The 57671-nt window shown below is 27.6% G+C and carries 57 protein-coding genes (2 of these 57 cut by a window edge); 13 read left to right on the forward strand and 44 right to left on the reverse strand.

The window, feature by feature from the left end:
• The 4 genes from I2E83_RS10880 to I2E83_RS10895 all read right to left on the reverse strand — a co-directional run.
• Positions 1–15 carry the beginning of an alpha-galactosidase gene (locus I2E83_RS10880; protein WP_195429769.1) on the reverse strand. 2178 nt of this gene lie to the left of the window's left edge, so the window shows 15 of its 2193 coding nt (coding positions 1–15); the start codon lies at positions 13–15; its stop codon lies off the left edge, out of view.
• 223 nt (positions 16–238) lie between these two features.
• Entirely contained in the window at positions 239–769 is a 531-nt protein-coding gene (locus I2E83_RS10885) for a DUF1836 domain-containing protein (RefSeq protein ID WP_195429770.1), read from the reverse strand.
• A 22-nt stretch (positions 770–791) separates the two neighbouring features.
• Positions 792–1643 carry a DegV family protein gene (locus tag I2E83_RS10890; protein WP_195429771.1) on the reverse strand — a complete coding sequence of 284 codons (852 nt, stop codon included), beginning with the start codon at positions 1641–1643 and terminating at the stop codon, positions 792–794.
• A gap of 242 nt (positions 1644–1885) precedes the next feature.
• Complete coding sequence (locus I2E83_RS10895) at positions 1886–2347, reverse strand: L,D-transpeptidase (protein ID WP_347708060.1); 462 nt, start codon at positions 2345–2347, stop codon at positions 1886–1888.
• 534 nt (positions 2348–2881) lie between these two features.
• Between I2E83_RS10895 and I2E83_RS10900 the strand changes: the two genes are divergently transcribed.
• Complete coding sequence (locus I2E83_RS10900; RefSeq protein ID WP_195429773.1) at positions 2882–3430, forward strand: 50S ribosomal protein L25; 549 nt, start codon at positions 2882–2884, stop codon at positions 3428–3430.
• A gap of 124 nt (positions 3431–3554) precedes the next feature.
• Here I2E83_RS10900 and rpsD read toward each other — a convergent pair whose 3' ends face one another.
• The 8 genes from rpsD to I2E83_RS10940 all read right to left on the reverse strand — a co-directional run bounded on the left by rpsD (position 3555) and on the right by I2E83_RS10940 (position 13239).
• The gene (gene rpsD / locus I2E83_RS10905) at positions 3555–4148 is read right to left on the reverse strand and encodes a 30S ribosomal protein S4 (protein WP_195429774.1); all 594 of its coding nucleotides are present in this window, start codon (positions 4146–4148) and stop codon (positions 3555–3557) included.
• 240 nt (positions 4149–4388) lie between these two features.
• Complete coding sequence (locus I2E83_RS10910; RefSeq protein ID WP_195262979.1) at positions 4389–5039, reverse strand: bifunctional 4-hydroxy-2-oxoglutarate aldolase/2-dehydro-3-deoxy-phosphogluconate aldolase; 651 nt, start codon at positions 5037–5039, stop codon at positions 4389–4391.
• Positions 5040–5209: 170 nt separating this feature from the next.
• The gene (locus tag I2E83_RS10915; RefSeq protein WP_195262978.1) at positions 5210–6649 is read right to left on the reverse strand and encodes a 6-phospho-beta-glucosidase; all 1440 of its coding nucleotides are present in this window, start codon (positions 6647–6649) and stop codon (positions 5210–5212) included.
• A 209-nt stretch (positions 6650–6858) separates the two neighbouring features.
• Positions 6859–8739 carry a beta-glucoside-specific PTS transporter subunit IIABC gene (locus tag I2E83_RS10920; protein ID WP_195429775.1) on the reverse strand — a complete coding sequence of 627 codons (1881 nt, stop codon included), beginning with the start codon at positions 8737–8739 and terminating at the stop codon, positions 6859–6861.
• A 318-nt stretch (positions 8740–9057) separates the two neighbouring features.
• Complete coding sequence (locus I2E83_RS10925; protein WP_195429777.1) at positions 9058–9894, reverse strand: PRD domain-containing protein; 837 nt, start codon at positions 9892–9894, stop codon at positions 9058–9060.
• A gap of 389 nt (positions 9895–10283) precedes the next feature.
• Positions 10284–11258, reverse strand: a complete 975-nt coding sequence (locus tag I2E83_RS10930; protein ID WP_195429779.1) for a hypothetical protein — start codon at positions 11256–11258, stop codon at positions 10284–10286.
• A 457-nt stretch (positions 11259–11715) separates the two neighbouring features.
• Complete coding sequence (locus I2E83_RS10935) at positions 11716–12363, reverse strand: DsbA family oxidoreductase (RefSeq protein ID WP_195429781.1); 648 nt, start codon at positions 12361–12363, stop codon at positions 11716–11718.
• 54 nt (positions 12364–12417) lie between these two features.
• The gene (locus I2E83_RS10940) at positions 12418–13239 is read right to left on the reverse strand and encodes a nitroreductase family protein (protein WP_195429783.1); all 822 of its coding nucleotides are present in this window, start codon (positions 13237–13239) and stop codon (positions 12418–12420) included.
• A 320-nt stretch (positions 13240–13559) separates the two neighbouring features.
• On the opposite strand from I2E83_RS10940, the gene I2E83_RS10945 reads away from it, so the two are divergent.
• The gene (locus tag I2E83_RS10945; protein ID WP_195429784.1) at positions 13560–14435 is read left to right on the forward strand and encodes a LysR family transcriptional regulator; all 876 of its coding nucleotides are present in this window, start codon (positions 13560–13562) and stop codon (positions 14433–14435) included.
• A gap of 65 nt (positions 14436–14500) precedes the next feature.
• Here the strand turns inward: I2E83_RS10945 and I2E83_RS10950 are convergent, their stop codons facing one another.
• Complete coding sequence (locus I2E83_RS10950; RefSeq protein ID WP_195262971.1) at positions 14501–14704, reverse strand: heavy-metal-associated domain-containing protein; 204 nt, start codon at positions 14702–14704, stop codon at positions 14501–14503.
• 188 nt (positions 14705–14892) lie between these two features.
• Positions 14893–15522, reverse strand: coding sequence for a Vat family streptogramin A O-acetyltransferase (locus I2E83_RS10955; protein WP_195429786.1), 630 nt, complete (start codon positions 15520–15522; stop codon positions 14893–14895).
• A 159-nt stretch (positions 15523–15681) separates the two neighbouring features.
• On the opposite strand from I2E83_RS10955, the gene I2E83_RS10960 reads away from it, so the two are divergent.
• From I2E83_RS10960 to I2E83_RS10970, 3 genes are all read left to right on the forward strand, one after another.
• Positions 15682–16491, forward strand: coding sequence for a hypothetical protein (locus I2E83_RS10960; RefSeq protein ID WP_195429788.1), 810 nt, complete (start codon positions 15682–15684; stop codon positions 16489–16491).
• A gap of 85 nt (positions 16492–16576) precedes the next feature.
• Positions 16577–17104 (forward strand): hypothetical protein, encoded by a 528-nt coding sequence (locus I2E83_RS10965; protein WP_207738504.1) that lies wholly within the window; start codon positions 16577–16579, stop codon positions 17102–17104.
• A 26-nt stretch (positions 17105–17130) separates the two neighbouring features.
• The gene (locus I2E83_RS10970) at positions 17131–17988 is read left to right on the forward strand and encodes a metallophosphoesterase (protein WP_195429792.1); all 858 of its coding nucleotides are present in this window, start codon (positions 17131–17133) and stop codon (positions 17986–17988) included.
• Between the two features lie 47 nt (positions 17989–18035).
• Here the strand turns inward: I2E83_RS10970 and I2E83_RS10975 are convergent, their stop codons facing one another.
• From I2E83_RS10975 to modA, 17 genes are all read right to left on the reverse strand, one after another.
• Positions 18036–18659 carry a DUF47 family protein gene (locus I2E83_RS10975; RefSeq protein ID WP_195429794.1) on the reverse strand — a complete coding sequence of 208 codons (624 nt, stop codon included), beginning with the start codon at positions 18657–18659 and terminating at the stop codon, positions 18036–18038.
• Between the two features lie 33 nt (positions 18660–18692).
• Entirely contained in the window at positions 18693–19745 is a 1053-nt protein-coding gene (locus I2E83_RS10980; protein WP_195429796.1) for an inorganic phosphate transporter, read from the reverse strand.
• 315 nt (positions 19746–20060) lie between these two features.
• Positions 20061–20780, reverse strand: a complete 720-nt coding sequence (locus I2E83_RS10985) for an MBL fold metallo-hydrolase (protein WP_195429798.1) — start codon at positions 20778–20780, stop codon at positions 20061–20063.
• Positions 20781–21018: 238 nt separating this feature from the next.
• Positions 21019–21294 carry a CD3324 family protein gene (locus I2E83_RS10990; RefSeq protein ID WP_195262963.1) on the reverse strand — a complete coding sequence of 92 codons (276 nt, stop codon included), beginning with the start codon at positions 21292–21294 and terminating at the stop codon, positions 21019–21021.
• Positions 21295–21529: 235 nt separating this feature from the next.
• A complete protein-coding gene (locus I2E83_RS10995; protein WP_195429800.1) occupies positions 21530–23131 on the reverse strand; it encodes a beta-N-acetylhexosaminidase in 1602 nt (533 codons plus the stop codon).
• A gap of 150 nt (positions 23132–23281) precedes the next feature.
• A complete protein-coding gene (locus I2E83_RS11000; protein WP_195429802.1) occupies positions 23282–24547 on the reverse strand; it encodes a chloride channel protein in 1266 nt (421 codons plus the stop codon).
• Positions 24548–24812: 265 nt separating this feature from the next.
• On the reverse strand, positions 24813–26327 hold the full coding sequence (locus I2E83_RS11005) for a 5'-nucleotidase C-terminal domain-containing protein (protein ID WP_195429804.1): 1515 nt from the start codon (positions 26325–26327) through the stop codon (positions 24813–24815).
• Positions 26328–26447: 120 nt separating this feature from the next.
• A complete protein-coding gene (locus tag I2E83_RS11010) occupies positions 26448–27704 on the reverse strand; it encodes an ABC transporter substrate-binding protein (RefSeq protein ID WP_195262959.1) in 1257 nt (418 codons plus the stop codon).
• A gap of 19 nt (positions 27705–27723) precedes the next feature.
• The gene (locus tag I2E83_RS11015; RefSeq protein WP_195262958.1) at positions 27724–29019 is read right to left on the reverse strand and encodes an MBL fold metallo-hydrolase; all 1296 of its coding nucleotides are present in this window, start codon (positions 29017–29019) and stop codon (positions 27724–27726) included.
• Positions 29003–29821 (reverse strand): carbohydrate ABC transporter permease, encoded by an 819-nt coding sequence (locus I2E83_RS11020; RefSeq protein WP_195262957.1) that lies wholly within the window; start codon positions 29819–29821, stop codon positions 29003–29005. The genes I2E83_RS11015 and I2E83_RS11020 overlap by 17 nt, the downstream gene beginning before the upstream one ends.
• 8 nt (positions 29822–29829) lie before the next feature.
• A complete protein-coding gene (locus I2E83_RS11025; RefSeq protein WP_195262956.1) occupies positions 29830–30711 on the reverse strand; it encodes a sugar ABC transporter permease in 882 nt (293 codons plus the stop codon).
• Positions 30711–31781: an ABC transporter ATP-binding protein gene (locus I2E83_RS11030; protein WP_195262955.1), complete on the reverse strand. Its 1071-nt coding sequence runs from the start codon at positions 31779–31781 to the stop codon at positions 30711–30713. Before I2E83_RS11030 ends, I2E83_RS11025 begins: the two co-directional genes overlap by 1 nt.
• 745 nt (positions 31782–32526) lie before the next feature.
• Positions 32527–34326 carry a WG repeat-containing protein gene (locus I2E83_RS11035; protein WP_195429806.1) on the reverse strand — a complete coding sequence of 600 codons (1800 nt, stop codon included), beginning with the start codon at positions 34324–34326 and terminating at the stop codon, positions 32527–32529.
• A 156-nt stretch (positions 34327–34482) separates the two neighbouring features.
• On the reverse strand, positions 34483–35649 hold the full coding sequence (locus I2E83_RS11040) for an iron-containing alcohol dehydrogenase (protein ID WP_195429808.1): 1167 nt from the start codon (positions 35647–35649) through the stop codon (positions 34483–34485).
• Between the two features lie 253 nt (positions 35650–35902).
• Positions 35903–36970 (reverse strand): ATP-binding cassette domain-containing protein, encoded by a 1068-nt coding sequence (locus I2E83_RS11045; RefSeq protein ID WP_195429810.1) that lies wholly within the window; start codon positions 36968–36970, stop codon positions 35903–35905.
• Between the two features lie 11 nt (positions 36971–36981).
• Complete coding sequence (gene modB / locus I2E83_RS11050; protein WP_195429813.1) at positions 36982–37653, reverse strand: molybdate ABC transporter permease subunit; 672 nt, start codon at positions 37651–37653, stop codon at positions 36982–36984.
• A gap of 9 nt (positions 37654–37662) precedes the next feature.
• Positions 37663–38463 carry a molybdate ABC transporter substrate-binding protein gene (gene modA / locus I2E83_RS11055; protein ID WP_195429815.1) on the reverse strand — a complete coding sequence of 267 codons (801 nt, stop codon included), beginning with the start codon at positions 38461–38463 and terminating at the stop codon, positions 37663–37665.
• Between the two features lie 321 nt (positions 38464–38784).
• Between modA and I2E83_RS11060 the strand changes: the two genes are divergently transcribed.
• Positions 38785–39306, forward strand: coding sequence for an excisionase family DNA-binding protein (locus I2E83_RS11060; RefSeq protein ID WP_195429817.1), 522 nt, complete (start codon positions 38785–38787; stop codon positions 39304–39306).
• Positions 39307–39422: 116 nt separating this feature from the next.
• Here I2E83_RS11060 and I2E83_RS11065 read toward each other — a convergent pair whose 3' ends face one another.
• The 7 genes from I2E83_RS11065 to I2E83_RS11095 all read right to left on the reverse strand — a co-directional run bounded on the left by I2E83_RS11065 (position 39423) and on the right by I2E83_RS11095 (position 45356).
• On the reverse strand, positions 39423–41117 hold the full coding sequence (locus I2E83_RS11065; protein WP_195429818.1) for an oleate hydratase: 1695 nt from the start codon (positions 41115–41117) through the stop codon (positions 39423–39425).
• Between the two features lie 148 nt (positions 41118–41265).
• Positions 41266–41835: a TetR/AcrR family transcriptional regulator C-terminal domain-containing protein gene (locus I2E83_RS11070; RefSeq protein ID WP_195262947.1), complete on the reverse strand. Its 570-nt coding sequence runs from the start codon at positions 41833–41835 to the stop codon at positions 41266–41268.
• A gap of 96 nt (positions 41836–41931) precedes the next feature.
• Positions 41932–42504 (reverse strand): hypothetical protein, encoded by a 573-nt coding sequence (locus I2E83_RS11075; RefSeq protein ID WP_195429820.1) that lies wholly within the window; start codon positions 42502–42504, stop codon positions 41932–41934.
• A gap of 162 nt (positions 42505–42666) precedes the next feature.
• Entirely contained in the window at positions 42667–42939 is a 273-nt protein-coding gene (locus I2E83_RS11080) for a hypothetical protein (protein WP_195262945.1), read from the reverse strand.
• A gap of 123 nt (positions 42940–43062) precedes the next feature.
• Positions 43063–43725 carry an HAD family phosphatase gene (locus I2E83_RS11085; protein WP_243241964.1) on the reverse strand — a complete coding sequence of 221 codons (663 nt, stop codon included), beginning with the start codon at positions 43723–43725 and terminating at the stop codon, positions 43063–43065.
• 159 nt (positions 43726–43884) lie between these two features.
• Positions 43885–44781, reverse strand: coding sequence for a Cof-type HAD-IIB family hydrolase (locus tag I2E83_RS11090; RefSeq protein WP_195429821.1), 897 nt, complete (start codon positions 44779–44781; stop codon positions 43885–43887).
• A 371-nt stretch (positions 44782–45152) separates the two neighbouring features.
• On the reverse strand, positions 45153–45356 hold the full coding sequence (locus tag I2E83_RS11095; protein WP_195262943.1) for a DUF1657 domain-containing protein: 204 nt from the start codon (positions 45354–45356) through the stop codon (positions 45153–45155).
• Between the two features lie 261 nt (positions 45357–45617).
• Here I2E83_RS11095 and I2E83_RS11100 point away from each other — a divergent pair, with 261 nt between their 5' ends.
• The 5 genes from I2E83_RS11100 to spoVAE are packed head-to-tail and all read left to right on the forward strand — an operon-like array spanning position 45618 to position 48567.
• Positions 45618–45824, forward strand: coding sequence for a DUF1657 domain-containing protein (locus I2E83_RS11100; RefSeq protein WP_097033275.1), 207 nt, complete (start codon positions 45618–45620; stop codon positions 45822–45824).
• Positions 45825–45836: 12 nt separating this feature from the next.
• Complete coding sequence (locus I2E83_RS11105; protein WP_195429822.1) at positions 45837–46697, forward strand: DUF421 domain-containing protein; 861 nt, start codon at positions 45837–45839, stop codon at positions 46695–46697.
• 12 nt (positions 46698–46709) lie between these two features.
• Positions 46710–47189: a stage V sporulation protein AC gene (gene spoVAC / locus I2E83_RS11110; RefSeq protein WP_195262941.1), complete on the forward strand. Its 480-nt coding sequence runs from the start codon at positions 46710–46712 to the stop codon at positions 47187–47189.
• Complete coding sequence (spoVAD, locus tag I2E83_RS11115) at positions 47190–48191, forward strand: stage V sporulation protein AD (RefSeq protein WP_195262940.1); 1002 nt, start codon at positions 47190–47192, stop codon at positions 48189–48191.
• A gap of 22 nt (positions 48192–48213) precedes the next feature.
• Positions 48214–48567 carry a stage V sporulation protein AE gene (spoVAE, locus tag I2E83_RS11120; RefSeq protein ID WP_195262939.1) on the forward strand — a complete coding sequence of 118 codons (354 nt, stop codon included), beginning with the start codon at positions 48214–48216 and terminating at the stop codon, positions 48565–48567.
• 366 nt (positions 48568–48933) lie between these two features.
• Here spoVAE and I2E83_RS11125 read toward each other — a convergent pair whose 3' ends face one another.
• Positions 48934–49893, reverse strand: a complete 960-nt coding sequence (locus I2E83_RS11125) for a tRNA-dihydrouridine synthase family protein (protein ID WP_195262938.1) — start codon at positions 49891–49893, stop codon at positions 48934–48936.
• Between the two features lie 182 nt (positions 49894–50075).
• On the opposite strand from I2E83_RS11125, the gene I2E83_RS11130 reads away from it, so the two are divergent.
• A complete protein-coding gene (locus I2E83_RS11130) occupies positions 50076–51215 on the forward strand; it encodes an SLC13 family permease (RefSeq protein WP_195262937.1) in 1140 nt (379 codons plus the stop codon).
• Positions 51216–51286: 71 nt separating this feature from the next.
• Here I2E83_RS11130 and I2E83_RS11135 read toward each other — a convergent pair whose 3' ends face one another.
• From I2E83_RS11135 to I2E83_RS11145, 3 genes are all read right to left on the reverse strand, one after another.
• Positions 51287–52306, reverse strand: a complete 1020-nt coding sequence (locus I2E83_RS11135) for a glycoside hydrolase family 130 protein (RefSeq protein WP_195429823.1) — start codon at positions 52304–52306, stop codon at positions 51287–51289.
• 199 nt (positions 52307–52505) lie between these two features.
• The gene (locus tag I2E83_RS11140; protein ID WP_195262935.1) at positions 52506–53588 is read right to left on the reverse strand and encodes a GDSL-type esterase/lipase family protein; all 1083 of its coding nucleotides are present in this window, start codon (positions 53586–53588) and stop codon (positions 52506–52508) included.
• 13 nt (positions 53589–53601) lie between these two features.
• On the reverse strand, positions 53602–54723 hold the full coding sequence (locus tag I2E83_RS11145) for an SGNH/GDSL hydrolase family protein (protein WP_195262934.1): 1122 nt from the start codon (positions 54721–54723) through the stop codon (positions 53602–53604).
• A gap of 232 nt (positions 54724–54955) precedes the next feature.
• On the opposite strand from I2E83_RS11145, the gene I2E83_RS11150 reads away from it, so the two are divergent.
• Positions 54956–55582 (forward strand): hypothetical protein, encoded by a 627-nt coding sequence (locus tag I2E83_RS11150; protein ID WP_195429824.1) that lies wholly within the window; start codon positions 54956–54958, stop codon positions 55580–55582.
• Between the two features lie 148 nt (positions 55583–55730).
• On the opposite strand, the gene I2E83_RS11155 is transcribed toward I2E83_RS11150, so the two are convergent.
• Positions 55731–56537 (reverse strand): MurR/RpiR family transcriptional regulator, encoded by an 807-nt coding sequence (locus tag I2E83_RS11155; RefSeq protein WP_195262932.1) that lies wholly within the window; start codon positions 56535–56537, stop codon positions 55731–55733.
• 102 nt (positions 56538–56639) lie between these two features.
• On the reverse strand, positions 56640–57671 hold the 3' portion of the coding sequence (locus I2E83_RS11160) for a PTS transporter subunit EIIC (protein ID WP_195262931.1). Its footprint extends 528 nt past the window's final position; only the last 1032 of its 1560 coding nucleotides appear in the window; its start codon lies beyond the right edge, outside the window — the gene reads right to left on this strand; its stop codon occupies positions 56640–56642.

The raw sequence follows: 57671 nt of genomic DNA on the forward strand, positions 1-57671 counted from the left end.
AAATCTAATACCCATATTCTATACCTCCATATATAATATAAATTTACTTTTAACTTAATTATAACGTTTACTTAAAAATATCATAAATATTAATCATGTTCAATACTATTTAAAAATCAAATAATATTTGCAGTAACATCTTATATATTGTTTATATTATAAAAGCACAGTATCAATTTATATAATCAATTTAATTATATAAATTAATACTGTACCTCTAAATCATTTTTATTAAATTCTATTTATCTTTTACTTCATTTTTAATATACTTTTGTATATATATCTTATTAGCAAAAGCCATTACCATTGATCTTACTATCTCAGATTCAATTGTAACTTTCCTTGCTGAACTTGGCTCTGAAAAATCTCTTGTAGTAAATACTGATTTTAGCGCCTTTTCAAGTTCTACACAAAAAAAGTCATACGCCTCCTCTATAGGGCAAGTATCTATTTGCTTTCTAATTAAATAACATATTTCTTGTAATGTAAATACTTGCTTTAATGTGCAAACTACAATTAAGTAAGCTAAATGTTTTTCATCATATCTTTTATCTTTTGGAGGATAAACTACCTTTTGTTTCACATAATTATTAAGCATTGTAGGTGTTAATAATTTTTCTTCATTATTAATATTTATTTCTTTTAATACATCTTCTATATATACAATGACTTGGTCCTTATATAAAGAAACTTTTGGCAGTTCATTAAACCTTGGGCAATGAAACTCTAAAATATTTCTATGAACTCCACACTTATTCCCTTTACCCATACTGCCTCTCCTATTTTTATAATTATTTTAATAAATCATGTTTTTTTATTACTTGTATCGCAACACATCCTGGTCCACCTTGAGTAGTAAATGCAGGACTTAACAACTTAATTTCTATATCTGCATCTTTAATGTCTTCTAATATAATTTCTTTAGTCTCGTTTGCTAAATCTTCTTTGCAAGCATGAGAAATATAAATCTTATAATTAAAATCAATATTTTTCTCTAAAAATACTTCAGTTATCTTTTTAACTGCTTTTTTATATGTACGCTTAGTAGTAAACTTTTCAAGAGATTTACAGTCCTCTGAAAGAGTCATAACTGGTACTAATTTAATGGCACTTCCAATCTTACCAACTATAGATGACACTCTTCCCCCTCTTACTAAAAAGTCAAAGTCATGAGGAATTAAAAATGAAGTTGATGTTTCAATAAATTTATTTAATTCATTTACTATTTCACTTCTTGTGTATCCAGCTTCTACAAGCTTAACAGCCAAGTCAACTAAATATCTATGTGGTCCACATAAAGTCTTTGAGTTAATTACATCTATACGCTCTGGATTATTATCCATATTTCTTGCCATAAATGCTGAATTATATGTACCTGATAAACCATCTGCCATTGAAATATTTATTATTTCATCTTCTGGATATTTACTATATAAATCTAATACATGTCCAATAGATGGCTGTGAAGATTTAGGAATATGACCTTCGTTAATAATATCAATAAACTCTTTCGTGTTTATATCTTCATACTCCCTATATGTTTTGTTATTAATGCTAACTGAAAGAGGTGCAATATCAATATTATTAGCTTGTCCCTCTTCTATAGAATAAAGTGTAGATGAGTCTGATACAATTTTTATCATCTTTTTTTCTCCAATTTCGTATTTTAATCTAAAATATGTAGTTTTAAAAACTATTTGTTTCAGATTATCATACTAAGTAATCGATGTCAATGATAATATATAAACATTTTGAGAAGTTTTTTTCTATTAATATAATTTATTCTAAAGCACTAAAAGCAATTTAATTTAGGAAACTTCAATCGAAGTTTCCCTCATACATTCTAAATTATATATTGCAATCTTCCATCCATATGCCATATATTTTAAGTAATATAAACTTTAGTCCCTTCAGGAATATTATCATATATCCATTTTGCATTTTCCTTAGCCAATCTTACACATCCATCTGATAAAGCCATTCCAAGCCTTCCATCTCTTACACTACCATCTAAATTATAAATTATTGAGTGAAATAAATAATTTCCTTTAAACTGTGTATAATACCAACATTTATATCCTTTCTCAACTCCAAAATACAATCCTTTAATCCCTATACTAAATGTTCCCTTTGGTGTTGGAGTAGCCTTTTTTCCAATAGTACATATATAGCTATGAATAAGATTCCATTTATTTGTTGATCCTTGAAATATGTTGACTTTAAACTTTTTAGTATCTACCCATATAAAATATTTAGTTGGACTAGAAAAATTACCGGAATTAACAAATGCAATGGCACTATCACTATAATCTTCTCCTCTACTTATTATAGAAAAAATTTTATTAATTATTTTCAAAATATTATCTCCCAAATAAATACTTTCTAATTATACTATTCAGATAGAATTAATTGATGAAAATAAATATATATTTTTTTATAATTATTTATCATACTATCCATTAACCATTCATTTGACATTCTATAGTAGTTAATATAATGAATCATTTTTATTCTGATATAAAAAATTATGATATATTTCCCACTTTAATAATAAATTTATCTTTTTATAAACTTGTCATAATATTCTATACTTTCCTTTAATACTTCCTTATTATATTAATGTTTTATTGTCAAAGACTTACTTTCTTACCTTTGCTTTTATTTAACTTATTAAGTAAACTCATCATAATAACTTAAAGGAGGATGATGCATATGTGGGGCTTTGGAATTAAGCTCTAGGTGTGGTTATTTAAATATCTCATATTATGAGTATCTTCACCTTAACTTTATAGAGCTTAATAAACCAACTATATTTTTTAATTATTTAAATTATTAATTAGAACAGATATATTATATAAAGTTAATGAAAGAGGTATTTATTATGTCAAATTTAGCATTTAAAGTATATGAAAGAAATATAAAAACAAATCAAAGTAAACTTAGAAAAACTGGGCAAATTCCTGGAGTAATATATGGAGAATTCCTTGATCATACTATTCCAATAAAAATGTGTAATGCAGAACTTAGAAGAATGCTTAGAAAAAATAATAGCGGATCTATTATAGAAGTTGAATTAGATAATAAAAAATTTAATTGCGTAGTTAAAGATGTTCAGAAAAATGATCTACATGAAATTTTACATGTAGATTTTCAATATATTAAACCAAATGAAATTATTAAAATGAGAATTCCTATAAAAATTATTGGACAAGAAAATCTAGAGTCTAGGAGGTTAACATTAGAAACTCATAACTTATTTATAGATTTGCAAGGAAATGTTGAAAAAATTCCTGAATCTATTGAAATAAATGTTTCTAGTATGAATGTTGATGATAAGGTCTTAATCAAAGATATTGTTATTCCAGAGGATATAACAATTTTAACTGACCCTAAAACTCTATTAGCTGTAGTAAGTAGTCAATATATTTAATTCTATTTTATTTTTTAATATCTATAAAAAGAAAAAGCTATACACTGCACTGTATAGCTTTTTCCATGGCAAAATATACTTTAATTTTAAGAAGTTATGAACCTTATACTATTAGCTAGAATAATTATCTAGAGTAGAACTCAACTATTAGGTTTTCATTAATTTGTATTGGAATTTCTTCTCTTAATGGATATCTAGTATATACAGCCTTAAATTCATCTAAGTTAGATTCTATGTAAGGTAAAGTATTCACATGTCCATTTATGTTTGCAATATAATTTGGAGATTTTCTCGCCTTTTCTGTTAAAGAAATCTCTGTTCCTGGTTCTACCTTATATGATGGAATATCAATTTTCTTTCCATTAACTAAGATATGTCCATGATTAACCATTTGCCTTGCAGCTCTTATAGAATTAGCAAATCCCATTCTATATACAAGGTTGTCTAATCTTGATTCTAATCTTAATAATAAAGCTTCTCCAGTTGTACCTTCTTTAGTTTTAAAAGCATCTTCAACATATTTTTTAAATTGCTTTTCTAAAACTCCATAGTAAGCTCTTAACCTTTGCTTTTCTAATAGTCTTACACCATATTCTGATAATTTTTTGTCTGCTCTACTTGTTCCCTTTACAGCTCGATTCATAGCTTTAGGATGTCCGGAAACATTTAAGCCAAGTCTTCTACACTGTTTAAATCTTGGGCCTCTTTCTCTAGCCATGGTTTCCCTCCTCTTTAAAATTAAATTATGTTGATATAATATCACACTCTTTAAGTAATTGAAAATCATTATCATTTAGTTTAAGCTTATTATCTTAGTTTATTTTTAAATTCCTTAATATTCCTCGCTAATTGATAATCTTTCTCATCGATATTATACCATAGCTCTATTTTCAATTTTATCTTATCCATCACTATAAATATTATTCTGCAAATCTAATTCTATATTTCTTTATTTATATTAATTTTTAGCTATTTTCATTATTTCTATAGCATGATTAGTTAATGTTTCAAAATCTCCTGAGTTTACCATATCTTTATTAGTTATATAATTACTAATTCCAGCACCTACAAATCCTAATTTTAAAAATTCTCCTAAGTTTTCTGGAGTGACACCAGCTGCTGCTATAAATTTAACATTATTTATTGGCCCTAATATATCTTTAACATATTTTAATCCTAAAGTACCTGCTGGGAACAGTTTTACAAAATCTGCACCAGCCTTATGAGCAGATAAAATCTCAGTTGGAGTCATGGCACCTGGTATAGTTACTAATCCTAATTCATTTGCTAGCTTTATTATTTCTGAATCTGAATTTGGAGATAAAATATATTCTGCTCCTGAATTTTTTGCAGCCTTAACTTGTTCAGTTGTAATAACTGTTCCTGCTCCAAACTTAACTTTGCCACTAAATTTAGAATTTAATTCTTTAAGTGCTTCTGAAGTTTTTTCTATACATTTTTCATCACCTTGATCAAATGTTACTTCTACTAGCTTAACTCCACCTTCATACAACGACTCTACTAGTTGAACTAGCTTTTCTCCATAAATCCCTCTGCAAATTGCAATTATTTTATTTTCTTCAATAAAATTGATTATATTTTTTTTCATTTTGTACACCTTCTAAATATATTTTTCTATTGTTTATCTTATTATAACACTATTTTTATTAATTTAATTTAAATGTCTTTATAAACCTATTATATTATATATCAAATTTAATTAAATTAAAAAGAGCTTGAAATTAAATCCAAACTCTTTTAATAAATTATTAGCCTATATTAAAGCTCATCACCATTACTATCTATAACTTTTTTATACCAGTCAAAGCTCTTCTTTTTTCTTCTTTCTAATGTTCCATTTCCTTCGTTATCTTTATCTACATATATAAATCCATAACGTTTTTTCATTTCCCCAGTTGAAGCAGAAACTATATCTATACATCCCCATGGTGTATATCCTATTAAATCAACACCATCTTTAATAGCTTCTTTCATTGCTTTAACATGTTCTCTTAAATATTCAATTCTGTAATCATCATTTATAGATCCATCTTCTTCTACTTTATCAACAGCACCTAAACCATTTTCTACAATAAATAAAGGCTTTTGATATCTATCATATAAAGAGTTACAAGTTATTCTAAGACCTAATGGATCTATTTGCCATCCCCATTCTGAAATTTTTAAGTTAGGATTTCTAACAGTTTTAAAAACATTCCCTGCAGTTTGGCCTTTTAGCACTTCTGGATCTGAACTTGCACATCTGCTTGAATAATAACTGAATCCAATAAAATCTACTGTATTGTTTTTTAATATTTCTTCATCATTTTCTCCAAACTCTATCTCAATTCCATTTTCTCTTAAAAATCTTTTTGCATATCCAGGATATTCCCCTCTTGATTGCACATCAATAAAGAATAAATTTTCCCTATCCTTTGCTTTTGCTAATAATACATCTTCTGGATTACATGAGTAAGGATAAAACTCTCCTGCTGCAAGCATACATCCTACCATTGAACCTGGCATTATTTCATGTGCCATTTTTGTAGCTAATGCACTTGCTATAAGTTCATGATGAGCTGATTGATATTTTATTTGAAGTTCATTATCACCTTCTTCAAATCTAACTCCTGCTCCCATAAAAGGTAAATGTAATATCATATTGATTTCGTTAAATGTCATCCAGTATTTAACCTTATCTTTGTATCTTGTAAATATAGCTTCACAATAATTTAAGTAAAAATCAATAAACTTTCTGTTTTTCCATCCACCAAACTCTTCAATAATTCCAATTGGTGTATCAAAATGACAAATTGTAACTACTGGCTCAATTCCATACTTAATCATTTCATCAAACATTGAATCATAAAATTTTAATCCCTCTTCATTTGGAATAGTTTCATCTCCATTTGGGAAAATTCTTGACCATGCAATTGATACTCTTAAGCATTTAAATCCCATTTCTGCAAATAATGCTATATCTTCTTTATATCTATGATAAAAGTCTATAGCTTCATGTGAAGGATAATATTCATTTTCTAATGGTCTTAAAACATCTATTTTCCCTTCCATAACTTTACGTCTATTTGCTCCTGCTGGACAAAGATCAACAGTTGTTAAGCCTCTTCCACCTTCTTTATATCCACCTTCACATTGGTTTGCAGCTAAAGCTCCTCCCCATAAAAAGTTTTCTGGAAATCTATTGAAATCTTTAGTCATAACTAATTCCTCCTCTATTTTTTAAGGAAGTATCTATAAATTCTTCTTTAGATACTTCCTTATATTTTCATAAGTTTTAAATTTAATTGTTTTCTAGTTATTAAATAATTAAATCTTTCTTAGTAAGAATCAATTATTTTATTATAAACTCAAATTAATTTCACCTTTTAATAAATTTAGTCAACTTCATTTTTATTAAAACTTATATATTAAAGAATACTTATAATAGTATCTCCAGCCTTAGCTGCTTTTAAGTTCATAGGTAAAACTTCTAAATAATCCATAGTATTTGTAACTATAACAGGTGTTGTTAATTCATAACCTTCCTTTTTAATAGCTTCCATATCAAATTCTACTAAAGTATCTCCAATATTCACTTTATCTCCATCTTTTACAAATGATTTAAAGTGTTTACCTTCTAATTGAACTGTATCCATACCTACATGAATTAAAACCTCTGCTCCATCATTTGATTTTAACCCTATAGCATGTTTAGTTTTGAACATCATTTCAACAGTTCCATTTATCGGTGATACTACTTTACCCTCTATTGGCTTAATTGCTATTCCTTTTCCCATCATTTCTGATGCAAAAGTTTCATCTTTAACTTCACTTAAAGGTACTATTTCTCCATTTATTGGACTAGCAATAGTAATTGCATTACCTAGAGCCTCTTTATTCATATTTTCATCACTCTTATCAACTACTTCAGTATCAGTAACTTCTTCTTTATCTCTATATAAGATTAAACCTGCTGCAAATGATACAGCCACACTTATTACAGCTCCTATACAAGCATATACAAAGTTCATCATTGTTTCTCCACCAATATAGCTTGGTAATGTTAAAAATCCTGGAGAACCACCTGAATAGTTTGATACACGGAATAATCCTAAGAACAGACCACCAATTGCTCCTCCTATCATAGATGCATATAATGGAGTTTTAAATCTTAAGTTAACACCATATAAAGCTGGCTCAGTAATACCACATACCGCTGTAATACCTGCTGAAGATGCTAGTTGTTTGATTTCTTTATTCTTAGTTTTAAGTGCTACTGCTAATGCTGCTCCTCCTTGAGAAACATTTGATGCTAACATTCCTGGGTAGATTATTGTATCATATCCCATAGTCATACGATTGTTTATTCCTATTGGTATAAGCCCATAATGAGTTCCTGTCATAACTAATAATGGAGTTAATCCACCTATTAAAGTAGGTACTAACCAGCTAGCATAAGATTCTAAAGTTTTTATAGCTAATCCTATTTTATCACTAATTATATATCCTAAAGGTCCAATTACTACTAATAAAACTATTCCTGTAACTAATGCTGTAATTAATGGTTTTGTAAAGAATTTAATTGCTTTTGGTGATACTTTATCTGCAATTGGTTCAACATATGACATAAACCAAACACCAAGTATTATTGGTAAAACACTTGAGCTATATGATGCTAAAGAAATTGGTAATCCAAATACTGATATAGATGTTCCTGCTTCTTTTGCTGTATTTACCATTGTAACAAATGTTGGATGAAGCAACATTCCTCCAAGCATCATTGCTAAGTACTGATTGCATTTAAACTTCTTAGCTGCTGAATTTGCAAGAAGTAAAGGTAAGAAATAGAATGCAGCATCTGCCATAAAATTTATAACTTGATAACTTTGAGAATCCGTAGATACTAATTTAAATGCAGTTAATAATGCAAGAACTGCCTTCATCATACCTGCTGCCGTTATTGCTGGTAATATAGGTGTAAATATACCTGTTATTGTATCTATTACCTTTGCAATAGGTTTACGATCATCAACTTCATTAGATCCATTGCTATTTCCATTTTCAATATTGCTAATTTTGATAATTTCTTTGTAAACATTATTTACATCATTTCCTATTATTACTTGATATTGACCGCCTTTATCAACAACTCCCATGACTCCTTGAGTGTTTTTAAGAGCATCTGTATTTGCCTTCGATGTGTCCTTTAAGTTAAATCTTAATCTTGTTGCACAATGTGTTAAATTTGATACGTTTTTTTCTCCGCCTACTTTTTCTAATATTGACTTAGCTAAATTTTCATAATTCATAGCTTAATTCCTCACTTTCAAAATTTAAATTATTTAAGTTTTGAAGAATTAAGGTTTTGCCTGATCAAGTCAGTTACAATCCTATGAAACTTCCGGTTAACAAATTAATTTTCCTGCTATCTCCTCCGAACATATTTATTTATCAGTATATAATAAAAAACCTAAATTAACTCATAAATATCGTACTAATGAATATAAATAAATCTTGATAATACGCAAGTATAGTATAGTTCATTAGCTAAATTTTAATCATTAATTTAGGTTTTGCCTGATCGAATCAGTTACAATCCTAAGTAAAATTTAAATCTATATTAATTTTTAATAATTCTCTTTTACAACTCTCGCTGTATGTACTATTAAATATAGTTTTTCTTCTTTTGTTAATTCATTATTAAATTTTTGTTTTATAAATCCTTCTATTTTTCTTGTGCACTCATATGATTTTGGATATTTATTCTTAATCATTTCAAATAACTCATTATCATTATCTTCATAGTATTTTCCATTAACTAATCTTTGTGCAAAGAATTTTAAATGAGTAATAAATCTATAATAATTAATTGATTCTTCGTCAAAATCAATATTAAAATGATATTTTACAATTTTGAGAATTTCATTAATTAAATTTATAATATCAACTATTTGAGGCATATCTTGACTTAATTCACCATTTAAAATATGAAGTGCTATTGATGCTGCTTCATCTTCTGGCAACTCTATATCCACTTTACTTTTTATGATTTCCAATGCCTTAAGTCCAATTTCAAATTCTGATTTATGAAGTCTTTTTATATCCCAAAGCATTACATTTTTCATTTCTAAATTATTTTTATATCTGTTTATAGAAAAGCTTATATGATCAGTAAGTGTTAAATATATATTTTCATTTAGTTTTGTTCCTAATTTTTCTTCTGCATATTTAATTACTTCTTCAGCAATTTCTAGATTTTCTACAGGGATATCATTTACTAATGCAATTAACTTATCATTAATGCTTTTATTCGTTAAAACAAATATCTTGTCTACTTTTTCCTTATCAACTTCATCACCCTTCTTCTTTTGAAAGGCTATTCCCCTACCCATAACAACTGATTCTTCATTGTTTTCATTTATAATTGTAATAACATTATTATTTAACACTTTGTTTATTAGCATATCTCTAATCTCCTTCATCTTAATTTTTTATTAGAAATATTTATCTTCTATAAAAAATAATCTCATTATATATTTAGCTTATTAATAAGATTTATTCTATTTTCGTATAAAAAAACCCAAATCAATATCAAATAGTTATAGTTTCTCCACTATAACAAATTTGGTATCAATTTAGGTTTTGCCTGCTTTCCAGTAACAATCCGTAAATGGATCCGTATTTAATATGGTTATATTCTAATACAATGTGTAAACATTGTCAACACATTTTACATATTAAATTACCACAAAAATATTACATATTCCGAGTTTTTTTTAATATCAATTTATAAGAATTACTAATATTATTCTACTAACTAAGATTGGTTATAACATTCTAGGGATGACCGTCACTATTTTTTCAAGCAATCATTAGGATTTAATTTTATATTTTCCCATCTTCCATTGCTATTTTGAACATATTGAGCTACTTCAATATCATAATCATTAGTTAGGGTATAAAATTGTATTTTATAGTTTTTATTGTCATTTCCCAGGAAATATATATTTTTAACATATCCATCAACTTCTGTTTTGCCCATCTTCTTAATAAACTTACACCAGTTTCCATATTCTATTTCAACTTTTGCAGTTGCATCATATACCCATCCATGATATGGTGCACAAAGATAATTTTCAGGAGTAATATTAATATCTGATATTTTATATTCATTTTCAATTTTTCGCATTTCTATAAATCCATAATAATAAACAAAACTTGCTACATTGTTTTCTAAAGCTTGCATTGCTTCCATTTCATAAAAATATTTTAAGTTTTCATTATCACTTGGAACTTCTTTATACTTAATTAAACTAATATGAAATATATTATAAAAGGAATCTTTATACTCACTAAAACTTACCTTTTTCTTATATTCATCATCAAAAAAATTATAAGCTATTGGATAAGGTCTATCACCATTACCTATAGAACCACACCCTAAGTATTTATTATCCACAGGATTAGCTGCTTCCCTTAAAAGAGAAAAATAATTTAAAATAGTATCTTCTGGGCTCCTTATATACTTGCTTGTTATTGATATATCTTTTACTTCTTTATCATAAAAATCATCCATAAGTTCAATAGCCTCTTTATTATTGTTCAACACTGGAAGCTTTGATGGTCTAAAATATTTTTCATTATTTATTGTTGTCATTACTTCTTTTTCATGTTGTTCTTCTAATTCTTCATTTATAACAAATGCTCCTGCAATAAAATCTTTTCTATTATTTAGTGCTATGTATTTATAAAATATAAGTCCAATACAAAATAAAGCTAATAAACATAGTAATAAACAACCTTTTATCTTTCTAATATAAATTACCATTAAAAACTCTCCATTTAATAAATATCTATTATAATGTTTATTCCAAATAAGTTTGAAAATTACTTAATTTATTGCGAAAGTAAAAGACGTAGTATCAGAAATATATTTAATGTGAAATTTATTCAATTTTAAGTAAGCTTTATTACCTTGAAAAAGTTAATCTCTTATTTTTACAAAAGGGGTCGCGAAACGCGACCCCCTTTATGCTTATATATTAATTTTTTCTAAATGGTATCACAAAACGTTATATCCTTTAAGTTATTTATTTTATTTACTTAAAGTAATTTTTAAATATAATTTTTTATCTATTATTTACATATGCATAAAACTAAATATTTTTAATATTATTTGTAAAAAAGGAAGCTCTAATTTATTTCGAGCTTCCTTTTTATCAACTGCACTAGAATTTATTTTTATACATCTCTTTGATTGTCATAATGTAATTTGTAAGCTTTTATTAAGTTAAAGAATTTTCCTCTTCAGCAACTTTGTTTAGAGCTCGTAAAAATATTTCTGTTGGTTGAGCTCCTGATACTGTAAACTTTTCATTGAATATAAAGAATGGTACTGCATTTATTCCATAACGCCCTGCCAGTTCTTCATCGCCTCTTACTAAATCACTATATTTATTACTATTTAATACATTTATTGCTTCTTCTTTATTTAATCCAACACTCTCTGCTATTCCAGCCAATGTATTAAAATCACTTACGTTTTTAGAATCTGTAAAATATGCTTTAAATAAAGCTTCTGTCATTTCCTCCATCTTACCATATTCTTTTGCAAAATGAATCATTCTATGAGCATCAAAAGAGTTTGTAGGTATTAAAGTATCAAAATTGTATTCTAATCCTAATTCTTTTGCTTGTCTTACTATATTATCATTATTTAACTTAGCCTCTTCATAAGTAATCCCATACTTACTAGCAATAAGTTCATGTATGTTCTTATCGTTGTGCTTTTCTGCACCAGGATTTAATTCAAAACTACGATATATAACTTCTACATCTTCCCTTTTCTCAAAGTTTTCTAAAGCTGCTTCAAATTTGCGTTTTCCTATATAACAAAATGGACAAAATATATCTGACCAAATTTCAACTTTCACTTCTCTTCCTCCTTACTGTATAGATATTTTAATTGATTATTTGTATATTTTTAATTATCTCCAAATTATTTCTGCATTTTTCCTTGGGGTAGTTCTTAAATACTTTATATTAGGATATCCAATAACCATACAAGTTACAATTTGTTTACTTTCATCTAAACCTAAATAATCCATTATCTTTTTATTTCCTTGTGCCGCTCTTATAAAGAAACCACTAAAGAATGTTCCAAGTCCTAATGCATTAGTCATAAGTTCCATATTTGAAGATGCAAGCGCTCCATCTACTTGTGAATTAGATACTACAAGTACTACTGCTGGGGCATTAAAGAATAATCTATCCCCTTTTTTCGGATCAACTTTACAATCTTCATACATTTGTACCCACATCTCTGCATAATTTTTAAGCTTCATAGTTTCTTCTGTTAAATTATTAAGTATCCCTTTCCCCATTTGATTTAAACTTTCTAAAGCCATTTCTCTTAATTTATCAATTCCATCTTTTATAACTATATAAGATACACCTTGACTATTGCTTCCTGTTTGAGTAAATCTACCTGCTTCAATAATTTTTAGAAGTTTTTCATTTTCTACATCTTTATTTTTAAAATTTCTTATACTTCTTCTATACTTGATAAAATTAAGTAAATTATCTTCATCTATTTCAAACTCTTCTTTATTATAGTCTTTCACGTCATCCATATTATATTCATCTGTTGATACTGCATTTTTAGGACAAACTGCTATGCAATGACCGCATTTAAAACATGCAATATTATTTATATTAGCTTTCCCATCAACTAGGTTTATATCTCTTACTATGCAATCATTAATACATAAACTACATCCAATACATTTTTCTTTATCTACTTTCATCATAATATATTCCCCCATTTTCTTTTGACATAACTATAAATAAATTTTATAATTATTTATCATATTAAATTAAATCCAAAATTTCATATTGTGATTATATCATTATAAAATAACATATGTCTAATTGATAATTTTCATAAAACTATAACTAATAGTTATAGTTTTATATGATTACTATAACCTTAAAAAGTACTATACTTTTGCTACATTAATTTTCTTTTATAATTCCATTAGCTAATAAGTTTTTAAACTGCCTTGTAAATTTAAATTAGATTAACTAATCTTATAAATATAATCATATACTTTATCTTAAGGAGAATAAAATGAACTTACAACAATTAGAATACTTTAAAACAATAGCTGAAACTGAAAATTTTACAACTGCATCTAATTTATTATCAGTAAGCCAGCCTGCTTTGAGTAAGGCAATTTCAAAACTCGAGGAAGAATTGGGAGTTCCTTTATTCGAAAAAAGTGGACGTAACATTAAACTAACAAGGTTTGGAAAAATGTTTTTATCTCATACAAAAACTGCATTACTTGAAATAAATAAAGGTATAAAAGAATTAAAAGAAATAACTAATTCTAATACTGATAGTATTTCTATATCTTCTACATCTAGTGTAGGTACATATTTTATGCCTTTTATAATAAGTAATTTTTTAAATGAAAATCCAAATACTAAATTTCAATTTAATCATGAATCAGTAAAAAATATAATATGTGATTTGAAATCTGGAAAAATAGATTTAGGATTTTATGAGTGTATAGAACATTCTAATATACCTTCTGAAATTGAATCAATTGCTATAAGAAGTGAAGAATATGTTTTAATAGTTCCTAAAAAACATCATCTTTCAAATAGATCCGAAGTATCTTTAAAAGAATTAGAAAATGAATCCTTTGTTGCTTTTTGCATAGATAGTAAAGATAAGATGATTTCATACTCTGAATTCTTAGGTTATATTCCTAAAATATCAATAAGACCTAGTGAAGCAAGTATGCTAGAAGGTTTAGTTGCGGCAGGCGCTGGAATATCAATAGTTCCAAACACACCAATTATCAACACAAATTCTGTTTCTATCTTGAAGATAAAAGAAAAAATTAAAGATAAAACTATTTATATGGGATGGCTTAAAGATGCTTATATGTCCCCTATAGCAAAAATATTTAAAGAATTTGTTATTTCATCTATTTAATTCATATAAATATTAAAATAAAGTAGTCTATGCTTTCATTAATTATAGACTACTTTTCTTACTAATTATTCAATTGTATGTCCTGTATTTTCTATACAAGCTCTTATTCCTTGTTGTGTAGCTGGTTTATTGTACATAACTTCAACAGAACCTCTTGCCATATCAACACAAACTTGATTAACACCTTCAACTTTTTCTAATGAATTTTTTAGTTGCGTTTTCATATTTTCATTAGCTATTCCATTAATCTTGCAATGTAATCTTTCCATACTATATCTCCTTTCAAAATTGATACAGATATAGTATGTTAAAATATATTAGTATATATTCTATAACTCTTAACAATTAATATTTAACTATAGCTTATACATTATTTTATTTAATATTATTAGAAACAAAGTTTATCTAGATACTACTATTGTATATCCAAATTTTCTAATACCACTTTTTATATTCTTTATTCTATACTTCTTATCCTATTTAAATCAGAACTACATAATACTTCCAGATTCTCAAATATCTTTTCTTTAGACCAGTTCCACCACTTTAATTCTAAAAGATATTCTATTAACTCATCATCAAATCTTTTCTTTATAAATGTAGCAGGATTTCCTCCTACAATACTATATGAGTCAACATTTTTTGCAACAACTGAATTAGCTGCTATAATAGCCCCATCTCCAATTTTGACACCTGGCATTATAGTTACATTTTCTCCTATCCAGACATCATTTCCTACTATAGTATCCCCCTTATAAGGTAAATCTTCTATTGCAGGAGTTGATTTTTCCCATCCATTCCCCATAATATTAAATGGATAAGTAGTTACACTATTCATTCTATGATTTGCACCATTCATAATAAATTCTACCCCACTTGCAATAGCACAAAATTTCCCTATAACTAACTTATCACCAATAAACTCATAATGATGAGTTACATGCTTTTCAAAGTCTTCTCCTGAGAAATACGAATAATCTCCAACTTCAATATTAGGATTTTTTATAGTGTTTTTTATAAAACATACAGTTTTAATATTTTCATTTGGATATATATCATTTGGATTAGGTCCTAAATTTTTAAACATAAAAAAACCTCCTTTTAAATATTCACTTCTTTGCTTAGTATTACATAAATTATATAATATTGATTTCATATGGTAAATATGAATTATTATAGAATTATACTTATTAATTTATAATTAACCCAATTATTAGTATAATTATGAATAATTTAAGAATATAAAATGAAAGGAGTACTTAATAATGAATTTGAGGGAGATAAAATTAACTCTTTTCTTAATGATTTAACAAAAGAATATAAAAAACTTAATTATGCTTCTTATAAACCTTCTAGTATTCAGCTACAATATAATCCAGGTTCTAAAAAATATAGAGATCCAGAGATTATATTGTCTGTATTAAATAAACTTATTGATTTTTCTATTATGAATAACTTTATTACTGGATGTAGCTCTTGTGGAGAAACTACGGAAGTATCAGCATTTTTACTAGGTAATACTGTTATTCCTTGCTGTAAGAATTGTCAATTTGAAATCAAAAATGCTATCAGTGAAAATCAAAATAATCTTCAAAATGTAAGAAACAATATAGTTGGTGGAATAGTAGGTGGATTTATAGGTGCCCTACTTGGATCTTTAGTTTGGATATTAATATACCAAATGAATTATATAGCAGCAATTGCTGGACTAGCTATTGCTATATGTTGTATTAAAGGATATCAATTGCTAGGTGGAAAACTTAATATAACAGGAGTTATTATTACTTCTATAATCACTATAATTATGGTTTATTTAGCTAATCATATTTCATTAGCTATAGATATTTACTCAGAATTTAAAAGCTATTATGAAATAACATTCTTTGATGCATTAAGATCTGTTCCAGATTTCTTATTAGAACCTTCAATTAGAAGTGAGTTTATGAAAAATTTACTCATTGGTTATCTTTTAACATTTATTGGATCTGCATCATATATTAAAAAGTCCTATAAAGATGCAAATTTTAAAATAAATGCTGAGGAAATCGAATTATAGAAAACTAAAATAAAGTAAGTCAAATTTATTATTTTTCATATATTAATATTGTTATTACTTTTTTAATTAGGTGATTAAAATTAAATTGTACGATGGAATAAATATAGATGAATTACAATTACTTGGTAGTGGAACTCAAGGAAAAGTATATAAAATAGATTCAAAAAAATGTATTAAAATATTTAAAAAGAAACAATCTTGTAAGGATGAAATCCACACTTTACTTATGGCTCAAACAAATTCACATTTTCCTAAGATTTATTCATATGGTGATAAACATATTGTAAGAGAATATATAGATGGGATTGAATTAGATAAATATTTGTCATCACATTGTCTCACTCTAGATATATCAAATAAAATTATCGAACTTTATGAAGCCATGTATTCTATAGGATATGCACGATTAGATTCAGCTTTATTTCATATATTTTTAACACCTTTAAATGATATTAAACTTATTGATACTGCAAAGGCTATGAAGGAAAAACGTTTATATCCTAGTTTAATCATTAAAGGGTTATATGATCTTGGATATAAAGATGAATTTCTAAGTTTTGTTAAAACTGAAAGACCCGAAATTTATGCTAGATGGTTAAAATATTGTAAGTAAATCATTTATTTTTTAAGGAGAAAAAAATGAGATTTATAGTTTTTGGTGATTCAAAAGGGAAAGAAAATGGCATAAATAAAAAAGTACTCAATTTAATAATGAAAGAAACTTGTAAATTAGATCCTAAACCTGAATTTATAGTGATGTGTGGAGATACTGTTGCAGGTAATCCTAAAGAAGAATTATTAAAATTACAATTAATTGACTTTAAAAATATTATTGAAAAATATCATCCTGGGAAACCACTGATTCCTGTAGTTGGGAACCATGAAGTAAATATAACTCCAGAGGATTATAAACTTGAAAAAACTTTTAGTGAGTTTTATGATAATTCAATTCCTACTGATACTACTCTTGATGGTTACAATAAAACAGTTTATTACGTAGACTTTGAGGATACTAGGCTTATAGTACTTAATTCATTTCATTATGGAGAAATTCATAAAATTAGCCAAGCTCAGCTTGATTGGTTAGAGAAAATTTCATATGACTGTTATAAAAACAAACTTCTTTTTGTTCATTCTCCAGCATTTCCAACTGGTGCTCATCTAGGTCATTGCCTTGATTTGTATCCTACTGACAGAGATAACTTTTTAAATATAGTAGAGAAATGTAATATTGATATAATTTTTTGTGGCCATGAGCATAACTATTCAAGAAGGATGATAAATTCTTCTTCAAAAAGAGAGTACATTTATCAAGTAATTACAGGTGGTGGCGGTGAAAAGCTTCGTGATAAGTATAAAAGCAAATCCGGTGTTGTTGTTCCCCCAATTGCTGTATATCATTTTTTACTTATAGATATAGATAAAGAATACATTAAGGTAAGTGCAATAACATCTAAAGGTAAAAAAATAGATGATTTTAAAATAGCAATAAGATAGGCTGTTTGATTTCAACAGCCTATCTTATTCTATTCTTATGTAATTTATTATGAATTCTTCATTATTACACTTTCAACTACATTTGCTGCAGTTTCACAAGCATCACAACATCTTTCAAAATATTTAAAAGTGTCTGTCCATGTCATTAATTCTATAGAATCTTTTGAAGTAGTATAAAGATTTCTTATACTCATAATATATAACTTATCTCCTTCTTCTTCTAATCCATTTATATTTATTATTAATTTTTGTATTTCTTGTGACTTTTTATAGTTACGGAATTCTTTCATTAATCCTTTTAACTCATTACAATGTTTTATTATTACATTAGCAAAATCTAAGGCTTCTTTTCTCATAGAAGTAATATTAAACATATATATTCTTGTTAAAATATCTTCTATAGCATCTGTTACATTATCAATTTCATGAGCTAACTCTGCAATATCTCCTCTTTCGATAGGTGTAATAAATTCTTTAAGTAATTTATTCATCATATCATGTTTTTTTAAGTCTGCTGCATGTTCAATCTTATGCATTTCACTTATTTTATTTTCTATTTCATTTACATCAAAGTTTAATAAAGTATCATGAAGTAAATTTGCTGCACTGCATGAATAATCTACTAACTCAGATAACATTTCAAAATAATCATTTCCTTTTTTACTTCCCATTTTTAATCCTACTCCTTTGTAGTTTATATTTTATTAAAAAATCCAAATGAAAAACTTCGCCATTAAAAATCCGATAATACCACAGCCTGGGAAGGTAAGAATCCATGTCCAAACCATTTCTTTAACAACTCCCCAGTTTACAGAACTTAATCTTTTTGCTGCACCAACTCCCATTATAGAAGTTGTTTTAGTATGAGTTGTACTTACAGGAATTCCTGTTACTGAAGAAATAAGAAGACATCCAGCTGCAGCTAAATCTGCTGAAAATCCTTGGTATTGCTCCAACTTAACCATGTCCATACCAACTGCTTTTATAATTTTATATCCTCCTATAGAAGTACCTAAAGCCATAACTAAAGAACAAATTACCATTAGCCATACTGGAATTACAAAGTTTTCAACAGCGCCTTGTCCATTTGCTAAGAATATTCCAAGCATGAATACTCCCATAAACTTTTGACCATCTTGAGCTCCATGCATAAATGCCATTGCTGCTCCTCCGCCAATTTGAGAATATTTAAAGAAACCACTTGTCTTTCTACGATCAAAGCCTTTAAAAATCAATTCTGTAATCTTAACAGTTATCCATCCCATTACAAAACCTAACCCTGTAGAAAGTACTAGTCCATAAATTACCTTTATCCACTCTCCACCGTTAATACCACCAAGTCCACCTTGAAGCGCAATTGCTGCTCCTGATATACCAGCAATTAGTGCATGGCTTTCACTTGTAGGAATTCCAAAATACCAAGCTGCAGTTGCCCATACAACAATTGCAAATAATGAAGCACATAAAGCAACTAAAGCATCACCAGAATCTCCTCCAAAGTCCACCATATTATAAATGGTCATTGCTACATTAGCATTTACCATAGTCATTACAAAAACTCCTAGAAAATTAAAAACCGCTGCCATTAATATTGCGGCACGAGGACCTATTGCTCTCGTAGATACACATGTTGCAATAGCATTAGGTGCATCTGTCCATCCATTTACTAAAATTACACCTAAGGTTAAAATTACTGTTATTAATAATGCCGGATTATCTACTATTTGTCCTATAAATTCAAAGAAAGAAATAGTCATGAAATATCCCCTTTCATTTTTACGTTAATTTTCAGTTAATATATGGCATAAAACCTACTTTTTATATCATAATAAATATATTTACTATTATTATTTTCATTATCATGATAATATTGTTCACAAAATTTTTACAATGTGATTATATAATATTTAATCTTAAAAATACAAGCAAAATACACAGTTTATACCGTTAAATTCTTGTTAAATAGCAAAGCATGTAATAATAACAGTTTTAGAAGATTAAATTAACAATGTTAAATTCTTGTTAAATACCAGCTTAAAATCAACTTTTTCATCAATAGTATATGTTTTAAACTAAATTTTCATAAGTGATTCTCTTATATTTTTTCTGTATATTCCACCATGATAGCATATTATTTTTTCTATATCATAATTTAATAACTTCATTATAGAATTTCTAGCTTTCTCCATATCTAATGTATACTGAGGGTTTGCAATTGCTAATTTATTATCCTCTATAACTAAAGCATCTCCTGCTATTAGCGTTTTACTTTCTTTTAGATATATAGATATATGTCCTGGCATATGTCCTGGAGTTTCAATTATCTCCATTCCTCCGCACCATTCAAGCTTTTCTTTATCTTTTAACACTGTATCAACTTTAACATTTTCTATGGATTCGAGCATATGTTGAAAATTTCTTGCCTCCTCTTTATCCTCTTCTGGAATAGTATCATATATAAATTCTGCTTGCTTTAACCTTAAGGATTTTTCTTCTCCACTTATATATCTTGATTCTATATATGATGATAATACTTCTATATTAGGATATTTCCTTTTAAAATCTGCTAGTGATCCCATATGATCATAATCGTGATGAGTTATAATTATCTTTGTCAGTTTATTTAATTCAATTTCTTTTTTTCCAGCACACTCTTCTATTAGCGGTAAAAAGTTTTGATATCCACAATCAATTAATATCATATTGTTATTATCACTTAATATTACAGGAAAAATTGTATTAACCGTGCCTCCATACTCAAAGTTAACATCCAATACTGTTACTATATTCATCTTTATTCCCCTTTCAATATACCTTTATAACTTTACTTTATTTATAGATAAATATAATATAATCAAAATATGCTTTTAATTATATTATTAAAAAAGTAATATATTTTATTCATACCAATACCTTATACGAATAATATCATTTAATAAATTTATGTAACAAGTTTAAAAACACTTCTGAACAAATTTTGATAAAAAAATAATACCTATATAAAAATCATATAGGTATTATTTTCAAAATTCATATTATATCTTTTTGTTGTCTAATTATTCTTCTAATACTACTTTCAGTAAGATAGTAACATTTAGTAAGCTCATTAATAGTCATTCCTTCACTATACTTACTGTAAATTTCTCTATTTCTTTGTTTTAACTCATCCTTTAGTCCACTTTGAGTGCCCCAGGATTTTCTTTTTTCAAACTTTGTAGGAATATATAGATATCCTCCATCTACATATTCTTGAATTATTTTAATAATCTCCTCTGGCAATATATCTTGTGCTTTTTTATACTTCATATTAGTTGCTCCTATCTACTACTTAATTCATAAATAAAAAGCAAAGACTGCACAAAACATTCAAACCGCATTTATATTGCTAATACGGCTCTAAACAAAATTGTAATAATAGCTTACAGTCCTTGCTTAGAGCCTAATCTAACAACTAATTCTACTCTAATACACATCAAAATTCTCCCCTTATTTAATAATATAATACTATTTTAACATAAATCTAAATTAATATCTTTGAATTTTATTTCCATATACCACTATCCCTATAATAATTAATGCCTTGATTACTAAGTCTTTCGCCTTGTTTCTCCAACCTAATTTTATATTCATCCCAATTTCTAAGTTCTTTAGGAGTCCAACCAATTTCAGCGTAACCTAGTAATCTTGGATATATCATAAAATCCATTTGCTCTACAGTTGAAATAGTTTCTGTCCATAATGGAGCTTCTAACCCTAAAATCAAATCCCTAGGAGCATATTCTGTAGGATCCCATTTATATGCAGTTTCTATAGGAATGTATCCTGCCCAATCTAATCCATATGGCGTACTTTCATTATACTTCATATCCAAATAAGCTTTTGATGCTATCGAAATTATCATCTTCATCTTTTTTTCTCTAGCTGCTTCATTTGAATCCTTCCAATTTTGTAACACTACACTTGAATTTATTTCTGGGGCAGTATCTATTGGATCCCATCCTATTGGCGTTTTCCCATAACTTTCAACTATCTTAGCTACTCTTCCCACAAAATAATCATAATCGGCTTTTTTAGTACTTTCAGCTTCATCTCCTCCTATATGAAAATATTTTGAAGGTGATATTTCTGAGATTTCTTTGATAACATCACTAATAAATTCATATGTTTTTTCACTATGTGTCATGAAAGAGCTAAAACCAACATCTGTTCCTGTATATAATGGTTTTCTTTTTCCATCTGGATTTAAGAATCCATAAGAAGCTAATGCTGCATTACTATGACCTGGCATATCAACTTCCGGAATTATTTCTATATATCTATCAGCTGCATATTTAACTATACTTTTAAACTGATCTTGTGTATAGTATCCTCCTGGTCCACCACCAACTTCTGTACTTCCTCCTATAAGAGTTAAATCTGGATATTTCTTTATTTCAATACGCCATCCTTGATCATCAGTAAGATGTAAATGTACTCTATTTATTTTATACTGTGACGCATAATCTATTTGGCGTTTAATTTCATCTTCTGTAAAAAAATGCCTAGCAACATCTATCATTAACCCTCTATATTGATATTCAGGCTTATCATTTATTGTAGAAACAGGAATACTCCACTCAACATTAGTAACTAATGTACTTTTTACAATATCTGTAGGTAATAACTGTTTTAATGTTTGAACACCTCTAAAAACACCTTCTGGCTTATATGCTATTATCTTAACATTTTCAGAAGTAGTTATCATTTTGTATCCTTCATTTCCTTGAGCTTCTTCTCCTCCAATAGTTGTTAAATAAATGCTTGATACAGCAGGCTTTTCACCCCTTATTATATTCAACTCAAATCCTGTTGAAGGTTTTAATTTTTCTTTTAATAATTCTGCAATTCTGCTAAGCTCCTCTGTTTCTGCTTCATTATTTCCTTTTACATAAATTGAAGTATCCTTAGTAAGCAAAAACTTTCCAGTTCCCTTTTCATATCTTAATGGCTTTGGAATAATATCATTATCACTAGTTTCTGCTACAAATACAGATTGTACTTCTTCTTTATCTCTAAAAAGACTTATTGAATAAAATGTTAATATTAAAATAGCTAACATAATTAGAGATAGAGATTTAAAAAATTTATTATGTTTTTTCTTCATTAGTTCACCTTCCCTATATTAATCATAAGTTTATATTAAATATATATTATTAAATATATATCCTTCATAATTATCTTATAACCTAAATTTAAAAGTATATACCTCATTTTTATAAATTAATTCAGCGCTCCATTATGCATATTAATCTCTTTAATCATGTTTTCTTATATTTCCTTCAAATATTTTTTCTTTTTCTTTTGGTAATTTTCTTTTTGTTAATATATCATAAAATCCAGAAATTATATAACTAACTGTCATAACAGTTATAATTGCTACCATTTCCTCTCCACCAAAGTATTCCAAAGCCATAGCTATGGACGTTATAGGAAGAGAGGTTGCACTACAAAATAACCCTATCATTCCTAATGCTGTCACAGATGTAAGTGGTAAATTAATAAATTTAGAAACAAAGCTTCCTAAAGTTGCTCCTACAAAAAATGTTGGATTTCCTCTTCCCCCTTGGAAAACTGAACCTAATGCGACAGCTGTGAATATAATTTTCCATATAGAATCCATTATACTTACATGACTTTTAAATGATTCATTTATAAAAGACTGACCTAATCCATTATAATTATCTCCAACTATTAAAAATAGAATTATTGTTATAACTCCACCTAAAATAGCTTTTATATATGGATTTTTAGTAAACATATTATAAACCTTACTACTATTATCTAATACTAAATTAAATATAAATCCGCCTATTCCAAATATTATACCTAGTAATACTAATTTCATAAGAACTACAAAGCTTAAATCATCTAAAACTAAATTAGGATACTCTACAACCTTACTTCCTACTCTTATTGCTATTTCATTAGATATTACAGCTGTTAAAAAAGCTGGAATTAATGCTTGATAATGAAACCTACCTTTTAATATTAACTCCATTCCTAAGATTGCTCCTGCAAAAGGCACATCATATATTACTCCAAATGCACTCCCAACCCCACATATTACTAATGTTCTTTGTTCATCATCAGATAATTTAAACTTCCTTGCTATAAAATCTCCTAAAGTCCCTCCCATTGCTACTGCTGACCCCTCTTTTCCTGCCGAGCCACCGCAAAATGTAGTTAATAAAGATCCTATAAATACTACAAATGTCATATAAAATGGAATATCCTTAGCTGCTGATTGAACTTCAGATTTAAGCAAATTTTCTCCTGAATATGCATTTCTTTTTGTTTTTAAATACATAAACGTTATTATTAACCCTGCTATAGGCAAAAAGTATATTAAATACTCATGATCCTTTCTGTAATTATTAGCTGCAGATAACATCCTATTAAACAGACCAACTATAATGCCAATAGGTATAGCCATAGCAATGCTTAATATAATCCACTTAAACATTTGCCGTATTAATTTATAATAATCTTGATTTTTTTCAGTATTAACTTGTTCGCTCATCAATATTCTCCTTGTTTCAAATAGTACTAATAAACTTTATTATTTGATATTATGAAAAAATAATTCCTATTAATCACTTATTATAACAACTTTATTCATTTGGCTATTATTCCTTCAATCTTAATATAATTTATATTAATTAAATTCACTATATTATCATAAAATTTGAATGTGATTTCATGTTAATAATATAAATTAATCTTATAAATAAAAAAGTTCAAAGATATTATAATTTTAAAAATATCCTTGAACTCTAAATAATAAATTAATATTTAATTATATAACTACTTTCACCAGGAATATCTACTTCATGGTTTCTTTGGAAATAATCTATTATAAGCTCACTCATATCCATATTTATTTCTTTTACAACTTGAGCATTTTCATAAGCAGGATAAATAGCTGTATTGCTTGCACGATAATTATTTAAAACTATTGTGTAATCTTTATTTAAATCTATTTCTTTTCCATCCTTTTTCATTGAAACAACACGATTTCCGAAATCTTCATTTAAATCTATTTCATAAGTTAAACCTGCAAATGTATCATAATTATAGTTTTGTACCTTCGGTACTAAAAATTCTTTATTAATTTTAATTTCATTATTTTCTAAAACAAAATATGTAGCACTTTTTTCAATAGCTTCTTTAACTTTGCTACCTTTAATTTTAAGAACTTTTAATGTATTTGGATATGGATAATTAATTAGTACGTCTCTAATTGAAACATTTTTCTTAAATCCAATAGCCGTATCAAATAATGATAAAGCTGAAAAATCTGCATTAGAAACATCTAATTGAACTTCATGTAAGAAGTTTATGAAAGGATGCCCCTTAAGTCTTGCTATAAAGATATCATCTAAGATTATGTCATTTTTAAAATGGCCTATTTCCTTATCTAAATAATCTTGTAGCTCCTTATTTATATTCGCAAATCGTTTTTCTAGCTTAGAATCAATTTCATCATTTAATTTTGATACATCTATTAATTCATAATTTATCTCTTTAGTTTCAGTATCTATAACTATCTTAGTAAAATTTTGACCATTATGCATAGGTTGTGTACATATAACTCCATTTATTTTTGTTATAAATGATCTATGTTGATGACCACTTAAAACAATATCTATAGAATCATAGTTTTCTAACAATTCACTTGCTTGGTTCTCCTTTGTTAACTTTTCTGTAGGCGTGTTATTTCCATCTAGACTTTTTTCGAAGCCTCCATGATAACAAGCTATTATAATATCAGATTTTTCTTTTAATTCCTCTTCATATTCTCCATAAACTTTTACAGGATCTAAAAATTCTAAGTTTTTAATATTCTTTTCTTGTTCCCAATTAGGTATAAATGATGTTGTAAACCCTATACATCCTACCTTAAAACCATTAAAATCAAAAATCTTATAAGGATTACTATCAAATGACAAACCTTTAATATTGGAGTTTATAATTTTATCTGAAACCGTCTTATAAGCAGTATTTAAATAATCTAATCCATAATTAAATTCATGATTACCTAAAGTATACGCATCGTATCCTATATCTTCTAACAGTTCTGTTATTGGATTAGTCTCTAGATTTTGCTTAGATAAATAATGAGTTAAGGCTGACCCTTGAATTAAATCACCACAATCTATTTTTAAAGATGCATCATAGTTCTTTTCATCCTTTAAAATATAGGTTCCTATTTTTAATATTCCAAGAGATTTTTCAGTTACATAATTTGTTGGATATACAAATCCATGTAAATCACTTGTTTGATAAATTACTAATTTCATAGTACCTCCTTTATGTGCTTTGCACAATGTAAAATGAATAATGTATAATATAAAATTAAAGAAAAAACTCCTTACGGAGCTTTCAAAATTTGGAGCTGCCATAAAGCAGCTCCTGTTATATTATTCCCAAATTGAATTTAAAGTTGTTTTAAATTCTTCTAATTTTTTAGTCACATCTGTTTTAGTATCAGCTAATATCGCTTCTAAAACTGTACCTGCTTCACGGTATGCAGCATCAGCACCAGCTATTACAGGGTTTGTATATAAGTTCTTAGTTGCATCTGCTAATATTGGAGCTATTAAGCTTCCAGAATTTTTATATTCTTCTGATTCAATAGCACTTTGTCTTACTGGCATATATCCAGTTTCTGAAGCCCATTGAATTTGCTTTTCTTTGCTAGTTAAGAATCTAAAAAATTCGTATGCAGCAGTCTTTTGTTCTGGTGTAGCACTTGAGAATACATATAAATCAGTACCTTGTTGTAATGAAGCATTTGTTGGATATGGAGCAGCACCTACTTCAAATTTGTCACCAACACCTTGTTTAACAAAATTTTCACCTGCATTTGAACCAACATACATACCTATAGTTTCATTTCCAAATGGTCCTGATAAATATTTATCTGTTCCAGCAATTCTGAAGTAACCTTCCTTGACACCATCTAAATAGTAATTAACAGCTTTAACTGACGCATCACTTGTAACATCAAAGTTATTATCAAAAGTTTTACCTTCTGATTTTAAGAATGTAGTATAGTAAGTATTTAAAGAATCAAATCCAGCACCTGGAATACCTTTTTTATCTTTAATTTCTTTTGCAACTTTTACAAGTTCATCATAATTTGTTGGAGGTGTTAATTTTAATTCATCAAATAATGTTTTGTTATACCAAATAACTTCTGTTGATTTATTAAATGGCATTCCATATATCTTTCCATCTATCTTAGCTGCTTCTCTAAGGCTTGGTAATATATCATCATAATTATCAAACTTAAGAGTTTCATTTTCTATGTATGGAGTTAAATCTGTAACTAATCCATCTTGTATAGGGTTAAACATCCAATCAGGATATGCTTGAGTTATTGTTGGTAAATCCTTAGGACTTGCAACTGTTGCAGTTATTTTTTGTTGTAAGTCTGGATAACTTGATTGGTTTTGTAAAGTAACCTTAATATTAGGATTTTGTGCAGTAAATTCATCTGTTAATTTTATTAGAGATTTTTCTAAGTCTCCACTCATAGCATGCCAAAATGTTATTTCTACTGGATTTGTTATTTCTGTTACTATTTCTTCATTTTTTGATTCAGCACCTTTAGTAGAACATCCAGTTAATAGTCCTACTGATAGGGCTAATGCTAATAATTTTTTGAACTTCATTTTTCACCCTCCGTTGTTGTTAAATTGTTTGCTTTTTCTCTGGTAATAGCCTATCCCCAGATTCATTATAAAGTTTTTCAGGACGATATGAATGAATTGGAACTAGTAACTTAGGTTTAATTAAGTTAATTATTTCAATTAAATCATAAGGATGAGCATGCCCACTACATGAAACTCTTTCGAATTTAATATTCTTTTCTTCAAATTTGTTTACGAATGGTGCATATGCAGGATCAAATTCACCTAATGGAACTGCATTTGAGTGAATATATATTCCACCTTCTTTTAATTTATCCATATATTTAATTGCAAGTTTATCTAGTTGCCAGAAAAAGCTTCCTTCATCATTTAATAAATCTTCAAAACTAACTTTAAGATTTTCATCCAATCCATAATCTCCATTATCTAATTGATAATAATAAGATTCATATCCAGTTGCTTCCTTTAGTACATAAGAATAATATGCATCTAAAACAACTTTTCTCGAATTGGTTTTTATTATATTTAAAATTCTTTCTATATTAGAAATATAATAATTAAATGTTATTTGTTTGTTAGGATTATTATTAACAATTTCATTTATCTTTTCTATTAGTTCTGGTTCATTTGAAATTTCCTTATCACTAACATCATCATCAAACTCTTGGAACGAGACACTTACACCTTCTATTAGTAAAACATCACAATTTTCACTTTCCTTACAGAAGTTTAAAGTAGCTTCTTTTCTATATCCATGAAGTCTTATATCTCCTGTATAAGATATTACTAGATCAGGAGTTTCAATCAACAATCCACATGCTCCATATGCATCATGATCAACTGGCATTACTTTAACTTTTATTTTGCCAATTTCTATCACTTCATTTTCTTTAACTCCAATTATATCTCTCGTATTATTTCCTTTATTCTCATGTAGAGGGAAAAGAAAATCATTATTTATATTCAAAGTATTTAATAGAGACTTAGTACCCTCTAATGTATATAAAGGTACTTCTGGATTTAAATAATTTACTATCTTTGAATGATCTAAATGCACATGTGATAAAAATACTGCTGTATTTTTAAAGTTATCTTCTTTTGACTCATAACCTTTTAGTGGAATTTTAGGATCAAACATATTATTTAAATATGGAACTAAATTTTCATCTAATAATTCTTGTAAATTAGTTGGTTGTACTGGTGATTTCGGATCATATTCACTTCCAAAATCGAAGAATATATGACTATCTTCATATGTTATTTCTATTATTGTTCCTCCAATAGTTAAAATACCATTGTGAAACGTAATCTTTGTTTTTTTATCCTTTAACGCCACTCTTAACAACTCCTCTAATGATTTGTTTTCTAAAAATTAAATATAAAATTAAAATAGGAACTATAGCAATTGTTGATGCAGCCATTTGTAAATGAACATTTGACCCGCTTTCAGTAGCAAAGGAACTTAATCCATTACTTAACAATCTCATTTCCTTACTATTTGTTACTAGTATTGGCCATAGGAATGAATTCCATCCATTAATAAAGCTTAAGATACCCATTGTAAATAATGCTGGTTTTGCTAAAGGAATTAAAATTCTATTAACAAATTCCAAATCACTACATCCATCAACCTTTGCAGCTTTATAGTAGGAAATTGGGATACTTGTTAAATATTCTTTTAAATAAAATATGTAAAACACACTTGCTAAAGATGGAAGTATTAGTGCTGTATATGTATCTAATAATCCTAGCTGTGCAATTGTTTGATAATTTGTGAAAACAGTAACTTCATATGGTACCATAAGTAAAGCTGCCATACCAAGTACTAAAGCATTCTTATATTTGAACTCTAATTTTACTAAAGCAAAGCTTGCTAATATTGAAGTTATTATTGTTCCAATTGTTGATACTCCAGCAACTAAAATCGTATTAAAGAAATATCTAACAAAAGGAGCCTGCTCCATTGCTAAAACAAAGTTTCCCCATTGAAACTTCTCTGGAAATAGCGTTGGTGGAATACTAGTTGCCTCTTGATACGTCATTAAACTTGATAAAATCATATATACAAAAGGAAATAGTGTAATCAACGCCATAATAAGAATAAACGTCTTTGATAAAACTAAATTTACTTTTTTCATCACTTCACCTACTTAGATAATCTTTTTAATATACGATTTTGAATTAATGTGAAAATTAAAATTAAACCAAATAAGATAACTGCAGCTGCCATTCCTTGTCCATAACGATTTTCAACATAGAACTTATTGAATATGTAGAATACTGCTGTAGTAGCACTATCTGCAATACCTGCTTTTCCATTGAATATTGCAAAAACTTGTGCATAAACCTTAAATGCATTAATAAAATTAACCATTAATAAAAACGTAATAATTGGTATCATTTGAGGTAATGTTATTCTAAAAAATTGTTCAACCTTTGTTGCTCCAAACATATCTGCTACTTTGTAATAACTTTTGTCAATATTTCTTAAACCTGAAAGTAATATAATTATGTTAAATGCAAGTCCTGACCATATACCAAATATAACTAGTGTTATCATACTCATATTAGGATCATCCAAGAAATTTATTGGTCCAACATTAAAAAATCCTAATATATAGTTTACAAATCCATATTCACCATTTAATAAAAATCTAAAAACTATACCAACGGCAATTACACTCGTTAAATATGGTATAAAGAATATAGTTTCAAAAATATCTTTATGTTTGATTCTTTCATAAACTGTAATTGCAATAAACATTGAAATAATTAATCCCACAGGCACAACCACAAAGGCAAAAATAGCTGTATTACCTACTGCAGTGTGAAACTTTGGATCTTTTAAAACAATCCCATAATTCTTAAATCCATTGAATGCTAAATTATTTAAAGTTCCCTTTTGAAAAGACATAATAAATGTTTTGATTAATGGTAATACATTAAATATCCCAATTACTATTAAAGCAGGTAAAAGAAATAACCATGCTTGTGGTGAATTTTCTGCTCTATACTTTAACTTTCTCATTAGTACACTCTAACTCCATTCTCTTGGAATATGTAGATTCCATTATAGTCAATATCAAGTCCTAATTCATCACCTTCAAGTACTTTATTGCTTATATCAGTAATTGATTTTGCATTTATATCATTAACATTGAAGTTTACTATACAGTCTTTTCCTATTAATTCAATAGATTCAACTTTAACTTTAAATAATGGATTTTTACTTATTTCAAAATATTCTGGTCTAATTCCTACAAAATACTTATTTTCATTTAAATCTTGCTTAAATCTATCTTTATTTAATAAATTTAAATCAATATTGAAATCCTTTGTTTTTAATAGATTTCCTTCTTTTTCAACTTCAAATATATTGATTATAGGATTTCCCATAAACTTAGCTACAAATAGATTTGCAGGTTCTAAGTATAAATTTTGAGGTATATCAAATTGTTGAACAACACCTTCATTCATTAATACTATCCTATCACTTATAGATAAAGCTTCTTCTTGATCGTGAGTAACAAAAATAGTAGTAATACCAATTTCTTTTACAAGTCTTCTTATTTCTTCTCTTATTTTTAATCTTAATCTTGCATCTAAATTACTTAAAGGCTCGTCTAATAATAATATTTTAGGATTTTGAACTAATGCTCTTGTTATAGCAACTCTTTGTTGTTGCCCCCCTGACATTTCCCCTGGCTTTTTATTAGCTAACTCTTCAATACTTGTAATTTTCATATACTTTTTAGCTATTTCAAGTGCCTCACTTTTTGGCTTTTTCTTCTTTCCAACTGTAAGAGGGAACATAACATTTTCTAAAACTGTCATGTGTGGATATAGCGCATAATTTTGAAATACTAAACCAATATTTCTATCTTTAGGATGCTTTCCAATTATAGATTCATTGTCAAATCTTATATCTCCACTGGTAGGATCTAAAAGTCCTGCAAGTAGATTAAGTATAGTTGTTTTTCCGCAACCACTAGGTCCTAATAGGCAAACAAGTTCACCCTCATTAATCTCAAGATTGATGCTTTTTAAAGCTTCATAACCATTGTTATAAACTTTTTTAAGTTTTTCAATATGTATCATGTTTCACCTCTAGTGTTTATTTTTTATGTTTAATCTCTAAGTTTTAATACAAATATAATATACTAAATTTATTATATTAATACAATATTTATTCGTATTTTTAACTTTTAATAAATAAAATTTTAACATTTATTAATGTTTTTTTAGAATTATTTTAATTAAATATAATATTTCTAGAAAAACCGGTAAATATATTTACAATTAGAAATTTAATTTAACATATTAATAAATATATCCGAATGTTTCTCTTATAATAGATTTATTTGTTTAATCTCAACTTCTTTTATTTCATTTATAAATTTGTAAAATAAATATCTTTCTACATCATATAATCTCCTAAAAATAATTAAATATAATACCCATAATGAAAATTAATAATTATTTTATAAATTGACCTCGTTCAAGCATATTTTACTAATTTAGTTTTTTCCTTTTTATAAAGCATAATTATGGTTGGATGTTGATTTTAACATAGAATCATAACAAAATTTAAGTTATGACAACTTTGAATATATTTAAATAAAGAAAAGGAGCTGTTGCAAAAGTATTTATCCACTGGAAAATATAGATATACTTTCTAGTGAGCTCCGAATATTATGTTAATTTTAAAAGAAAAAAAACAGATATTTCACGAACTATACATTGTGAAATATCTGGTTTCATTTTATTATTTAGTGATTTATTGAAGAGCTATTTACAATATTTGTTTTTAAAACAGCCTTTTTTCTTTATTTAATCTCTCTACTTAAGCTTGCAGTGCTTTATAAAAATCCCCACTTTTATTTATCATTCCATGAATTTCAGAAAAAGGAATTTTGAATGTTATAAATCCAGCTGAATATGGTCCAATCTCATAAGGTGGAAAATAAATATATAAATTACTACTATCAACATAAAAATCTTGGTCTTCTTTTATCCCTTTAAATTGATCTTTAAATACATATTCATATTGTTTATCATTTTGTATCATATTACTAATAATCTTATTTAATTCACCTACCCAATAAACTCCTCCCATAAATAAATCTCCTAATGTGTAAAAATTGCCAGTTAGCAAATTGATAGTTGGAGTTTTTCTATATGGCATTCCATGTGCTGCTCCTAATGGATAGTAATAACCTTCAATTTCTAAAACTAATAAATTATTGTTGAAGTATTTTATCCTGAAATCACCATAATAATCATAATTAAGAACATCATTTTCGGTAATAACTAAGCTATCTTTACTTCCGTTTTCTTCATTAGGATTAAAATAAGACAAAGATCTTAATTTGTTATTAATCTCAATTTCTACATTCTTATCTTTTATTCCTTGTACTTCAGGTATATATATTAAATAACTAATATTAGGTTTATATTTTTCTTTTAGTATACTATAACGATTATCAAGATATATAATATCATTTGATTTATAAATTATTCTACCTGACTTATCTAAATAATATGGTGAATAATCTATATTAGCATAAACTACTTCACTCTTTATTGATAATTCACCACTTCCGCTAACTTTAGGTAGATTTACCTCTCGATTTCCAGATAAATCGATGAAGAAGGTATCTGCTTTATCTGATACATATGCTAATCCATCATTATAATCGCTAACAGCTAAATAAATAAATTCTGTTAATCTATTTCCATTTGTATCTCCTATAGCATATATACTTCTAAGTTTTAAACTCTCATCTCCTATTGGAATACCTAAAGCTACTCTGCCTTCTCCTAGAATCTTAATGTCACTAAAATTAGCTTCATATACATATTTACCAGTTTTATCAATAAGGCCATATGGACCTTGAAAGCTATCTGATTCGCTAACTATTGCTACACCATCTCTAAATCCTTGTGCTGATTTAAATCTTGGTTTAATAATTACTTGTCCAGCAATATTTATATAACCTAGTGGACCTTCAAATGAATTTCCAAATACCATTAATCCATCCCCATATTGTGATATATAGTTATAGGTATAAGTATTTACAACTTGACCATAAGGATTTATTAATCTATATTCATTTTCCTTTAATTTTACTAATGCTACTCCTTCATTAAAGTTATTTGCTTCTAAATATATAGTTGGAATTATATCATATCCTTCTAAATCAATATATCCATATCTATAGCTTCCATTACTATTACTAAAACCAACTATTGCCCTTCCTTCGCTATAGTCACTTATAAAACTATATTTTTTATTGGTTATAATATTCCCCTTTTCATTAATAACTCCCATGTAATCACGATATACCCAAATTGCTCTATTTTCTTTAAATTCTCTAATACTATCAAAAACTGGCTTTAATACAAACTCTCCATTTTTATTAATTACTCCAAATCTTTCTCCTAATCCCACTATAGCTAATCCACTACTATTAAAATCATATGCACTTGAATAAATTGGATCAATAATAAATACTCCTTTACTATTTATATATCCATAAGTTTTTCCTTCTTTTGTATTTCTTAAAGCAGGATATAATTTCTCACTATTTATTCTATTTTTTATTGCAAAACTTTCTACTTTATTATTTTTATTCGAATTCACTTTAATTCTCCTAATAAATCATTCTTTATACAATATATGAATAATTTATAAATAAAGTGGCAATTTATAAAAGAAGTGCATAAAATACATTTATTTTATACACTTCTCTTATTATTAATCTATCTTTATTAAATTTTCTTACATTAAAACTTTAACTTATAAAGAAGCTTTATATATGTTCAATATATCTTCTGAATTAAGTGGTTTAAAATTACCTATTGTTTTTCTTCTTCTAACTGCTTGATTTGCCATTTCTTCAAGTTTTTCTTCATTTATCCCAACTTCTCTTAATGTAGTAGGTATATCTAATGAAATAAAGAACTCTCTTGTTTTGTCTATAGCTTCTCTAGCCAACTCATATTTTTCTTTACTTCTATCTAAATTCCATACATTAATAGCATATTCAACAAACTTATCTACTGTACTATCATCTAGCACATATTCCATCCAAGCTGGCGTTAATATTGCAAGACCTACACCATGAGTAATATCATAATAAGCACTTAATTCATGTTCCATTGGGTGAACACTCCAATTTGTTTCTTTTCCATAAGTTAAAAGCCCATTTATAGCTAAGCTGGAAGCCCACATAAGATTTGCTCTTGCTTCATAATTTTCAGGTTCATCCATAGCTATTCTGCCATAATTAATGCAAGTTTTTAAAAGAGATTCCGCCATCCTGTTTTGAAGATAAGCCCCTTCTGTATTATTAAAGTACACTTCAAAAATATGACTCATTATATCTGCTGTTCCCGCTGCTGTTTGATTTTTTGGTACAGAAAAAGTATATGTTGGATCTAATATAGAAAACTTAGGAGCCATTTCTGGATTCCCTGTTCCTAACTTCTCATTAGTTTCTAGGTTTGTAATTACTGCTCCTGAATCCATTTCTGAACCTGTTGCAGCAAGAGTTAATATACTTGCTATTGGAATTACACTTTTTATTTTACTTGGATCTACAACTATGTCCCATGCATCACCCTCATAGGTAACTCCTCCTGCAATGACCTTTGCACAGTCAATAGTACTACCACCTCCTACTGCAAGAACTAAATCTATATCATTTTCTCTACAAATATCGATACCCTTTCTTACACTAGTTATTCTTGGATTTGGCTCAATACCTGAAAGTTCAAAAAAACTAATATTATTATCTTTTAAAAGATTAACAACCTTATCATAAAGTCCTATTTTCTTTATACTTCCTCCTCCATATACTAAAAGCACCTTGCTTCCATATTTTTTTATTTGATCTGGAAGTATATTTATTTGATCTTTTCCAAAGAAAATTTTAGTCGGAATTGAATAATTAAAATTTATCATATTATGACTCTCCTTTCTGTCTTATATTTTATAATACACCTAATATTCTAATTATTAAATATAATTATATATTTCTCAATAAATTACTTTTTTCTAAAAAATAGATCTATTTTTATGATCTCCTAAAAATAAGCTTTATAAAATTATATTTAAATAATAAAAAATCCACGATATATTAGTTAATAATATTACCTCGTGGATTTTTTATTATTTATCATATTCTATTTTTTATACTTACTACAAAATAAATATACTATTCTAAAAATAAAATTGAGTGTTCAGGTATTCTTAAGTATAAATTAGATTTATTTTTTCTGTTATCCCACTCTTCTTTTTTAACCTTATATACCATTACACTACTATCATTTTTTTCACTAGAATTTTTATTTACAAACATTATATTATATTCAAAAACATTTTCTACTATCTTATTTATTTCACACTCTATAATGTTTTTTTCATTATTTATATCGCCATTATCAAGAATTTCAAAATTATGAGCTCTAATTCCTACATGATTTATATTTCTAGGAACTACTTTTTCTGTTTCAAGCTTTATACCCCACTCTGTAGCATAAATTTTATTTGAAGATATAACTTCACACTTTGAAATATTTTTGCATCCAGTAAGTATTGCTGCTTCTTTTAGCTTTGGCTTTTCAAAAATATCCTTCGTATTTCCAAATAAAATTGAATTCCCCTTATCAATAATAGCAATATTCTCACAAAACTTATAAACTTCATCTCTACTGTGAGTAACCATAAGAACTTCACCATTATATAGCTTTAAAAATTCTAAAACCTCACTTTGAAGCTGCTCTTTTAGGTATGAATCTAAAGCAGAAAATGGTTCATCAAGCATTAATATATCTGGTTTGTATATTATACATCTTGCTATAGCAACTCTTTGCTGCTGCCCCCCAGAAAGTTGACTTGGGTATTTCTTTTCGAGACCTTCTAAATGAAATGATTTTATAATTTCTTTCACTTTGATTTCTTTTTCTTTTTTAGATTCCTTCAATCCTACTCCAATATTTTCTTCTACAGTCATATTAGGAAATAAAGCATAATTTTGAAATAAGTATCCAATATTTCTTTCTTGAGGCTTTAGGTTAATCTTTTTTTCAGAATCAAATAATACTTTCCCATTAAGTATAATACGCCCTTCATCTGGAGTTTCAATTCCTGCAATGCATTTTAAAGTCATACTTTTTCCGCTTCCTGAAGCTCCTAAAATACCAAGATAATCACCATTTGTTTCAAAAGAAACTTCAAGAGAAAATCCTTTTAATTTTTTCTTTATATTAACAAATAAACTCATTATCTTCTTCCTTACTTTATATATTTTCTTTCTTTAAGAGTAAAATAATTTGTTAAAACAACAACAACAAAAGAAATTATGGTAACAATTAAAACATAATTAGTAGCTGATGCCATATCTCCTGATGCTACATCTGCATAAATTGCTAAAGGCAAGGTTCTTGTTTTATTTGCTATATTTCCTGCAATCATTGCAGTAGCCCCAAACTCCCCAAGACCTCTTGCAAAAGCTAATATTCCACCTGAAGCAACTCCTGGTAATGCAAGAGGCATAATTATACGCCAAAATATTTTTCTTTCTGACATTCCTAATGTTCTTGCCGCCATTATTAAATTTTGATCAACTTGTTCAAATGCACCTCTTGCCGATCTATACATAAGAGGAAATGCTATAACTACTGAAGCTATTACAGTAGCTGTCCAAGAAAAAACTATTTTTACGCCTAAAAACTCTAGTAAAAACTTACCTATTGGTCTATTTACGCCAAATATAAGTAAAAGAAAGAATCCCATTACTGTAGGTGGTAATACTAATGGCAATGTTAAAATACCATCTAAAATCATTTTTATTTTTTCAGATTTTATTTTTACAATTCCTCTTGCTATAAAAAGTCCCAACAAAAAAGTAAAAACCATAGATACAGTTGCAGTTTTTAAAGAAATTATTATTGGTGATATATCCATTGTATTCTCCTATTTATTATCTGAAAATCCATATGATTCAAATACTTTCATTGCTTCTTCAGATTGTAAAAACTCAGTAAAACTTTTGGCTGCTTCTTGATTTTTAGTTGCCTTTACTATTCCTAGCGGATAGATAACTTTAGAAACGCTTCCTTCTGGTGCTTCTAAAACTACTTCTACTTTATCATTTGAAGCTGCATCTGTTGAATAAACAATTCCTGAATCTGCACTTGCTTCAGCAACCCAAGTTAAAACTTCCGTAACATTTGTTCCAAGGCTTGCTTTTTCAGATACCTTATCCCACATTTTAAGATTTTCAAATAATTGTTTTGCATATTGTCCAGCTGGTACACTATCTGGATCTCCTATAGCAATTTTATCAGATTTTAATATGTCTTCAAAAGTTTTTATATCTTTATTATTTCCTTTTGAAGCTATAAGTACAATTTTATTTTCAAGAAGTCCAATAATAGAACTTTCTTCAATTAAACCTTTTTTATTTAATTCATCCATTTGCTTTGTTGCTGCAGACATAAATACATCTATTTCTGCTCCCTCTTCAATTTGAGTTTGTAATTTTCCAGAGCTATCATAAGTTGCTTGAACTTTAATATTAGGATACTTTTCATTAAACATAGGAATTAACTTATCATCCATACAATTTTTCAAACTTGCTGCTGCTGCAATAGTAATAGTTGATTCTTTTTCTTGTGAGTTACTTGTATTATCTGACACATTATCCTTACTACATCCAACTAAAGAAAAAGCTAATAATAGCATACTTAAAATTAATGATATTTTCTTTTTCATTTTACACACTCCTAATTTATGAAATACTATCATTACAATAAATAAAACTGATTTAGTTATGCTAAAACAAACTAAAACAGAACTAAACCTAACAAAACCAAACAATTGTAATTATATTGTAAATACTCTCTAGTGTCAATTAATTTTGATTTTTATATTTATTTTCCTTAAATATTAAAATTTAAACCTGTCAAATATTTTTACTAAATATATTGATATAGAAGTCTATAGCCCTTAAATTTATAAACCATTTTCTAATTGTTATATACTAAATAATATGTTAAATTATTTTTATACTAATAGAATGAAAAGGTGAATAAAATGAATGAAGATATCTTATATACGCCAGATGAGATTGCTCAAAAATTAAAAATAACTAAAGGTACTGTATATGAAATGATAAAACGTGGTGATTTAGATGCTCACCGTATGGGGAAGCACCTTCGTATATCTAAATCCCAATTTGAAATTTATCTTTTAAAATCTAAAGGTTATGAAAATAGCTATGAAGCAACTTTAATTTCTGAAGATGACGAAACTTTTGCATTAATTGATTCTGTAAAAATCCAAGTAAGTACTGAATTAGGAGGTAATGTAAGAATTTCTATTCGCCCTGAAGATATTATCTTAAGTAAAGGTACATTTGTAAGTAGTGCAAGAAATGTTCATAAAGGTATTGTAACTGACATTATATTAGATGGTAATAGCGCAAAGGTAGTTTTAGATATTGGGATTCCACTAATGGCATTAATAACTAAAAAATCCTTAAATGAAATGTGTATAGAAAAAGGTACTGAGTTTTATGCTATTTTTAAAACTATGTCTGTAAAAGTTTATAAATAATACTTACTATTTATATTTTAAATTAATAATATCTAAAAACAAATGAAATATTAATTAATAAGAAAACAACAAGCCTAAGAATGCGTTATTTTCACTTCTTAGGCTAATCTTTAAATTTATAAAAGCTTTAATATTTCTGTATTTTTGAAAATATCCTTTAATGCAATATCTTTTAGTGATAGCTTATCTACTCCAAGACATGTTTTAGCTGCATTAACTAATACTCGTATATCATATTGACTAGGGAATACTGGATCAACAACTTTATCGAGCTTCATTAATCCATATACAGCCATCATTGCACTTCTAACAGAATACTCTACAGTAAATACACAATCATTTTCTACTTCTGCATATTGTCCTATAAATCCAAAGTTCTCACTACCATAAGGAATAACCTGAGGCCTATCTCCTTTTACACGAGGCATAAATTGAGAAGTTATATATGGCATCATACTTGGAATTACATTAACAGTGTGTTCAAGGATTTCTGGAATTCTATCCTTTAATCCCATGTGATATAATAACTCTTCAAACATTTCACGGCCTGTACATTCTGAAATTGTTTTATTTATATAATCACCTTTTATATCCATATTTAATGCATATGCCCATAAAACTTTAACATTATCAGGTTGATTAATAAAGTGAGGATGCTTTGGTACAACCCAGCTCATAAACCATTTTGAATCTTTTATTGTTACAAGCCCTCCCATTCCTGGCTTATCTCCAGTTAAATTATATAAATAAGGGAAAAGTATATCATCATCTTTTAATGTAATTGTAAATGACAACCATTTAGTTTTATCTATATTACTACAAAATACTTCTGGTCTTCCAAAGTCTTCTGATTTTCTTGAAAGCTTTTGCCATACACTAAAACATCCCTTATCATCTGAAGTATTTAGAGCTGCAGGATTATCCAAATCGCCTCTTGTTGTATTTTCAGTCATTGATCCATTTGTAAATAATACTAAATCATCCCTATTTACTTCTATTTTTTCATAGCACTCATCTTTTATATAATGAATTGCTGTTGCTATCTTCTTATTATTTGAAAAATCAAAATCTATATCTGTAACTTTATATCCTTTATTAAAGCATACATTATTATCCTTTAACCATGTTATTAAAGGAAGAATTAATGAATCATATTGATTATATTCAGTATGCAAAATTCCTTCTAACCTATTCATCCCACCTATTAAATGCATGAATCTTTCCATATAACGTTTTACTTCTACAACACTATGCCATTTTTCAAAGGCAAACATTGAAGCCCAAAAGAACCAAAAGTTTGTTTCAAAAAATGATGGTGAAAAGTATTCATCAATTGTTGTTGCTCCAAGAGCTTCCTCTGTTAACATATGAAGTTTAGCAAGTTCCATAGCATTTTCCTTTGATAAACCTAAACTAGAAAAATCAGCTCTTTCTCCTTGATTATGAACTAAACGACAGTGTGACTCAATAGGTTCTTCAAGATTTAACTCTCTAAACTCATCTAATACACTTCTATTTTTATCCTTTAAGGATGGTATAAAACTAAATAATTCCATGAAACATTCAAAGTGTTCTTCTATTTCCCTTCCACCTCTTGCAGTATATCCTGTAGTTGCAGTTCCAGCTCCATCCATTGAACCTCCATAAACTTTAGATTCCTCTAAAATATGAATATTTTCACCTGGCATATGCGCATCTCTTATTAAAAATGCTGCTGCAGATAATGAAGCTATTCCCCCTCCAATTAAATATGCTTTTCTTACATCAATATTATTAGGTGTAAGAGGATTGATTTTTTGATAATTTCCCATAATTAAACACCTCTTCTTTAAATTCTTTACATTTAATAGATTATTCCTGTAATAAAATTTCTTCAATAAACAGAAAAAGAAGATTGAGAAAATATTGCACATGCTTAATTAACTGTGTAATATTTAGTCAATCTTCTCTAATATATTATTATTTTCTTCTTTTATCATTTCTCATCATCACATAAGAAATGGTCCCTGTCATTATTATTTCTATTCTATCTAAAATACATTGTGGTTCTTCTTTTAAGTTATCCTTAAGCCACAATATAAATTCTCCTACTATAGCTAGTGTATAAAACCTTATAGTTTCATTTTTTATATTTTCATCAATATCCATATCTTTTATAATATCTAGGGTCACACCTTGTAATGCATTATAAAAAATATTATATAAGAACTTCTCTAAATGATCTCGCCCCAAAGAATTAAATGTATTAAGACATATTTTTTTATTGTCTATAGTGTACTGAAGAACTATAGTTATAGCTGTCTTCCACCCATCCAAATTATAATATTGTTCTAATTCCTCTATCACTTCATGTTCATAAATCCACTCAAGTAATTCATAAGTATCATTGAAATGATTATAAAATGTACGTCTTGTAATCCCACATTCATCAGTAACTTCTTTGACTGTAATTTTATTTATAGAATGCTTATTCATTAGTTTCTTTAAGGCATTAGCCAAAGCCATTTCTGTTATTTGTGAATTAGACATGTTCCTCTCCTTTATTATAAAATTATAACTATATCTAAAAAGAAGCATTGTATTGGATTAATAGTTAATCATTTTACAACACTTCTAATTTTCACTTTATTTTTTTTCTGCCTTTGTTAAATATAATATTAATTCATCATAATTATTTTCAGCTACTGATTCTTTTGATTTAAAATCCTCTATTTTATTATTGGAATTTATAATACTTTCATAGTTTGATAAAGTATCTAATATTTCAGCTTTAAAAAGTGGAATAACATCTATTATTCTTTTTATTCCGTATACATATTCATCATCACTAATATTAAAACACTTGAATAATCCTGATGTTAATCTCCCATCAGAAAACATATAGATATATCTATCTTTCATTTCATCAGATAAATCCACTTCAATTTTATGCTTGTACAGCCTAAATATTATTCCCTTATCCTTTATAAATATAGGGAATATAGTTGAAAAAAGCATAACTACATCTTCTTCTTTATCTGCTACTCCACTAAAATCATGTTCATTAAGTTTTGTTAAAATTTCATCTGTAAATATAGAGTCTTTTATTTTTTTACCTAGCTTTGCTTTTAACTTTTGTTCCTTTTCTTCAATTAGAAAATTATCAATTGAACTAAATAATTTACTGATTTTACTTTTATTTTTTTGTGAATTATTCATATTACACATCTCCTTAAATAGTTCAATAGAAAGTTAATACGATACTTTCTTTTTTACTTATTGATAAATTCAATATTTATAACTTCATTGTAATATATTTTATATAATTACACAAATCTACCAACTAAATTCATAATTTGAAAGTCTAGGAATATTTATATTCTAAAAATATTTACCTGCAAATTTAGTTTTTACAGCTTCAGTAACTACTTTAAAATCTTCTTCATTTTCTGAAAATAATTTTACAAGTTTTTCTTTTGCTTCTATGTATTCTTCGTTATTCTCATCAAGTTGTACTATTGGTCTAAATAGCTTATGAAATTTCATAAATAATATCGGATGCTTCTTTGCAAAAGCTTCCATTTCATCTATGTGCCTTTCTTCTTTTGTCGCATTTTTTAACCATTTAAAAATATAATCATATTTTTCTTCCATAACAGACACTTCCTTCTTTAGTTTTATTTTTATACTTTTTCAAGTTGTATATTTTAATGTTACTATAATAAATATTAAATACAAAACTTATATTTTACTCATAAACAGCCTAAAATCTTAATTTTAATGAAATATTGCTTCCTTTACTTCAATTAAGTTATTAAAGCTTTTATAACAAAGCTTTTTTATATCATCATCTGCCTCTTTTAAATCAACTACATGTACCACCTTCATATTTCCATTATAAGCAGCCTTAACCCCAGATGATGAATCTTCTATTACAATACAATTTTCAGGATTAACTTTAAGCTTGTCTGCTGCTTTTATAAATATATCAGGATTAGGCTTAGTTTTCTCAACATCATCTTTACATACTAAATCATCAAATAAATGCTTAATGTTTGCTCTATTTAGTTGTTTTTCCATTCTGTCTCTTGTAGCTGAAGTAGCTAAAGCTATTTTATAATTATTTTTTCTTAAATATGTAAGTAATTCATAAGCTCCTTCTTTTAATGGTATTTTCTTTTCTATTTCTTTGGCTAAAGCCTCATCCTTTTCTTTATACATTTCTTCTATTGGAATATCCATGCCAAATTCCTGCTTAAATACCTTCTTAACATTCTCACGCCCAGTTGCTATAACCCTGCAATATATTTCCTTAGTCATTTTATAACCATACTTTTTACAAACCCTTGTCCAAACCTTTAAATATATTCTTTCTGTATCAAATAGAACTCCATCCATATCAAAAATTACTGAGTCTATTTCATCCATATTAAGCTGCATATTCTCCTCCGTATTTTGCTACAAATATTAATTTTTTAAATATCAATATTTCTAAACTTTATAAAAATAAAGTTTATTTATTTAGATTACAATTAAGAATAAACTCATAGATAATGAATAATTAATTATCTTTGAGTTTATTTTAATTTTAATATCTTATTAAAAATTTTCTTCTGACTTAAGCATTTTATCCATTTCATTATTAAGTACATTATAAATGGCTTTAGCAACTCCTAAATTATCATTGCTATCTGTTATATATTTAGCTATCGCCTTCACCTCTGGTATAGCATTTTTCATTGCAACAGTTTCTTCAAATATCTCAAACATTGAATAATCATTAAAACTATCACCTAATATCATAACATCTTCTCTTGCTATATCCATTTTAGCTGCAACCTGTTCTAAGATTATTCCTTTTTGAGCATTTATATCAGTAATTTCTATATTATCTCTGAATGATGATGAGATAGCCAATCCTTCAATTTCTCCAAGAACTTTCTTCATTTTATCTATAAGCTCTATATCATTATGAAAAGCAACAAATTTTCTTACTTCTACTCCCTCTTCAAAGAATTTATCTAAATCCTCAATAAATTGTAAACAAGTAAAGAAACCTAAATTTTCTGCAACTTCTCTTGCTTCTTCTTCAGTTAATGATGGATTAAAACTCATAGTTCTAAAGATAACCTCTTGAAGAGCCATTTCTCTTGTAGATGTAGTAAATACACCCTTTTCTGTAAATATTCGAGCTGACATTTTATTTTTATCTAGAATTTCGATTATCTTCTTTGCAGTTTCATTTTTTATATTTATTACATCTAATATATTTCCATCTTCATCTCTATATTCCGCTCCATTTGAAAGCACACATTGAGCCTTTATATTATGTTTATCTAATAAAACCTTAACACTGTCATATTCTCTACCTGTAGATATTGCAAATATTATTCCAGCTTCTTCGGCTTTTTTAATTGCTTTTACAGTTTCAACATCTATGTCATGATCACTATTTAATAAGGTTCCATCCATATCTGACGCTATTAATCTTATCATAACTATTCCTCCGTTTTTGATATATTTGATTCTATATTATATAATATCATACATTTGTAATTTTACATAAATTTATACTAATTACTTTTAAGCTTTAATTACTAAGCCATATAATTAAAACTTAAGATATATTAAATAATTAATATATTTATTTAAGTAAAATATCAGATCTGAAATAATTGATTATTTAATCTTTCATTCAACTACTCCAAATTTCTGAATAAATACCTTCGTTATAGAATAAAAATTTCATAATTTATTGAAAAGAATAATTTATCTTATATTTATAAATATTTTAAAGTTTACATAAAAAATTATTCATAAAAATACTCCCATATCTAGTTGATGTTATAGATATAGGAGTATTTTTACTATTTATTATATTGTGGTTCTTGTTGTTTTACAAAATCAAGTCTTGATTGAAGTGATTGCTCAACACCATCCATTGTACTTGCAAGTTGATTAAACATTTGTTTTGCTTGTTGATTATCTGTGTCTAAAGAAAAAGTCTTCATATCAGCAGCTAATCCTTTTGCACTAGCTAATGCTGTTTCAAGTTTAGTTCCTGTAGGCATAATATTTCCTCCTTTATATTTTGTATTGCAATTTTATTTTGTTCATTATCAATTTTAATATTCAATTTAAATATTCTTTTTATAATGAAATATATTCCTTTTTAGCCTAGCTTCTATTAGATAATCCTTTTCAATAATTTGAGTAAATATTTATATAAGAAAGAAATGAATTAAAGTAAATATTTATATAAGAAATGAATTAAAACTAATATTACTGGTTAAAGTAAGTGAGAAAGATTTATATATAAAGGAGGCTTTTATATGACTGCTATTTCAAAAGTAAAACAAACGTTAGCCACATTAAAAGGCGCTCAATCTACTTTAGAAATGTATTCATTACAAGAACGTGATGAAAAATCTAGAAACACTTATAAAGAAGCAGCTAAAGAAATAGATAATATAAAAAAAGATCTAGAAAAAAGAATAGGCTTTATGGAGTTTGAAGAACCCCAATATAAAGGTAACTAAGTGAGGTGGACTATGGATTCTTGGTTAATAGTATTATTTAAATCAATAGTTCTATTTTTTTTAGCTTTAGTAATAGCAAGATTCATAAAAAAGAAGACCTTAGCTAGGTCTACCCCTTTTGATTTTATTTCTTATGCTTCAATAGCCATTATAATTTCTTTACTTTCTTTAAATTTAATTGATAATTTTTATTTTGGATTAATACCTTTAGCTGTTTGGGCACTAATGCCTCTTGCCTTAGATTATGCTTCAATGAAGAGTAAATATATTTATAATTCAATTCACGGTAAAGAAAGAGTATTAATAAAAAATGGAAAAATAATGGAAGATAACTTATCTAAAGAAAGAATAACAGGTCAAGAATTTTTACAAGAATTACGTTCTAAAAAAGCATTTAATTTAGCTGATGTAGAGTTTGCTGTTATGGAAACAAATGGAGATATAAATATTAGTTTAAAAGCTGATAAAAAGCCTGTTACTTCATATGATTTAGGAAAAAAAGTATCTCCTAAAGCAGAGCCACAAACAGTTATTTTAGATGGAAATATCTTAAATGAAGGACTTACTAATGCTGGATTAAATCAAGGTTGGCTTACAACTCAACTAGAAGTTAAAGGTGTTTCCCTTGAGAATGTTTTTCTAGGGCAAGTTGATTCTTCTGGAGATTTATACATTGACTTATTTGATGATATGATACAAGTTCCTAAAACTGAAATTAAAGAAATGTTATATGCTAGCTTAGAAAAGAGCCAATCAGATCTTATGTCATTTTCTATAGATACTGATAATAAAGATGCTAAAAATATGTATTTAAAAGACTCAAAAGCTTTAGAACGAATTCTAGCAAAATTAGAACCATATTTATTACGTTAGAAGGTGAAATATATGTCAAATATGAAAAAGAAAAAAATGACTACATCTCAGCAACAATATGATGCTTTAGTAAAAAGCATAGAACCTAAAAGACCTATTTTTAAAAATTGTATTAGAGCATTCCTTGTAGGTGGAGCAATATGCACAATCGGCCAAGGATTTCAATGGATATTTATGAACTATTTTAATTTTGATGAAAAAACATCAATGGCCCCAACATACATACTCTTAATATTTCTTTCAGCTTTATTTACTGGGCTTGGAATTTATGATCACCTTAGTCAATGGGCTGGATGCGGAACTGCTGTCCCAATAACAGGATTTGCCAATTCAATTGCATCTGCTTCAATTGAACATAAAAGTGAAGGCTTTGTACTTGGAGTAGCTGGAAATATGTTTAGCCTTGCAGGTGCAATAGTTGTTTATGGAGTTTTCTCTGCTTTTATAGTTGCAACTATAAAAATGATAATAATATGGTTGGGGGCGATGTAAATGCTTAAAGGACATCAATCTTGGATTTTTGATTCTAAACCTACAATATTATCTTCAGCAGCTATTGGCGGACCATTCGAAGCTAATGGAGCTTTAGCTAATGATTTTGATATACTTACAGAAGATTTATGGCTTGGTCAAGATAGTTATGAAAAAGCAGAAAAAGCCCTTCTTGAACACGCCTGCCAACGAGCAATACAAAAAGCAAACTTGCAAAAAGAAGATATTAACTTCTTCTTTAGCGGAGACTTAATGAATCAAATTATTTCTAGTAGCTTTACTGCAAGAACTTTAGGAATTCCTTATCTAGGAATATTTGGTGCTTGCTCAAGCTCCATGGAAGGTTTAGCATTAGCAGCTCAGCTTATAGATAGTAAATCTGCAAAATATGTTGTGACAGCTGCAAGTAGTCATAATGCTGCTGCTGAAAAACAATTTAGATATCCCACAGAATATGGGGTTCAAAGACCACCTACTGCTCAATGGACAGTAACTGGTGCTGGTGCAGCAGTGCTTGCACAAAAAGGCAACGGTCCAAAGGTTACTTCTGCTACTATTGGAAGAGTTGTAGACATGGGAATTTCAGATCCCTATAACGTTGGCGCTGCTATGGCTCCAGCTGCTGTAGATACTATAGAAGCTCATTTTAGAGATTTAAACATTGATGCTTCAAATTATGACCTTATTGCTACTGGTGACCTAGGAAAAGTTGGGCATGAAATTGCTAATGCTTTATTTGAAAAACACAATATATACATGCCAATAGATATATTTACAGACTGCGGACTTTTAATATATACAAAAGATCAACCTAGTTTTGCTGGTGGAAGTGGTTGTGGTTGTTCTGCTACTGTAACTTATGGACATTTACTTAATCGCATGCGTAAAGGAGAGTTAAAAAAGATATTAGTTGTGGCAACAGGCGCTCTAATGTCCCCTATCTCCTTTCAACAAAAGGAAAGCATTCCTTGCGTTGCCCATGCGGTTTCTATAGAAATGTAAAAAAGAAGGTGTGATTTAACTTATGGAAAAATTTATTTTTGCATTTATAATAGGTGGTATAATTTGTGTTATTGGGCAACTTATAATGGATACTTTGAAAATTACTCCTGCACATACTACTTGTACATTAGTAGTAATTGGTGCAATTTTAGGAGGGTTTGGTCTATATGATCCCCTAGTTAAATTTGCTGGCGCAGGAGCATTTGTTCCAATAAGTAGCTTTGGAAATACCCTTGTAACGGCAGCTATAAATGAAGCTCAACAAACAGGATTTGTAGGAATATTTACTGGTATGCTAAAGACAGTAAGCGGAGGTGTTGCTGCTGCAATAATATTTGGTTTCTTTGCTGCAATAATATTCAAACCTAAAGGATGATCAAAAGTTAAGAGTTAAATAGTGAAAAGTGAAAGAGTTAAAATGATAGTTCACCTTTGGTTAACTATTCTAAAATCAATTTCTCAAAAAATCCTATAAGGATTTTTCCCCTTAATTCCTTCTTTTCATTATTAATTTAGATACTTAATATAAGATGGCGAAGATAAATAGCATATGTGGAATAAGCATATAGCAAGCAATTAGAAGTACTTGGTGAAGGAAGAACTACTAGGCCTTAGTGTTGTTGGTTTGTTTGAGCACAGCGAGTTAACCAAAACTCTTGGCATAGTAGTTTTTCCAAGCCTAGTACTTCTTTGCACAGCTATTTAGCTTATGGAACATATACTATTTATCATAGCCTTTATATTAATTACTAAACAGTCCTGCTCCTTTTATGATTTCTTGTTCATTGAATAAACTTGAAACTGCTTCATTATAATCTTCTACCTTTTGTGATTTTTTTATTTTTTTAGCGTATTTCTTATTATCTGAAAATATGTAAATCATGTATCCCCATAGCTCTTTCATTCTATAAAGTGCAATATTATCATCTTTAAACACTTCTCTATGATTATTGAAGATTTCATCATGGAACTCTTTTAATACTTTTTTATCTAAATTTATATTATTTTTAATTTCATTAATTAGCCCTGGATTTGCTAATATTCCTCTTCCTAACATTATTGTATTTAATTCAGGAAACTCTGTTGATAATTTATTATAATCCTCTAATTTAAAAATATCACCATTATAACATACTTTACTATTACTTAATGTTAGGGCATCTTTAAACACTTCTAAGTTAGGTTTATTTCCATAGAAATCTTCTCTAGTTCTAGGATGAATAATTAATTCTTCTAAGGGATATTTATTATAAATTTTTATTAATTCATAAAATTCTTCTGGTCTATCTTTTCCTATTCTAGTTTTTATTGAAATTTTCATATCATCTATTTTATATATTTCATCTAAAAACATATCTAGCTCATCTCTTTTAGCTAAAAACCCAGATCCTCTATTTTTAGAAACTACTGTTCCTGAAGGACATCCTAAATTTAAGTTAATCTCGTTATAACCTAATTGTTGTAACTTTCTAGCAGTAGTAATAAAACCTTCAGAATCATTAGTAAGTATTTGGGGAACTATATAAATGCCCTTATTATTTTCAGGCAAAATATCTCTTAATTCCTTAGTCTTAAAACTTTTACTACTTGTTGGAACAATAAATGGCGTAAAATACTTATCAATATCATTAAAAAATTTTTTATATGTATTTCTATATATGAATCCAGTGATTCCTTCCATTGGTGCTAAATAATATTTCATAGAATAACTCCTTACTATATTCTTTATATAAAGATTTCAAGAAACATTATATCAGCCTTATAGCCTCTTATCTACTTAATATTAATAAAATGTATATTATTCTTACCACTTGAATTTAATAACTTCATTAGTGTAAAATTTATTAAGTATTTTGCATAAATAAATTTACAGCGAGGTTTTAAATGAATTCTATATTAAATCTAGAAAAAATTAAATTCACTGAAAAAATTATTACATTTATAAAAAAAGATATTTTGCTAATTATTGCATTAACATTAGCAATTGTATCTTCATTTTTTTCTATGCCTAAATTAGAATATATCGATTTTAATGTTTTGGTTCTTTTATTTAATTTAATGCTTATTGTAGCTGCTTTTAAGGAATTAAAAGTATTAGATTCCTTTGCTACATCCTTATTGTCCAAATGTACAAGCTATAGATCCATATGCTTTACTTTAATATTTTTAACTTTCTTTTCTTCTATGATTGTTACAAATGATGTTGCTTTAATTACATTTGTACCATTAACATTAATAATTGGAAAAAAGATAAAAATAAACCCTTTTAAAATAATAATATTTCAAACAATTGCTGCTAATTTAGGAAGTTCTCTAACTCCTATGGGTAACCCTCAAAATCTTTTTATCTATTCATTTTTTGAAGTTAATCCAGTAGAGTTCTTTAAAATAACACTTCCATTGGTGATGCTTTCAATTTTATTTTTAATAGCAATAATTTTAAAAAGTGATAATAATACATACTCTTTTACAGTAGAAACTATAAAAATTTCTAACCTAAAAGAATTTATAATATACCTAATATTACTTTTAATAATACTACTATCAGTATTTCATGTTATTGATTATAAACTCACTTTTATTTTAACAATTATTACAGTATTGTTTTTAAATAAAGAACTATTTAAGTTAGTGGACTACTCTTTATTATTAACTTTTATTTGTTTCTTTATATTTATAGGCAATATATCTTCAATGGATTATATTAAAAATATTATGGAATCAATACTTTCTTCTAGTAAAAGTACTTACTTTTCATCAATAATTGTAAGTCAAGGTATAAGTAATGTACCTGCAACTATGCTTATTTCAGGATTTACTCCATATTATAAAGAACTTTTGCTTGGAGTTAATATAGGAGGCCTTGGTACACTTATAGCTTCATTAGCTAGTGTTATCTCATATAAACTTTATATAAAAGAATATCCTGAAAGTAGTGGAAAATTCTTAAAAAGCTTTACCTTATATAATCTTTGCGGATTATTAATATTAGTCCCAATAATTTATATTATGATTAAAATATAAATCAAAAGAGTTCTTACTTGTTTTCTAATCAAGCAAGAACTCTTCTTTTATTTCTTTACACTTAATAATGCCTATCTAAACTCTATGTCATCCCCATATACTAATTCTGAGTTTTCTTTTATATATTGGACTAACTCATCAACTTGTGTATATGCTACTGCTCCATAAGTATCTGCTGCTCCATAATAAATAGCTATTCTTCCAGTTTCAGCATCTTGTAATGTTGCACAAGGGAATGCTACATTTGGAACAAATCCTGTTGTTTCATAATCCTTTTCTGGAGTTAATAAGTAATCTCTTGTTCTATATAAAACTTTTGAAGGATTTTCTTTATCTAAAATAGCTGCTCCCATGCTATAAACAAATCCATTACAAGTTCCAGATACACCATGGTAAATCATTAACCATCCTTCTGATGTTTCTATTGGAGTTGCTCCTCCTCCAATTTTAGTTCCTTGCCACCAGCCTGATCCACCTTTACTCATAACTCTTCTATGTCTTCCCCAGTGAACTAAGTCTGGACTTTCACTTATAAATATATCTCCAAATGGAGTATGTCCACTATCACTTGGTCTACTTAAAAGCATGTATTTTCCATTAACCTTTCTTGGAAATAAAACTCCATTTCTGTTAAAAGGAATAAATGGATTTTCAAGTCTAACAAATTCCTTAAAATCATTAGTTGTTCCAAGTCCAAGTGCAGCTCCACCAAATTCAGCACACCAAACAATATAATAGGTATCTTCAATTTTAACTAATCTAGGATCATAAGAATAGTTTGGTTGATAGTCATTACCTTCTTCATCTTTCCAATGAATTTCTTCATCCTCAATATCCCAATCTAGTCCATCTTTACTTCTACCAACATGTAATTGTGGCTTACCATTTTTATGGTCCGCTCTAAATATTCCTATAAATCCATCTTCATATGGTAATACTGCACTATTAAATATTCTTGCTGATTTTTTTGTAGGATTCCATTTTATAATTGGATTACCATCGTGTCTCCATACTACTCCATCAAAACCTTCTGGCTTTTCTTGCCAAGGTATATTACTTAATTTTTCTCCAAATATCTTTACATTCTCCATAAAGATCCTCCCAATCTTGCCATTTTTAAATTAAATATTTATTACTAATCATAAATTAATAACTCTACAAGCTAAATAAACTTGTTAACAATTACAAATTAAATTTACTATCTATTGGCTTTAATTTCTATATTTATGTTATTTATACTTTATTATTGTTTATATTTCTGTAATAATGTTATATTTTAAAACAACAAACTTACTTCCATATATCCTCTCCAAAAGATTCTATATAGTTAGTTAATTCAGTTGCCATTTCTTCTGCTTCTGGAATTCTTATGTGCCCCGGAGTTCCACATCCATTTCTTTTAAACTTATATCTAACTATCTTTTCATCATTTAACTTATCAACCATTTCATCAAGAGCATCATCCCAGCCATTACTATGGCATAAAATAGTTGTTATAACTATAAACAGAGCCTTTGGATATTTGCTTCTTAAATCTGTTATTATTTCAGCATATTTAGATTTCCACACTTCTCTTTTTTCTTTATCAGCATCTATATAATTTTCAGGATGAGCATCATTTTGCCCTAGCGCCATAATTACTACATGTGGTGTATATTTTGAAAAATCCCACTCATTACATTCACCAAGCTCTGAACTGTATCTAAGCTTATCATAAGTAGATTCAGCCCCTAAATATCCTCTTGATGGGTTAAAATACCCTGTTCCATCCATAACTGCAATTCCACCTTGAGCATTATTATTAATTTCTGCTCCCAAGTTTCTTGCTGTTATCATTGAATATGAATACCATGCGTTAGAATAAATTCCCTCATGACCTTCCGGATCTACTTTACCAACGTAATCAATAGCTTCACATACTTCTCCTGCTGAAACTGAATCACCAAAACACTCAATTCTTCTATTATAGTTTTTCTTTGCTGCTTCAGTATAAGAATTTTTATCTATTATAATTCCGTAAAAGTCAAAATAATGTGCTGCATCAGACCTTTTATATAAAACTAAATCATGCAATTTATCTTCTAAACCTTCTGCAATATCTATTACTATATCTTTATAATGTTCTTTTATTACTACCTTACCTTCTATTTCATCATCAATAATAAATCCAATAGCATTTTCATAATGGCTATGATAATTCTTTAAAGCAATTTTCAAACTTGTCCCACTAAATTTAATTTTTATCATACTACCAGCATAAATAATTGTTGGAGCCTTAGAATTTTCAAAATCAATTCTTCCCATATATTTATAATGAGAATTATCGGCTTCTATAAATTCAAAATCTTCTTTATTAAGTTCTTCTAAGTACATAAACTCTCACCTCCTAAGATACTAAAAATCCCATTATATATGTTTCTGTCTCCTTTTCTTCATTAAGTACATTTATTTTAATGTTATGATTAGATATATTTTCAAATTCAACTAATAACTCTGTTGCTGAATAATCTCCCCATCCATCTTCAAAATAAGTATCAATTATAATTGGATTATTTCCATCTACTATTACTTCTATTTTGCCTGCTGAATCTTTAACTGATTTTTTATATAATAAAAATAAATCTTTACATTCAATATCAACTTCTAAAAAAGCTGTATTTCCTTTTTTTAAACTACATTTCCATCCATGCTGAAAAACCTGGAAGCCTTCAGAATCTTCAATAAAACCTTTTATTTTATTAACATCTATGGTTTTATTATTTTTTATAATTCCATTCTTATATCTTTCTCCAAAGACTGGATTTACAGACTCAACTTCTTTTACTATCACTTCAGTATTATCTTCTTTATTAATATCAGCTAATATGGTTTTCATAAAATCAATTAGTAACTCTGATATTATGAAATGACCATAATCATTTGGATGAACTTCATCACTAGCTACATCTTGCCATTTTAAATTTCCTTTTTCTATTTCTGAGTGTACGGTATCTCTAAAACTTATCATTGGAATATTATATTTTCCCCCAATTTCTATTTGTTGTGCTTGTACATTGCTTCCATCAAAATTACTCATAAACACTTCCACTATAGCTGGAGGATTTTCTACTGATAATATTCTTCTTATTAAACTTTCATAAGCTACTTTATCATAATTAGTACTTTTATCGTTTACAGCAAAATCAATAAATATTATATCTGGATTCTTATCCAATACCTGCTTTTGGACTCTATGAACTCCTATAATTGATCCTGTTGCTCCAACCCCTGCATTTATAAAATTGATATTTATATTACTAAATGTATCTTTAAACCATAAATATGTCCTGCTTGCATAACAATCTTCTTGCTTCGTTGCATTACAGCCTTGCGTTATAGACCCACCTAAAAAAGCTACTGTTATATCCTGTCCACTTCCTGCTTTCATTAAAACTTTAGCAAGTCTTAATGTATCACCTTTACTAACTAATGAATTCTTTATCATTTCTTCAGTAATTATATAATCCATATTAAACCTCCTTGAAAACGTCAATATAACTTGTAAAATATATATTAATTGTATATCTTTATTTATTGAAAGTATATATGTTCCTTATTTATTATATATAAATCTGAATAATTGTTTATTTTTTATTACTTTAGAAAAGTATCTATTTTAATTAACATTTCACTTGCACATTTTATATACTGTAGTATATATCAAAAGATAAAATAATAATTATTATGGAGATGAACTAGATATGTTAAGTAAACTAAATTCCGAAAATACTTTTACGCCAATGAGCACTAATATAATACAAGAATGTTCAAGGCTTCTATATAGAATCCCAGTGTTTCTTAGCCATCCAAGTAGGTTAAACTCAACTCAGCAAGACTTTGTAAGCAGAATTATTATAGAAATAAAAAAAGCTTTGTTATTTCCAAGAACTTTGCCAGTTACTGAACAATACCCTGAACCACCTCTAACTAATATAAGAAGAATGATATTATCAAGTTATGGTTTTATAGCTCTTAACCTTGCTCAAAGAGAAGTTAGAGCTCTAGAAAACAATTTAGGTGAAGAGCTAAATTTTACAACTTGGGAAGGTAGCCCTTTTGCACAAATTGAACCTGCTATGGCTTTTCAATTCGGCCTTCCTATGCTTTTAATTAGAGAATCAACTGTTGAACAAACTGGAATTTGGTCCTTTGGAATAGGACCTTTCTTATTATTAGAATGGAATCCAAATTTACCTTTAGAAGACTTCTTCAATAGCAACGCATGGTTAGAAATTTTTCAAAACTGGATTTCTCAAGTTAGAAATGGATTTTACCTTCAAACTCAGCCCCCTTTTAAGTATACTTGCACTAGAGATGGTGTGAATTAATATAGACATGTAGTAATAAATATAATATCTTAAAATATATAAATCTAGGGAGCTGTCTTATAAATCCATTTAATGTAGCATATAAAATTAAAAATTGTGTGACAGCTCCCATATACCACAAATTATTCTTTACTTTAATTTGCTATAATTATTGATTATACAATTGCGCATAATAGATATATAAAATATCAACTACACTATTTAATGCATGATCTTGAATTATTGCAGTTTGGAAATAATCCATTTTTATTGGACTCACTAATAATCTTATTTCCTTAAATGAGTTATTGGTTTCCCTTTGAGATGTAATCCAAATTACCCTTATATTCTTTTCTTTTAACATTGTATGTATCTGTTTTATATGTCTTGTTGTACCTGAAAATGATATTATTATTGCAACATCATCATTTTTCATATTCTCTATAGCTAATAGTTGGCTTTTTAATGTAGGAAAAGAATACGTAGTTTTATCTAAGCGAGTAAATTTTTCACTCAAATTTTTAGCAACAATATTAGAAAAAGAGCTACCAAAAACATAAATAGATTTAGCTTCATAAATCCATTCAACTGCTCTAACCAATTTGTTTTCATTAATTAACTTTTTAGTTTCATTAAATGATTTATAAACTGATTCAAAATAGTTTTCTAAAATCTCATTACTATTCATATCTATTTCATTATTATCAATACTCTTATGATTTATTTCACCTTCTAAAAATTCGTTATAGACTACAACATCCTCTTTTAATTCCTTAAAACTTGAATTGTTGACGCGCTTGCAAAATCTAGTTACCGTAGCTGCTGACGTGCTGCATTCTTTTGCAATGTCAAATATAGTCATTTTAGGTATCTTGTCATGATTATGTAAAATAAATTGAGCTATATAACTATCAGTAGAAGAATATTCTGTTATTTCTTCTACACATCTTTTCAAATTAGAAAAAAATGAGTACATGATTCCCTCCGCTTTATTTAATATATACAATTTATATTATACATGCTTATAATACAAAAAATATAGGGTAGTGAAAACTAACCTATATTTTTTGTATTATTATTATTCTAATCCTAAAAATTCTCTCATTTCAGTCTTATAAACAGAAGCCTTATTACCATAAATTATTTGTACTCCATCTGCAACCTTAACGATTCCATTAGCAGATAATTCATTTTTAAAGTACTCATTTGGTTTTATTATTGATTTATCTTTCAAGGATAAACGTAATCTTGTAAAACATGCTTCAACTTTTAAAATGTTTTCCTTGCCACCAACAGCTTCTACTATTCTAGGAATTAAATCACCTGTACAACTTTCGCTTACTACTTCATCTTTACTTTCTTGAACTTCTCTACCTGGAGTTTTTAAATCAAACTTAATTATTACAAATTTAAATACATAGTAGTATATAACAAAGTATATAGGTCCAAGAATAAGTAACCAATACCAATTTGATCCTTTATCTGCATTTAGTATTCCATTGAATATCCATGATAGTAATGGTCCTCCAAATGCTGATGGTCCAGCTATATTAAATGAAACAATATAAGTAAGTATATAAGCTATACCTGATAATAATGCGTGCACTCCAAAAAGTATAGGTGCTACGAATAGGAAGCTATATTCTAATGGTTCTGTAATTCCCATTAATGCACAAGGTATTACTGCAGCTATCATAAGGGAAGCTACCTTTTTTCTATTTTGTTTATGAGCTGTTTTATATATAGCAAGTGCTGCTCCAACCAAACCAAACATTGCAAATAATACTTTTCCATTCATTACATAACGGCTTATGTTGATATCAAACATCGCTCCTGGAGTATTTAATATAGCATTATATATATTTACTGCACCTTCTACTGTTTGACCGCCAATCTCCATTACTCCACCAAGTGATGTAAAGAAGAATGGTAGATATATAAAATGATGTAACCCAAAAGGTAGCAATATACGTTCAGCAAATCCATATACAAAGGCTCCAAATACGCCTGTTGCGTTAATGAATTCAGAAGAAAGCTGTAAAGCATTTTGTATTGGTGGAAAAACAAATGATAAAGCTATTCCTACAAAACTTGCTACGATAATAGTAAT

The sequence above is a fragment of the Clostridium sp. D46t1_190503_E9 genome (genome assembly GCF_015555225.1).
GTDB lineage: Bacteria > Bacillota > Clostridia > Clostridiales > Clostridiaceae > Clostridium.

Bases quoted from the DNA above. Each gene is read 5' to 3' on its own strand.
- I2E83_RS10885 (WP_195429770.1), bottom strand. From the start codon at position 769: ATGGGTAAAGGGAATAAGTGTGGAGTTCATAGAAATATTTTAGAGTTT.
- I2E83_RS10890 (WP_195429771.1), bottom strand. From the start codon at position 1,643: ATGATAAAAATTGTATCAGACTCATCTACACTTTATTCTATAGAAGAG.
- I2E83_RS10900 (WP_195429773.1), top strand. From the start codon at position 2,882: ATGTCAAATTTAGCATTTAAAGTATATGAAAGAAATATAAAAACAAAT.
- rpsD (WP_195429774.1), bottom strand. From the start codon at position 4,148: ATGGCTAGAGAAAGAGGCCCAAGATTTAAACAGTGTAGAAGACTTGGC.
- I2E83_RS10910 (WP_195262979.1), bottom strand. From the start codon at position 5,039: ATGAAAAAAAATATAATCAATTTTATTGAAGAAAATAAAATAATTGCA.
- I2E83_RS10915 (WP_195262978.1), bottom strand. From the start codon at position 6,649: ATGACTAAAGATTTCAATAGATTTCCAGAAAACTTTTTATGGGGAGGA.
- I2E83_RS10920 (WP_195429775.1), bottom strand. From the start codon at position 8,739: ATGAATTATGAAAATTTAGCTAAGTCAATATTAGAAAAAGTAGGCGGA.
- I2E83_RS10925 (WP_195429777.1), bottom strand. From the start codon at position 9,894: ATGCTAATAAACAAAGTGTTAAATAATAATGTTATTACAATTATAAAT.
- I2E83_RS10930 (WP_195429779.1), bottom strand. From the start codon at position 11,258: ATGGTAATTTATATTAGAAAGATAAAAGGTTGTTTATTACTATGTTTA.
- I2E83_RS10940 (WP_195429783.1), bottom strand. From the start codon at position 13,239: ATGATGAAAGTAGATAAAGAAAAATGTATTGGATGTAGTTTATGTATT.
- I2E83_RS10945 (WP_195429784.1), top strand. From the start codon at position 13,560: ATGAACTTACAACAATTAGAATACTTTAAAACAATAGCTGAAACTGAA.
- I2E83_RS10950 (WP_195262971.1), bottom strand. From the start codon at position 14,704: ATGGAAAGATTACATTGCAAGATTAATGGAATAGCTAATGAAAATATG.
- I2E83_RS10955 (WP_195429786.1), bottom strand. From the start codon at position 15,522: ATGTTTAAAAATTTAGGACCTAATCCAAATGATATATATCCAAATGAA.
- I2E83_RS10960 (WP_195429788.1), top strand. From the start codon at position 15,682: ATGAAAGGAGTACTTAATAATGAATTTGAGGGAGATAAAATTAACTCT.
- I2E83_RS10970 (WP_195429792.1), top strand. From the start codon at position 17,131: ATGAGATTTATAGTTTTTGGTGATTCAAAAGGGAAAGAAAATGGCATA.
- I2E83_RS10975 (WP_195429794.1), bottom strand. From the start codon at position 18,659: ATGGGAAGTAAAAAAGGAAATGATTATTTTGAAATGTTATCTGAGTTA.
- I2E83_RS10980 (WP_195429796.1), bottom strand. From the start codon at position 19,745: ATGACTATTTCTTTCTTTGAATTTATAGGACAAATAGTAGATAATCCG.
- I2E83_RS10985 (WP_195429798.1), bottom strand. From the start codon at position 20,780: ATGAATATAGTAACAGTATTGGATGTTAACTTTGAGTATGGAGGCACG.
- I2E83_RS10990 (WP_195262963.1), bottom strand. From the start codon at position 21,294: ATGAAGTATAAAAAAGCACAAGATATATTGCCAGAGGAGATTATTAAA.
- I2E83_RS10995 (WP_195429800.1), bottom strand. From the start codon at position 23,131: ATGAAGAAAAAACATAATAAATTTTTTAAATCTCTATCTCTAATTATG.
- I2E83_RS11000 (WP_195429802.1), bottom strand. From the start codon at position 24,547: ATGAGCGAACAAGTTAATACTGAAAAAAATCAAGATTATTATAAATTA.
- I2E83_RS11005 (WP_195429804.1), bottom strand. From the start codon at position 26,327: ATGAAATTAGTAATTTATCAAACAAGTGATTTACATGGATTTGTATAT.
- I2E83_RS11010 (WP_195262959.1), bottom strand. From the start codon at position 27,704: ATGAAGTTCAAAAAATTATTAGCATTAGCCCTATCAGTAGGACTATTA.
- I2E83_RS11020 (WP_195262957.1), bottom strand. From the start codon at position 29,821: ATGAAAAAAGTAAATTTAGTTTTATCAAAGACGTTTATTCTTATTATG.
- I2E83_RS11025 (WP_195262956.1), bottom strand. From the start codon at position 30,711: ATGAGAAAGTTAAAGTATAGAGCAGAAAATTCACCACAAGCATGGTTA.
- I2E83_RS11030 (WP_195262955.1), bottom strand. From the start codon at position 31,781: ATGATACATATTGAAAAACTTAAAAAAGTTTATAACAATGGTTATGAA.
- I2E83_RS11040 (WP_195429808.1), bottom strand. From the start codon at position 35,649: ATGATAAATTTTAATTATTCAATTCCGACTAAAATTTTCTTTGGAAAA.
- I2E83_RS11045 (WP_195429810.1), bottom strand. From the start codon at position 36,970: ATGAGTTTATTTGTTAATATAAAGAAAAAATTAAAAGGATTTTCTCTT.
- modB (WP_195429813.1), bottom strand. From the start codon at position 37,653: ATGGATATATCACCAATAATAATTTCTTTAAAAACTGCAACTGTATCT.
- modA (WP_195429815.1), bottom strand. From the start codon at position 38,463: ATGAAAAAGAAAATATCATTAATTTTAAGTATGCTATTATTAGCTTTT.
- I2E83_RS11060 (WP_195429817.1), top strand. From the start codon at position 38,785: ATGAATGAAGATATCTTATATACGCCAGATGAGATTGCTCAAAAATTA.
- I2E83_RS11065 (WP_195429818.1), bottom strand. From the start codon at position 41,117: ATGGGAAATTATCAAAAAATCAATCCTCTTACACCTAATAATATTGAT.
- I2E83_RS11070 (WP_195262947.1), bottom strand. From the start codon at position 41,835: ATGTCTAATTCACAAATAACAGAAATGGCTTTGGCTAATGCCTTAAAG.
- I2E83_RS11075 (WP_195429820.1), bottom strand. From the start codon at position 42,504: ATGAATAATTCACAAAAAAATAAAAGTAAAATCAGTAAATTATTTAGT.
- I2E83_RS11080 (WP_195262945.1), bottom strand. From the start codon at position 42,939: ATGGAAGAAAAATATGATTATATTTTTAAATGGTTAAAAAATGCGACA.
- I2E83_RS11085 (WP_243241964.1), bottom strand. From the start codon at position 43,725: ATGCAGCTTAATATGGATGAAATAGACTCAGTAATTTTTGATATGGAT.
- I2E83_RS11090 (WP_195429821.1), bottom strand. From the start codon at position 44,781: ATGATAAGATTAATAGCGTCAGATATGGATGGAACCTTATTAAATAGT.
- I2E83_RS11095 (WP_195262943.1), bottom strand. From the start codon at position 45,356: ATGCCTACAGGAACTAAACTTGAAACAGCATTAGCTAGTGCAAAAGGA.
- I2E83_RS11100 (WP_097033275.1), top strand. From the start codon at position 45,618: ATGACTGCTATTTCAAAAGTAAAACAAACGTTAGCCACATTAAAAGGC.
- I2E83_RS11105 (WP_195429822.1), top strand. From the start codon at position 45,837: ATGGATTCTTGGTTAATAGTATTATTTAAATCAATAGTTCTATTTTTT.
- spoVAC (WP_195262941.1), top strand. From the start codon at position 46,710: ATGTCAAATATGAAAAAGAAAAAAATGACTACATCTCAGCAACAATAT.
- spoVAD (WP_195262940.1), top strand. From the start codon at position 47,190: ATGCTTAAAGGACATCAATCTTGGATTTTTGATTCTAAACCTACAATA.
- spoVAE (WP_195262939.1), top strand. From the start codon at position 48,214: ATGGAAAAATTTATTTTTGCATTTATAATAGGTGGTATAATTTGTGTT.
- I2E83_RS11125 (WP_195262938.1), bottom strand. From the start codon at position 49,893: ATGAAATATTATTTAGCACCAATGGAAGGAATCACTGGATTCATATAT.
- I2E83_RS11130 (WP_195262937.1), top strand. From the start codon at position 50,076: ATGAATTCTATATTAAATCTAGAAAAAATTAAATTCACTGAAAAAATT.
- I2E83_RS11135 (WP_195429823.1), bottom strand. From the start codon at position 52,306: ATGGAGAATGTAAAGATATTTGGAGAAAAATTAAGTAATATACCTTGG.
- I2E83_RS11140 (WP_195262935.1), bottom strand. From the start codon at position 53,588: ATGTACTTAGAAGAACTTAATAAAGAAGATTTTGAATTTATAGAAGCC.
- I2E83_RS11145 (WP_195262934.1), bottom strand. From the start codon at position 54,723: ATGGATTATATAATTACTGAAGAAATGATAAAGAATTCATTAGTTAGT.
- I2E83_RS11150 (WP_195429824.1), top strand. From the start codon at position 54,956: ATGTTAAGTAAACTAAATTCCGAAAATACTTTTACGCCAATGAGCACT.
- I2E83_RS11155 (WP_195262932.1), bottom strand. From the start codon at position 56,537: ATGTACTCATTTTTTTCTAATTTGAAAAGATGTGTAGAAGAAATAACA.